Genomic DNA, 55603 nt, shown 5'->3' with positions numbered 1-55603 from the left:
TGCCAAAGTAGGGTGAGATATTAATTCCATACCCAAAAGATAAAAAAAATTAAGATATTAGAAAAACCCTTGCAACGGTCTTAAAACCAGTAACAAATATCTAATAACTGAACATTTTTATCTGTCTTTAGAATGGGTTTTAATTAAAGAATGCATTAGTTTTCCAATATCTTTTATTTCTATTTTTATAACTATCTTTGCCGACTATGAAAAATGAATCTTTAATTTTTGGTATCAGGGCTATTATAGAAGCTATTTTGGCAGGAAAAACTATTGACAAACTTTTTATTCAAAAAGGATTACAAGGAGATCTTGCTAAAGAACTCATGCATCTTGTGAGGAAAAACAATATAACTTTTACCTATGTCCCTGTAGAAAAGTTAAACAGACTTACAACCAAGAATCATCAAGGAGCAGTTGCTAACATATCCCCTATCGATTTTTATGATTTAGAAAATCTTGTTATGAATGTAATAGAATCTGGTAAACCTCCTCTATTTTTGATACTAGATCAGCTTTCTGATGTTAGAAATTTTGGGGCAATTATCAGAACTGCTGCATGTACCGGAGTAGATGGTATTATTATACAAAAAAAAGGAGGTGCTCCGGTTAATGCAGACACGATTAAAACTTCTGCCGGTGCCGTTTTTAAAATACCAATATGTAAAGTAGATCATATAAAAGACGCCATGTTTTATCTTCAAGGGTCTGGTATACAAGTGGTAGCTGCTACCGAAAAAGCGACAACAAATATTTATGACACTGATTTAACAATTCCTACTGCAATAATTATGGGTAGTGAAGATAAAGGTATATCCACATCTGTCTTAAAATTAGTGGACCATCAGGCTAAATTACCTATGTATGGAGATATTGGTTCTTTAAACGTTTCAGTTGCCTGCGGTGTTTTTTTATATGAAGTAACCAGACAAAGGCTATAAAACCCTCTTAATCTTTTTTAGAATCCTGATCTATGTCTTTCTCCTTATATTCATAAATAATCTTAATCTCCTCTTCTACTTCCAAATTTTCTGGCTCAATATTTTCGATAAAATTACCGTGTTCATCAAAATGTTTCAAAAATTCATCCTCTTCGGGGTTATAATCTTTCGATTGCCACGGGTAGATTACAGGGGGTGCTACCCCTTTTTTTATAGTAAAGGCCAACAACGCCCCAGTTACTATACCAGACAAATGACCTTCCCATGATATTTTGGGGTCTATTGGCAAAACATACATTACCATACTTCCGTAAATAAAAACCACTATAAAAGACAGTGCTATTAATCTAAAATGTTTTGCTATGATACCTTTGAAAAACAGAAAACCAAAAAGCATATATATTACCCCACTTGCTCCTATATGATTTGCCGGCCTGCCCAAAACCCATGTTAAAACACCTGTTAAAAGTGCTCCTATAATTAATACTCTCCATGCATTTTTTTGATAAAAAAAGAATAGCGCTGCCGACAGGATTAACAATGGTAAAGTATTATGCCATAAATGATTAATATCTGCGTGGATAAAAGGGGAAAACAAAACTCCTCTAAGCCCTGTAATGGTTCTTGGGGCTACCCCAAAACGATTAAAATCAAAACCGAAACGAACTTCAAACCAAAAAACTATCCAAATAAGTAAAATAAATAGTAAAGGGTATCCCACTACTCCTGTATTGAACTTAAAATATGTATCTCTTTCTTGCATAACATTAAAAACATAGCAAAATAAATTCCAAAATATAAAATCGGCTAAAATGGCAGATTGCTATAAATTACGTCTTACTTTTATAGATTTGGAATACAACTTAATTTATCCATATTACTTAACTTAATTTCTTACTAATTTATTTTCTCTATAAGATCCAAACAAGGTTTGTAACTTTGCTTATATAGAAAGTACTATTGTAGATTATTAATACCACATCCGTCTAAATCTTAAATTAAAACTTACAAACAGATGAATATAAATAAACCTCTGGCAGAGAGAATACGCCCAAAATCGCTTGAAGAATATTTGAGCCAAGAACATCTTATTGGTGATGATGGTTCTTTAACCCAACAAATTAAAAAAGGGATTATTCCATCTTTAATACTTTGGGGGCCTCCCGGGGTAGGAAAAACAACTTTAGCAAACATTATTGCTAATGAATCCAGAAGACCTTTTTATACTCTTAGCGCAATAAACAGTGGTGTAAAAGATGTAAGAGAGGTTATTGACAAAGCTAAACAAAGCGGGGGACTATTTACTGCAAAAAACCCTATTCTTTTTATTGATGAAATTCACCGTTTTAGTAAATCTCAACAAGATTCTTTACTGGGCGCCGTAGAAAAAGGCTGGATCACACTTATTGGGGCTACAACTGAAAACCCCAGCTTTGAAGTCATACCTGCGCTTTTATCGCGTTGCCAGGTATATACCCTTAATCCTTTTGGAAAAAAAGAATTAGAAGCTTTATTAAACAGGGCAATGCAAGAAGATGAATATTTAAAAAGCAAGGAAATACAGCTAAAGGAAACAGAATCTTTGCTAAAACTTAGTGGTGGAGATGCCCGTAAGCTGCTAAACATCTTTGAGTTAATCATTTCTGGTCAGGATCAGAGCCCAATTGTAATTACTAATGATCTGGTATTAAAATTAGTACAACAAAACACAGTTCGTTATGATAAAACGGGAGAGCAACATTATGATATAGTTTCGGCATTTATTAAATCTATTAGAGGAAGTGATCCCAATGCTTCTGTATATTGGCTTGCTCGTATGATTGAAGGAGGCGAGGATCTTAAATTTATTGCCAGAAGATTAATTATATCTGCATCTGAGGATATTGGAAATGCCAACCCTACTGCTTTGATTTTAGCTAACAACGCTTTTCAGGCGGTTACTACTATTGGTTATCCCGAAGCAAGAATAATCCTAAGCCAATGTGCTATTTATCTAGCTTCTTCTCCTAAAAGCAATGCTTCATACATGGCTATTAATAAAGCTCAGCAACTAGTAAAACAAACCGGAGATTTATCTGTACCATTACATATAAGAAACGCCCCTACAAAGCTAATGAAAGAGCTGGGATATGGTGAGGATTACAAATATGCACACGATCATAAAGATAATTTTGTGGAACAAGAATTTCTTCCTGATGAAATTGCAGAAACTAAATTATACAACCCTGGAGATAACCAACGAGAACAATCGATTAGAGCATTTCTAAAATCCAGATGGGGTGATAAATACAGATATTAAAACTTCTAGAAGTTTTATTGTCTGGCAAATGTATCTGTAATTATTTTATTGGTTACCGGGTTAATTCGTTCCAGTATAAAATTACCGTACCCATCAAAATAACCATTACCACTTAAATCTCCTGCCTGTACTATATAACTTTTTCCATTAGTCGATTTAAATAGTTTACCTGTTGAGACTTCATTTTTAAATATCTCAAATCCATACTCTTGTTTTTTGAACACAAAGTTTGTTTCGTTAAAAAGATAAGAAATAGAATTTTCTGCAGGAGAAGATAAAACTACTTCCTCTTTTACTTCTTCAGAATTAGTATTCTTTTGCTTGCCCGCTACTTTATCCAATTTTTCTGCTGTACTTTTTTCTTTACCTCCACTGTATTTATAATGAAGCTCTTCTATATCTTTAAACGCACCTCTAAGTGCTTCATGGTATGCAGGTTTAAATTCTTTTTCTCTACTTCTACCTTCAGATGAAGTGAACACTACCCTACCGTTACAATCTTTTAATTCTACCGTAAGTTTGGTTACAAAAACTCCCGATGTACGTTTTACGTCTGCTTGTAATGCCTTGCAACCATTTGTTTTAAGATCTTCCGGGTAATCGTCTCCATTCATATATGCCTCAAAACCATATTTATTAAACAAAAATTTGGTTAGTGAATTTATTTGGTAGACATCTCTTCCTTTAAAAAAACTATAATTATCCGGAACTACCACATACTTAAAATCATTAATCTCACTTTGGGCATTTACATGTAATGCTGAGATCATTATCATTCCTATAAAAAATATACGTACCATATCTATTACATTATAACATTAAAACCTAATTGTACAGAAATACCTCTTGCTTTTGCAAGATTAGCATATTCTAACAAATTATTGGCCGAAATATAAAAATTAATTTTGTTAACATGTATAGATGTAAGAAATCCTATATTATAATATGAATAATCATCAATGGTGTAGGTAAGTTTTGTTCTTAAAAAATTAAAAAAACGCTTGTAATAAAACAATGACACTGCATATTGAGGTCTTTTTGGTCTGAATTGGGTAAACAACTGTAAACCAAACGCATCCATATATGGAGGTTTCTCCTCTTTAAGATAACAAGCACAGGCATCTTTTTTATATTGGTTAAAAGAGTATTTGACTGAACCATTTAGTTTTAAGGGGCGCATGGTCACATAAGCTTTGCTTAATGTATCCAGCGGGACAGCTTCTTTTAGTTTATCTAAAAAATTTTGAGAACCCTGACCAGACAACTGAACCGGTGTTTCGAACCCTTCAAAAACATAATTACCACGCGCCTGATAGGTTTCTACATCTTTAACATACCATATTACTCCCAAATCATTTACGCTTCCTGTAACAGCCAGCTGTTTATTTATTTTATGGGTGAATCCTATATCCACACCAAGTCCTAAATTACCTCCTAAAAGTGCTCTTGCTATTAGCTTATTAACTACTTCATCTCCTTTTGCATCTTTAAGAGATGCGTAACCAGATGTTCTAATAGCTGCATCTACATCACTAATCACATGCTTATACACATTATTCCCTTCTGGTGTTTGTAATGTAGTAAAAGTCCCTTTGTTTTTAACCCCGCGAACATGAAACATACTCGAATATAATTTGACCCGGGCTCCAAAAGTTAATTTTTTATTTACCTTTTTTGTATATCCAAAATGATATGCCGTTAGTAACTCTGCAGACCCGTTTATAGTCGAAAACCGAAACGGCCGATTAAGAAAATCCTGATTTCCCTGATGTGCTAAAACCACAAAATCTTTTGGAAAATATCCTATAACATCTAATTCCTGATAGATTCCGCCAGAGAAATATATATTCTTGTTTTTTTTGCTTTTCCACCCAAAACTAATAAGTTCTAACTGCTGGGTTAAGGTTAAATAGTCATTACTGGTTAGTTTATTAAATGTCTTTTCTATTTTATCATTAATACTTCTCCCATCATCTCCAAAAATATCATTAACAGACACTCCTCTCAATCCTGCATTGATATGAAACTGAGATAAAAAAGGCACTCCTATATGGTATTTAAAATCAATATCTGCTCCCGGGTTAAGCATTAAAGACTGAGGAATATCTGTAAAATCATATAAGGTTTCCTTATTTTGAGAATATCCCGCACATCCCAAAAAACTTATAAGCAAAAATATAATAACCCTCATAATTTGTACTTAAAAAAATAGGCTCCTTTGGATCGCAACTCAAGAACCCCTTGCAAATCACTATTTACATTTTGTACCTTTATTGAAGAAAATAGTTTTGTAGCATCTCTCAAAGTATTAATTGTGGTTTTATCCAGAACAATTACTTTTGTTGTAACAACGGGATCAATACCTGCTCCTTTTCCAGAATTAGCAATCATACTGTATAAAGGTCCTATACGCTGACCACTATTATTTAAAAATCCAAAATCAAAACCCAAATCCCGTACAATTGTATTTGTAAATTCAAAAGTTAATTCTAAACGTTCTAAATCATTTACCGGAAAGTTTTCTCCTAAAAAATTAAAGTCTGAAATATCATCTTTTATTACCTCTGGAACTACAAAAGCCGGGTCTATGCCAGAATCTATAAATTGACTTGTTGCTAATCGGGAATATATAAAGTCTACCTCATAGACTGGAGTAAAAACAATATCTTCTCTTTGATCAAAATCTACATCTTTTACGCATGAAATTACTGTCATGCATATACTACACAACAACACATAAACTTTTTTTATCTTCATTTTTTCGGGAGATTTTTTTTTGAACAGAACTCCTCTTAACTTTTCATATTCTCAATATCAAAAAGTATTTGATCTTTGATTATAACAACAGTATAGGTTACAAACACCCTATTTTTAAATTGTTAATTTATTTTATATTTTAAAATATTTAATTGCGAACACGAAATAATCAATGTTTATACTATAGCTAAATCAACATAAAACAGCATTAATCTTTCTAGTAAAAAATCGAATTTCTACGTTAAAAACATAACCGTAACTACAGCTATGCTTGATACCAGATCAAGTCTGGCACAAGTTTTTCACCTTGAATATTTAAAAAATAAATTCAATTTCTATACGCACTATTTCAAATTTAAAATGGTATAAGATAACCGGTATCGTATTATAAAATGGTTTTGGGTATTATCCAACAGGTTTAACATTGCACTAACTAGGGCTTGCTGATAAACATGTTATCACCTGATTTTATTGATGTTTTGAGTCGTACTCAATCTATAAGGTGCAAGGTTTTTCAGTACAATGTCTTAATTTTACTTGCATCTTTATTTTTAACAAAAAAGAAAATGACTAAAAAAGTGTAATAAATGGCTCTAAATATCATCTTTAGGAATAAAAAACACTAAAACTAGATGCTTTTGAGTAAAAACTATAGATACATTTTACATCTTAGTTTTTCAGCAGACCCTAACTAATGGGCAAGAAATTAATTTTTAGCTATTGTGTAATGGAACTCAAACCAGTTAAGGTTATTTTTTTTAATCAATAACCTCGGAGAATTAAACTCCACAATGTGGATTAAAATATAACTATTTATTCTTAAAGATACTGTTTAATCTGTTTTAATTCTGAAACTTGAATAGTATTAGAAGGCAGTACTTCTTTATGATAATTAAAACAAATAGTTTTTAGCCCCGCTGCCTCTGCCCCGACTATATCGGCTTCATAATTGTCCCCTATCATTAAACTACGACTTAGTTGTGCTCCCGATTTTTGTATTGCTTTATCAAAAATACCAGGATTTGGTTTTTTTACTCCGGCTTCCTCGCTATCGGTTACTGTATCAAAATAATGTTGTATTCCAGAATTAAACAGTTTTTTGTGTTGCACTTCGTTAAAACCATTTGTAATAATATGCAAATTATACTTAGGGTTAAGATACTCTAACAAATCTTTAGTTCCTTCTATGAGATGGTTGTTAAGAGGCAAAAAATCAATATAATCCTTGGATATTGTATCTATGGTTTCTACAGATATTTTTTTATTCAAATTAAAAAAAGTTTCTATAAGACGTCCCCTTCTAAGTTCTAATTTACTTACTTTTTCTTCCCTGTACAACTTCCAATAATGCATATTGATGGGTTGGTAAATTTTTAAAAAATCATTAATATCAATATTAATATCAAATTTCTTAAAAATCATCTGAAATGCTAATGAGGAGTTTTTATCAAAATCCCAAAGAGTATGATCCAGATCAAAAAAAATATGTTTTATTGTATTATTCATTTTCGACAGTCCAAATAAATTCTAAAATTGATTTCCAAAAGTGCTGATTATGCAAATCACTAAGCACTATATTACTAAAAACAGGAATAAACATTCCGTTTACATTTTTTACTTTATTGATATAAGAAACAATTTCTTCTCTTGTCAAATGTTCGTTAACATCTTCGTTATAACCTTGATTACAAATACAAAATGAATTAACGATCAAGGGAGTCTGTACTTCATAATCTAAATCATAAAACATAAAAGGAGAACAAGTCCCTGCACGAAAACCTGAATGACCAGAGTATCCCATAGAGTAGTCTTCTTGGATTTCTAATTCTATAAAATTGCGATATGCTTCTGGTAGTTTTATCTTAAAAAAAGTGCACATTACATATTGAAGTTTTCTATTAAGGATATTTTCTATTCTTAATTTTTCTTTTTTTAATATTGAAATATCAGATATTGCATCATAGGATACTTTTAAGCCTGCTTCTATATAATCAGCAATATGCTTAATAATAGTATGGTGTTTAGGATGGTTATACCCAATATTTTTTTCATAAGTTGAATAATCTCCAAGCCCAAACAGGACATGGGATTTTCTTTTTCTTTTTTTTTGCAGTTCAATTATAAAATCAAATACATTATAAGGATCTTTTTTAACTCCAATAACTACCTTGATCCTATCTGCAAGTTTGTCTAATTGCAATTTCCATAGATCTCTGAGCCCTCCTCCTATAGATCTTAAAACCCCTTTATTTTTATAAGCAAATGTTTGCCCTACAGAGATAACAGGTATTATATCAAATTCTTTTTTTTGAAACTGTAAATTCGGATATTTAATTAAAAGGACTTTTTTTAATTTATACGCCCATATATCCACTACCGGATCTTTCAAAAAGTTATGTATGAAAGCAATACTCTCTGTAGCAGGAAAGCGACCCAAAGTATCTTTTACATGGGGCAGGTACTCTTCGTATCTTGTTAACAAATAAAAAGTAGCAGCAAAAATATCGAAAGGTAATGCAGAGTGATTGTTTTTTACTTCAAAAAAACATTTTGTATCCTCCCAGTTACTTACTTGAACATCTACATCATTTAATCCATAATCAAAAAGCAATTCTGCACTTTGAAAATAAAGTTCTTTTCCTAAAGGATGCTTTCCATAAGAAAATTTTGGCCCGTCATGTGCAATAAAAGCTTCTATTTTGGAAGTTAAATTAATATCCAATCCTAAAATACGTTTACATACTTGTTTAAATGTGTACGATACTCTGGGAGTAATTTTTTGTACATGAATCAATAGCATAATTTAATTCTGGTTATAATCCTTATAATTATAATAAAGATTCGTCTGCAAAGCTAAAATAGTTTTTTTCTGTAATAACCAAATGATCCAACAGATGTATATCCAAGGTTTGACCTGCTTCTTTTAATTTATTTGTTAGTTTTATATCTGATTGGCTTGGGTGCAATACTCCACTAGGATGGTTATGTCCTATTATTATACCGGTAGCACCATATTCTAAAGCTGATCTAAAAACAATTCTGGCATCTACCAGTGTACTTGTTTTTCCTCCTATACTTATTTGTTTTTTTTGAACCACTTTGTTTGCATTATTCAAAAACAACACCCAAAATTCTTCATGTTCAAGATCCCCTATAATAGGTCGTAAAATATTAAATACATCTTTACTACATGCTATTTTGGGATCTACAGGCACCTCTTCATCCAGTCTTCTGCGACCTAGCTCTAAACCTGCTACAATAGTTATAGCCTTGGCCTGGCCAATACCTTTAAAGCTTGTTAGCTGTTTTACAGATAGTTTACCAAGAGAATTGATTTTATGATCTACACTTGCCAAAATTCGTTTGCTTAGCGCCACAGCACTTTCTTGTCTATTACCAGATCCTATTAGTATTGCTATTAGCTCTGCATCGGTTAATGTATTCTTCCCTTTAGCGATTAATTTCTCTCTTGGACGATCATTTTCATTCCATTTCTTGATAGAAAATAATGGGTTTAATTCACTCATTTAATCAATTTACAAATAAATTTTATATTAATATTTCTGCCCTCAAGTATAAACTATTTATCTCAATTACAACATCTTATTATACTATTATTGCACAAATAACTTTGCTGTTTCAGTATTAAAATTACATTATTTTATTCGATATATTTGTTTGAAAATGAAAGTTTTACTATATTTGGACACCCTTAATTGAAAAATGAACATTTTAACAACTTCAAATTAACCTATTTATGAAGAATATTTTTACTTTCGTTTTACTTCTTGCGACACTGAGTTTTTATGGGCAGGATAATAAGATTTCGTTTCTTAATTTAGTAGGAAATAACATACAAGTCCCTAGCGGATGCCAGGCTCAGTCTGAATATGAATTGCAAGCTTGTAACGGAACATCCATAAAATGGGATTATTATACCAATGATATGCTTACTGCTGTTTTTGATGCAACTATAACTGCATTTGCAGAAAGCAATACTACTAAAAAAGAAGTCACTTTTACCTCTTTTGGCGCACAACTAAAAGGGTATAAATTTAAAATGGGAACTACATTTCAATATTTTTTAAAAGGAACTATTAAAGACCAACCATTAATGATCAATTTAGGTACCCCAAAGGATATCGCAACCAACGATGATTTAGATGGGTTTTTAAGTCTTTTCTTTGATGAAGTAAGTTAAAAAAAATACACATATATATTATTAAAGGCTAATCGGGTTTCGATTAGCCTTTAATTTTTTAATACAAAATGCTATTTTCACCTAATAATAAATTAAAACTATACATTATTATGAAATCCCTGTTTGATAAAATTGTACACGATGAAATAGAAAGCAGAATCCACAAATTGTCAGACACCAGCATACCTGTGTGGGGAAAAATGGAGGTATCACAAATGTTTCATCATTGTCAATTTCCGTTAAAAATTGTTTTAAAAAAGGAAGACCCTGAACTTAAGCCTAATTTTTTTGCTAAATTATTCTTCAAGAAGGCAATGTATAACGATAAACCCTGGAGAAAAAATTTGCCTACGCATCCAAAATTAAAAGTTGAAAACCCCAAGGATTTTAATACCGAAAAAGAATCTCTTTTAGAGCTTATAACTGAGTTTTCTAATCAAAGAGACCAAAAAGAATGGGATCCCCATCCTGTATTTGGCAAATTTACTTACGAACAATGGGGCAAAATGCAATACAAACACCTTGACCATCATTTACAACAGTTTAACGTATAACCCAGATACAACAACCTTGTGGCAAATTTTGGAAAATCAAACCCTCAATGAGGGATTGATCATAGATTTTACCTCGTCAAAATCCAAACCTCCATAATTACCACTACTCATAAGCAACAATACAGAGTTAGAAAAATCTTTTTTCTTTAAATATTCTTTAAAATTTTCAGGATTGGTGTAAATAATAAGATCTTCCCTGTCAAAAGCTTTGGCTATTTGATCTGCCGAAACTTCTTTAAGTTGTTTAATTTTTACTGCATGGGGCGAATAAAACACCACAGCTTGATCTGCTGCATCCAATGCGCCTTTGTACTCTTTTAAAAACTCGGCATTTAAACTACTATAGGTATGTAACTCTAAACAGGCTATAACGGTTCTGTTTGGATACTGTTCTTTGACTGCTTTTGTAGTCGCACTTACTTTGGAAGGGCTGTGAGCAAAATCTTTGTATACTACAGCACTATTATTTTCTGCTATTTTTTCCAGTCGTTTGGATGCTCCTTTAAAAGAAGCAATTGCTTCATAAAAATCATCTTCATCAACACCTATGTTCTGGCAAATCCACTTGGCACCGGCAAGATTGTTCAAATTATGAGCCCCAAATACTTCTATTGGCATTTCCCCTTCGGGAGTATCCAATAAAGTTTCTCCATTTTCTACTCTATATTGCGGGGTACTGTATGGAAATTTTCGCATAGGATTTTCTGCCAGATCTGCCAGTTTTTTAACCTCAGCATCCTCTTCATTATACACCAATGCTCCTCCATTAACTATAGAATCGATAAAAACCCTGAATTGGTCTATATAGTTATCGAATGTAGTGAAAACATTGATATGATCCCAAGCAATACCGCTAATCAAGGCTATATTAGGTCGGTACAAGTGAAATTTTGGTCTTCGATCTATTGGTGACGACAAATATTCATCCCCTTCTAAAACTATAAAATCATTCTCCTCTGTTAGATGTACCATCGTATCAAACCCTTCTAATTGGGCTCCTACCATATAGTCTACTTTTTTATCATGATAATGTAAAACATGCAAAACCATAGAGGTTATTGTAGTTTTACCATGTGATCCTCCTATAACTACACGAGTTTTATTTTTAGATTGCTCATATAAAAATTCTGGGTACGAATAGATTTTCAACCCTAACTTTTGGGCTTCCACAAGCTCTGTATTATCTTCTTTGGCATGCATTCCTAAAATAATAGCATCAAGATTGGATGTGATTTTTTCAGGAAACCAGCCATATTGCTCTGGCAACAAACCATATCGTTCTAATCTTGATTTTGAAGGTTCAAAAATAGTATCGTCACTTCCTGTAATTTGATATCCTTTTTGGTGTAATGCTATTGCAAGGTTATGCATTGCACTACCTCCTATTGCTATAAAATGTACTCGCATAATTAATTCTTAAATCCAAAAGTAAAGATACAATTAACAATGAGCTAATAAAACAAAAAAAGCTTTAAGAACAGTCCATACACTCAAAACACTCTGTCCCTGTTTCTTCAAAAACCTTATAAACCATCTTTTTTACTAAACAGAAAAGGCATTTCCCTCATTTAACCTTTTTCCCTACTTCATTTAATTATTTCTTTGTTCTTTAATATAATAAAATTTACAGCAATGAAATTAGCTTAGCTTGTTTCAAAATACGTAGTTTTATAATGTCGTATACAAATTAATAAGGTATTACCCAATAAAATGGTACAACCCTTGTTTATATTTATGTAACAACTTAATATACATTATGATGAAAAAGCATTTCCTTCTTATTATAATCTGCATATCAAACTTATATGTTATGAATGGCCAAAATGATTACCAAAGTGATTGGAAAAAAGCAGAAGCTTTTGACCAGCAAGGATTACCAAAATCTGCTTTAGAAGTAGTAGAGTCCATATACAGCAAAGCTCAAAAAGACACCAATAATAACCAAATAATCAAATCTTTGATTTATAGATCAAAATATTTGCTTACCCTGGAGGAAAATGCGCAACTTTTAATCATAAAAGACCTAAAAAATGAGGTAAAATCCAGTACGTTTCCAAAAAGAAACATCCTGGAAAGTATCCTTGCTAATCTTTATTGGCAGTATTTTCAACAAAACCGATGGAAATTTTATGACAGAACCCAGACTTCTGAAAAAGTAGATCAAGAAGATTTTAGAACCTGGGATTTGGAAACCTTGTTTAATGAAGTACATATATATTACCAAAAATCGCTTCAAAACGGGGTTTTAGCACAGCAAACCGATCTCAAACAATTTGATGAAATTTTAAACATTGCTTCAGGTTCTAAAAAATACAGACCAACATTATATGATTTTTTAACCCATAATGCTTTAGAATTTTATAAAACCTCTGAAACAGGTATAACTAAACCATCGTATGCTTTTACTATTGATGACAGTAAATTTTTACAAGATCACCATGTTTTTTCTTCCTTAAAAATCATCTCTAAAGATTCACTGTCTTTACAGTTTAATGCATTAAAGCTATTTCAAAACCTAACAAAATTTCATGCCAGAAGCAAGACTCCTGATGCGTTAATTGAAGTAAATATAGAGCGTATAAATTTTGTGTATGCTAATGCTGTGTTTGCAGATAAAGAGGCTATTTTACTTACTTCTTTGCAATCTGAAAAGAAGAATTATACAGATCAAAGTGCTTCTGCATTGTATGATTATGAAATTGCTAACTTGTATCAACAACAAGGCTCTACCTATACTCCCGAAGACAACAAAACTCATCGTTGGAAATTAAAAGAAGCTATGGAAATCTGTGACGCTACAATAAAGAAATTTCCAGATTCGAGAGGTGTAAATAAGTGCAAAGCCTTAAAAAGCCAGATACTTCACTCCACACTAGATATTAAAATCGAAAAATATATCCCCGTGCAAACGGCAGGAAGATTATTGATTACCTATAAAAACCTTAACAAACTATACTTTAAAGCTTTAAAAATAAATGATAAACAATTAAAAAGTTTAAACCAACTTTATAAAACCGAAGATCAGGTCAGGTTTTTAAACTCCTTGCAAACAATCAAAAACTGGGAGGCAGAAATCCGTGACGAAAAGGATTACCAAAGCCATGCCACAGAAGTATTATTACCTGAATTAGAGCAAGGTACATATCTTATTTTGGCAACTACAACCAATGATATTTCCACAAAAAATATGTTCTCGTATGGGATCACACAGATTACCAATCTGGCACTAATCGAAAATAAAACACCAGATAAGTTATTTTTTCAGGTCTTGGATCGAAATAATGGAGCGCCTGTTGCAAATGCCAAAATACATCTGAAAACAGATAATGACAGAGGGTATGGCAACAAATTAGACAAAACCATAATCACAGACCAAAAAGGAGAAGCCTATTTAATGGTAAACACCTACTATTATGATGTAACCATTACCGTTTTTCATGAAAAAGATACTGCTGTTTTTAATGGATATTACCTTAACCAATCGTATAAACCAAACAACAATACTACCACCCGGCATAATACTTTTATATTTACAGATCGTGGTATTTACAGGCCAGGACAGACTGTTTATTTTAAAGGTATTATGATGTCGTCTACCAATAATGAAGACCATAAGGTACTACCCAATCATTCTGCTTCTGCTACCTTAAGGGATGTAAATGGCCAAGAAGTAAAAACATTGAATTTAAAAACTAACGATTATGGATCTTTTCATGGTGAATTTATACTTCCTGCTTCTGGATTAACAGGGATGTATACCATAGAAACAAGTGACTACTATAATACTGTCACCTCTTTTTCTGTTGAAGAATATAAACGCCCAAAATTTGAGACCACATTTAATCCTGTAACAGAAACTTATAAATTAAAAGATAATATAAAACTTACGGGAGTTGCAACTGCCTATGCCGGTAGTGCTATTACAGATGCCAAAGTAGTGTACAGAGTACATCGCAAGGTGCAATACCCTCGTTGGTGTTATTGGTATCCGCAATATACCGTAGAACCTCAGGAAATAACACATGGCGAAACCAAAACTAATGAAAAAGGAGAATACTCTATAAGCTTTGTAGCAATACCTGATCTAAGCGTATCCAAAGAAAATCTGCCAGTATTTAATTATGAAGTTACCGCAGATGTAATTGATATCAATGGCGAAACACGAAGTACTACCACTATTGTAAATGTAGGATATCATGCTTTGACCGCTGGCATTACTATTAAAAATAATATAGACAAAACAAGTAAAGACAATACTTTTTCTGTAAATACTATAAACCTTAACAATGAGCCGGTTGCAACTACAGGAACCATTAAAATTTTTAAACTAAAAGCTCCTGAAAAACCCATGCGTATACGCCCATGGAAATCACCTGACTATGAAGGCTTTAAAGAAGAAGAGTTTAAAAAATTGTTCCCCCATGATGCTTTTAAAAACGAACATGATTATAGAACCTGGGACAAAGATGAAATGGTTTTTGACAAACCTTTTAATACTTCTGCAACCAAAGAAAATGGAAAAGGGGTGCAAAAACTATCTCTGGAGAATACCAAAAAGTGGAAATCTGGTAAATATGTCATAGAATTAAATACCAAAGACAAATTTGGGCAAGAAGTAAAAGACATACAGTATTTTACCTTATATAATCAGGAAGATAAAACAATAAGTGACCAACAATTATTTGAAATCACTACCGATAAAATATCATACACCATAGGAGATGAAGCAATCATAAAATTTAGTTCTGCATCAAAAGATATTACAATTACGGTAGATATCGAGAAAAACCATAATATTATCGAGTCGAAGCTTATACATCTTTCTAATGATAATAAAACAATTAAAATCCCTGTTACAAAAGAAGATTTAGGAGGTTTTTCTATCAATTACAGCTATCTGAATTATAATGGTTATCAAAGCGGAGTATCCATAATTTCTGTACCTTATGAGCCTACAGAACTTAGTATAGAAACCAAAACATTTAGAGATAAGTTACTACCAGGACAACAAGAAACCTGGAGTTTTACCATCAAAGGCCCAAAAGGAGATAAAGTTAGTGCAGAGCTGCTAGCCAGTATGTACGATGCTTCTTTAGACCAGTTTAGGCCTCACCAATGGTATTTTACTCCTATCACCCAACCTTCTTATTATTCACAAAACCAAAGAAGGGGATCACAAAGTTTTGGCATACAAGAGTTTAGACTACAAAACCCTGACAGCTTTAAATACTATTATGCTACGCAAGGATATGACGAATTAAATTGGTTTGGGCTGTACTTTGGTCAACAATATTATGGTAGTCGAACCAAAAGGCTTAGCCTTAGCGGAGTTGCTGCTCCAATGATGGAAAAATCTGCTGCAATGGAGTCTGTTTCTGACGAAGCTGAATTAGAAGAGACCGTTGTTGAAAGTGATTCTTTAGAAAAGAAAGAGTCAAGTACAGGAAATGCTACAGGAAATAAGGATACGCCCGAGGATAAAAAACCATCTCTGGAAGGGATTAAAATTAGAAAAAACCTACAAGAAACCGCATTTTTCTTTCCACAGCTAGCTACTGATGCCGAGGGCAATATAAGTTTTAATTTTACTGCTCCAGAAGCATTAACCAAATGGAAACTGCAATTACTGGCACATACCAAAAACTTAAATGCTGCAACTACAACTCTGGAAACGGTTACTCAAAAAGAATTAATGATATTACCTAATCCACCAAGGTTTTTAAGAGAAGGAGATAAGATTGTATTAAGTTCTAAAATATCTAATTTATCGACCGAAAACCTTAACGGTATTATAGAGTTACAATTATTGGATGCCTTAACCAACAAAGCAATAGATGGTGAGCTTAAAAATAATACTGCCCGTTTGGATTTTAGTGTTAAAGCCAAAGGAAATACAAATGTGTCCTGGGAATTAGAAATCCCGGATAATGTACAAACAGTTCAATATAAAATCATTGCCAAAGCAGGTAACTTTTCTGATGGAGAACAAAATGTACTACCTGTTTTAAGTAACAGAATGCTGGTTACCGAAACCTTACCAATGTGGATTCGTTCTGACCAAACAAAAACATTTACATTAGATAAATTAAAAGATAATAAATCCACTACCCTAAAACATCACAAGCTTACCTTGGAGATGACCTCTAATCCTGCCTGGTATGCGGTACAAGCATTACCGTACCTTATGGAGTACCCTTATGAGTGTGCAGAGCAAACCTTCTCCAGATATTACGCCAATACATTAGCCAGCTACATTGCTAACTCTAACCCAAGAATACAAGAAGTTTTTAATCAATGGAAATCTAGTGACGCATTATTAAGCAATCTTGAAAAAAACCAGGAACTAAAATCCCTTCTAATTCAGGAAACACCTTGGCTAAGAGATGCGCAAAGCGAAACAGAACAAAAGAAAAGAATTGCCCTGCTGTTTGATTTGAATAAAATGAATAGTGAGCAACAATCTGCTTTGCGCAAATTAGAGCAAATGCAATATGGATCCGGAGGGTTTTCTTGGTTTCAAGGTGGTCGTGAAAATAGATTTATAACCCAACATATTGCTACTGGATTTGGGCATTTAAAAAAATTAGGGGTTACTCAATTTGATCCGGGAACTACCAATATGCTGCAAAATGCTATTCGCTTTTTGGATGGTGAATTTGTAAAAGAATATGATGAATTAAAAAAGTACTGTGCAAAAAACAAGATAGATATTAATAAAAATCATCTAAGCCATACACAAATTCATTACTTATATATGCGTAGTTTTTTTAGCAATATCAACAGACCTAAAAACACAAACGAAGCCTGGAACTATTATTTGGGGCAATCTAAAAAATATTGGTTAAGTCAGAGCTTATATTCTCAAGGTCTTCTTGCATTAATTATGAATAGAAATGAAGATCGAACTACTGCAACAAAAATAATCAGATCCTTAGATGAGAAGAGTATTTCTAGTGAAGAGTTGGGTATGTATTGGAAATCAAATACCGCAAGTTGGTTTTGGTATCAGGCACCTATAGAAACTCAATCACTTATGATCGAAGTTTTTTCTGAAATAGAAGCAGAACCTAAACGAACAACAATTGTAGATAACCTGAAAGTATGGCTGCTTAAAAACAAGCAAACTAATCGTTGGCAGACTACCAAAGCTACTTCTGATGCAGTATATGCACTATTATTACAAGGTAGTGACTGGTTATCGGTAACCGACATGGTAGATATTGTGTTAGGAGATCAAAAAATCGATCCTAGTACAATGAAAGATATAAAAACAGAAGCAGGAACGGGGTACTTTAAAACCTCATGGAACGGCAATGAAATACAACCCAATATGGCAATTGCCAAAATATCTAAAAAAGGAAAAGGCATTGCCTGGGGAGCATTATACTGGCAATATTTTGAGAATCTGGATAAAATTACATCCGCAGAAACTCCTTTATCTTTAAAGAAAAAGTTATTTCTGAAAAAGAACACCGACACCGGGGAAGAAATTACAGAAATCACTAAAGACACTAAATTAGAATTAGGGGATTTGGTTAGAGTACGTATAGAGCTTAGATCTGACCGCGCAATGGAGTTTGTGCACATGAAAGATATGCGAGCATCTGGTTTAGAACCTGTTAATGTTATCTCTCAATACAAGTGGCAAGACGACCTAGGGTATTATGAGAGCACTAAAGATGCATCTACTAATTTTTTCTTTGATTACTTACCAAAAGGAGTATTTGTTTTTGAATATGACTTAAGAGTAAATAACAAAGGGGATTTCTCTAATGGCATCACTACTATACAAAGCATGTATGCCCCCGAGTTCTCCAGCCATTCTGAAGGAACCAGAGTACGTATTGAATAAAAAGGTATTTTACTTTTTGCTATTTTAGCCCCCACAGATATGTTGTGAATTCATTTTTCAGATATATCTTTGGGGGCTAATTAATTATATAGCAAAGTTATGCGATTAACCAAAAAGATATTAAAATATATCAAAGCCATCCTGCTAATCCCATTTATCTATATAATCATATCCCTGATTTTTACCTGCGTACCTGTAAATAACAAAACAGATATTACCCCAAAAAACCATACTATTTATCTAAGTTCTAATGGTGTACATCTGGAAATAATTATCCGCAAAGATGACTTGAACGCATCAATTCTGGAAGATCAAAAATATACACCAAAAGATCAATTTTTTTCTTTTGGATGGGGAGACAAAAATTTTTATGTAGAAACCCCGGCATGGGCAGACCTCACTTTTGTAAATGGATTTCAAGCTTTGTTTCTTAAAACCCCAACACTATTACACGTCTCCAGATACCCATCAATACACAAAGACTGGGTTGCTTTAACAATAGATCAGGAACAGCTAAAAAAAATCAATCTTTATATTGCAAATACATTCCGATTAGATTCTGAAAACAAAAAAATAATACTTCCCGGCTTAGGATATTATAAAAATGATGATTTTTATGAATCAACAGGGTACTACACCTGTTTTAATACTTGTAATACCTGGGTAAATACCGGATTAAAAAAAAGCGGTATAAAAGCATGTTTATGGACTCCTTATGACTTTGGTTTGCTTTATATACACAAAAAAACAAGCAAAATAATGGGTAATAATTCGGGTATTTAAGAACTAGGATAAGTAAACATTAAACGATTAATATCGTTTTAACTTTGAAATAGTATAACAACATCCTTAAATAACCATACTTTTTTCTGCCCCAACCTTAAAGCAAAAAATACATGAAACAAAAAAAACACTAAATCAAAGAGTAAAAAGAAAATTATAACTATTCTACTCATCGCAGTATCTGTTTTAGGGGTTATTGCCTTTTATTTTTATAACAAAAAGCATCTGTTTTTCCCAGTAGAGATTGAACCAAAAATAGCAGAATGTGTGGTTAGGAGCAATATTCAATTATATGTGATTAATCCAAAAACATTAGAGTTTGAAAAATATAAAATTCTCCCTTTGGGGTCTAAGGTCGATGTAATGCTCAATAACTGGGTGTTGGCAGATGGATATGGATATTACTACCGGTTGAGTAATTATGAAGGTCGGGACGATATTTTTGCTGAAGAGATGATCCATAAATATATTTCGAATGACGTATTAGAATATTTTTCTTTTAATAATCTTAATTATTACGAAGTATTTCCTACAGATGACTATAATGATATACCATATAAGTTTCAAAGTTGTATTGTAGATTTTTTTTATCAAGAACAGTTGCACAAAAATAAAAGATGGCGTTTTAGTTCTATTTCTGACAGAGCCAAAAGTACTTTTGCTATAGATAATTTTACTAGCAAAAAAGAAAAAGGCATTGCTATTATATTAGAAGGTGAAGACACACGAAGCCACGCCTTATACTTTTTTCACAGAGACAACAACCAAAGATGTAATACCGTATATACTGCCACATACGGAGGTGGCTCTCCTATTATAAAAGTTTTTAAGAAAAATGATTTAATATATCAAAATGGTAATACCTTAAAACCAGCTCCAAACAATGGAATTATTTTAGAGTTTTATGGGGGCAGCTATAAGAGTGCAATTTTATACGATCCTAACCTAAAAAGTTTTATGGATTATACCCAATATATTACACCAATAGATAAAAATGAAGATTTTGAAGAGCCCGATGTAGAAAAAAACACTAACAATATACCTGAAACTCAGGAGCTGGAAACAGATAGTATTTATTTAGAACAAGGGGAACAAGATTATACGCCATAAAAATCCCACAAAAATGATGATATCAGAAAAAATAACATCCAAAAATATCGGAAACCCTGTTTTTCTTATAAGTTTGGGCGTGCTTATCCTAAACGATTGGTTTTTAAAAGCCTTCTTTTACAATAGTATTACTGGAAAATTATCTGATTTTGCCGGGCTTATTGCTTTACCCTTTTTTCTGAGCTTATTTTTTATTAAACAAAAAAAACTATTCATATCCTTATTGGAGTTCTCTTTATTTTCTGGAAAAGCACTTGGTCACAACCTTTAATTAATATATGCAACCAAATAGGTTTACCTATTTACAGAACCGCTGATTATACAGATCTCATTGCATTGCCCTGCATTTTTATCTCCTATCTACTATTAAAAAACAAAAAAGATATAAGACTACGTCCATTTCTATCAAAAATAATCATTATATGTTCTCCTATTGCATTTATCGCTACTTCTATGCCGCCTCGTGAAAACAGAAAATATATAGATATAAATAAAGAATATGTTTTTAATTTTTCAAAAGGAGAACTGGTTTCAAGATTAAATATGGTACAATTATATGAAATTCAAAAACTAAATAAACAACATAGTGAAATTGATTTCAATAGCGAATTAAATATTTTTCACTATCAAAATAGTAAAGACACTTTGGCTTTAATTTTAGATAATAAAATGGTGAGCAATCAAGACACAATCAAGTTTAAAACCTCATTTGTAGATATTGAAATAGTAGGTAATAAAGATACCTCTGCATTAAAATTATTAAACTTATATCACATAGTCACCTTACGCTCTAAAAAAAATTATCGCAAAATAGCTATCAAACAATTTGAGAAACGAATAATAAATGGAATAAGAAAATATCGCTAAACACATTTGTTTTTCTTTAATTCACATCCATATTGTTAAACTAATTCTGCAAACGTATTATTTTTCTGGTATCATTACTGCATCAATGGCATGAATAATCCCATTAGATGCCTCTACATCTGTAGTGACCAATGTACCGCCATTACCCATTTTGTCAATAACAAAAACCTTCCCTTTTTTCATGGACACAGTTAGCTTAGATCCTCCCAACGTTTTTAATTGTGCACTGCCCCTGCCTTCTTTTATAGTTGCAACAATATCCTTTTCTGTAATTTTACCTTCTATTATATGATAATTTAATATAGATTGTAGTTTTTCTTTATTTTCAGGTTCCAGTAATTTTTCTACTTTACCTTCAGGTAATTTATCAAAAGCTATATTTACCGGAGCAAAAATAGTGTAAGAATTATCGTTGTTTAAAATCTTGAAAAACTCTGCTGCATCGATAACTGAAGCGAGTGTAGAAAAACCTTTGTCCATGGCAGTAAACTCTACTATAGTGGGTGTCTTTTTTACTATTTTTTGTGGTTGTATAATATTTTCTGCAATTAATTTTTCATTTCCCTTTATTTCTATCCCTTCTTTTTTAGCTTCGCTACAAGCAGTTATAACTAATAGCCCCGATAAAAAAAGAACTGGTATATTATTTTTTATTTTCATCATAAAGATTTTTCAATGTTATGTATGTCCAAAAACGGTTTATAGATGTTTTGCTATGGTAATATTTAGTTAAATAATAATTAACGAAATACTAAACCTTATAATTTATTACGCAAAATCAAACTACTCCTTCCTGTTTTTTTATAAAAATAGTATAGTACCTGTTTTTTTTATCTGTCAACTTAGTATTTGTAATGTTTCTTCTAGTATTCGTTATTTTAGTTTTATTTCTTAATCAAGATTAATTTTTAAATAATTTCTTTTTTCGAGGTTTGTTATAAATCTTAAAAAAATAAAAAATAAAACATGAAAACATGAAAACAGAAAGAATAAAGATTAATGAAATTAATCCAAATGCTTACAAACCGTTGCTATCTTTATACAATGATGTCAAAAAAAGCTCTTTATCTGATTCAGAATTTTTATTAATTGAAATAAGAGCTTCTCAAATCAACGGTTGCGCCTATTGTGTACAAATGCATATTAAGGATGCTATCCAACAGGGTGAAAAACAATATCGTATTCATGCTTTACCATTTTGGAAGGAATCCCCTTTTTTTACTGAAGAAGAACAGATAATCCTTGAGGTAACCGAGGCTGTTACCAATATTTCTTTAGAAGGGTTGAATGATATACTTTATGAAAGAGCTATTCATTTTTTTGGAGAAAAAAAAGTAGCTGATATTATTATGGCTGTTTGTTGTATTAATTCATGGAACAGAATAGGAAGAGCAACTCTAATGACCCCAATACCGTCACAAGATTAACCAAATTTAATATAAACAATGATTATCTATATCAAACTTTTTTTAAGGTTGAGTCTTGCTTTTGGTTTTTTATCGGCTGTTGCAGATAGGCTTGGCTGGTGGCCAACAGAAAAATCTACCTGGGGTAACTGGGGTAATTTTATCGCATACACCAAAACACTAAATCCCTGGTTCCCTGATAATTTCACAAATTTTATTGGTATTATAGTTACTTGTGCAGAAGTAATTCTTGCTGTACTTTTAATTATTGGTTTTAAAACCTCATTATCTGCCAAAATTAGTGGCACATTACTTCTTATATTTGGAGTAGCAATGTCTATTACGGTTGGTATTAAAGCACCTTTGGATTATTCGGTATTTTCTGCCGCTGCAGCTGCTTTTGGGCTTGGTTTAATTAAAGAGAAGTATCTGGAAGTTGACATATTACTACGTACAAAATAAACTTTAAAAACATACTATTTTATGATTTCAATTATTGGAGCTGGTATAGGAGGGTTATCATTAGCCTTAGCTTTAGAAAAGCTTAATATTGAGTATCGGATATTCGAAAAAACAAATTCTATCAATGCAGTTGGGGCAGGAATATGGCTTGCCCCAAATGCTTTGCAAGTATTAGAGTGGTTGGGCATTCTGGAATCTATACAAAACGAAGGCAATTCTATAAATAGGATTACTATAACTACACATGACCTAAAACCATTATCTGATTCTTGCCAGCAATTTATAAAGGATACATTTGGGTACAGTACTATTGCTATACACCGGGCAAAGTTTCAGGAAATTCTTTTACAAAATATACCTGAAGAAAAAGTTATATTAGGAAAATCATTTGACAAGTTTGAGTATTTAAGTGATAACAGAATCCAAATCATATTTGAGGATACTACTCAAATCAAAACCGACTACGTTATTGGCGCAGATGGTATACACTCTAAAGTAAGAAAGCAACTATTTCCAACAAGTGCAATTAGATACTCCGGACAAACATGCTGGAGAGGTGTTGCGAATATAGAAATTGAGGATCGTTTTAAACACCAGGGTATCGAAATGTGGGGAAATCAAATACGTTTCGGAATCTCTAGAATTGCAAACAAAAAGGTGTATTGGTTTGCTGTAGTTACCAGTAAACCCAATAGTAAAAGCGCTTTTTCAGATGTAAAAAAACATCTTACAGATATGTTTTCATCTTTTGATCCAATAGTAGGGAAACTAATTTTAAACACAGATCCGTGTACTATAATAAAAGGGGATATAAATGATATTCAACCATTAAAGTATTGGTATAAAGACACCGTATGCCTTATTGGTGATGCTGCCCATTGTGCTACTCCTGATCTAGGACAAGGAGGTGCACAAGCTATTGAAGATGCTTATTATTTATCTAATTTTATTGCTCAAGAAAATGATATTCCGAATGCATTCTCAAAATTTCATGCAAAAAGACGCAAAAAAGTTGATTTTATAGTTGCACAATCCAGAAATACAGAAAAGATTGCACACTTAAAATATGGAAAAAGAATGCGTAATTTTATCCTGAAAAGTATTCCAAAAAGTATACTAGATAAAAAAATGTTAGAACTATATCAAATGGAGAAAATCAATTAATTTATTGTTTATATTAATTTTAATCCACATTGTAGAGTAATTTTATAGGGCTTCTTTGAAATAAAAGAAAAAGTTTTTGCTGAATGTCCCGAGGCAATTGACTCTTTATAAATTTTATCTTGCCCTGTAAATTTATTTTTTGAGTTTACCCAGGTAATACCATTTTAACTTTGAAAAAGCACTAATAAATTATTTCTTTTTCATCTATTCTTCGTTAAAAAATATAACTGTAACTACCGCTATGCTTGATATCAGATCAATTCTGGCACAAGCTTTTTGCCTTGAATACTTAAAAAATAAATTCAATTTCTATACGCACTATTTCAAAGTTAAAATGGTATAATCTCTTAATAAGAGAGTGACAAATAAGAATTAAAGTGATTTAAACTTTTTTCAATTCTCTATAAAAATTCTTTTTAACCAAGATCAAAAAAGTTTAAACCACTTCATTTCTTAAATCCTAATGATATCCTTTTTAGTGCCCCCTGTAACAAACACACCTATTCGTTTTTGGTTGCGTTATCCACAGCTTCTAATTTATAGATCAATTCTCCATATTTAATTTGATTGGGCATATCTTCATATACATCTACAAATGTGCGGTTGGTATAACTCTCTGGAATTAAAAAAGGCATATTTCCTTTGTAGGTTTCTAGCACCAAGACATTGTCTTGATGTGTTCCCACTGCTTTAGACATGGTATTTGCCAATGAGTTTCCGCTATAAGCTGCTGCCATATCCAAAATCCTAAAATCCTTATCCATAGCCAGATCAAATCTATAATAATTATAGTTTGATTCTTCTGGGTTAGGCAGGCTAAATGAAAAATTGAATTTGCCTTCAAGCACATCTTCATGGTTCCATATTTTCACCAAATAAGTTCCCGGAAGAAGTGTTTTATTTACTGTATTTCCAGGGTTGATTATTTCATTTATTGCCCAAACATTACTTGGTGTCCCGTTTTCATATATCATCTCAAAAGTGACCGATTTTTGGTCTTTGCTGGTATTGAACAATCTGAAATGCTGTCTTGCCCCATCCTGTTCGTTTGCTATAGCTCCAAGAATAATACCTCCTAGTATCAAAAAAACGATAAATCCTATACCAATTTTAATAATTGTTTTCATATTAAACTTTCTGAAATATGTTATCTGTTATACTTAACACTCTTTTTTGAAGGTTTTCATTTTCTTCTTTATATTTTTTTAGTATAACTGTTTTAAGGAAAGAGGTCAAAATCATTCCTAAGATACCTGTTATAAGACCGCCCAAACCTCCTGCCAATTTATAACCTGGCAAAAAGTCTAATGGCGCTATATGATTAGCCCCCATGTAAGCCCCTACAAACATAAAAGGAAAGACTATCCCATATATTAAAAAAACACCAATCTTTGTAGATTCTGAAACCTCAATCTTTAGATTACTAAAACTTTTCTTTTCCCAATTTAAAGAAACTGAGGTTCCTATTTTATTACCTTTTCTTATTTTAATCTCATAAGTCCACTCGTCCTCTATTTTGGTATCTTTTCCTAAAGAAATTATGTATTCATTACCAAAACCATTATTTAACTTAGTCGTTAAACCAAAAACAAACTCTTTGATTTCTTCTTTTGCTGTATTTACGTCTTTTGCTTTTAATTCGTATACCATCTGTTAATTTTTATGTGATAAAAATTGCTTGTCCCTGTTTCCTTATTCTTTTTATTTTTTTTCAAACCGCAACCATTTTGGTAATAATATGAAGATTGGAAGAATCCTATAAACCAACATTTTTGCTATTGTTGATGACAAAAACCGAACTGATAATCAAATAGTTTTAATTTGGTTTGGTTTTCCATTCCATTTAATACTTCTACCTATCCTGTTACTTTTCTTAATAACCATGTCTGCACTCCTGTCAAAGAGCTTGAACGCACTTCATCCCAAAAGAAGAAAACATAGTATCCAGATCGTTTTTTGATATTTTTTTGGCAAGGTTTTTCTATTGTTATTTCAATTTTTCTTACCGTTTTCAGTTTACTATGATCTTCTATTAAGAGAGCCTGATCATTTATTTAAATGTAATGTTGGTAACTTCTTGTTTTAAGCTAAAAATCTTTGAGTGTAAATCCTCGCTTGGTCCTAAAATAGGCATTCTTTTTGATGTTCCCTTATATAACGCAGGAAAATTATCGTCTTTCATGGCAGGTTTAAAATTATAATTCCCTATAGCATCACCGTCATCTGTATATAATATATCCCCATTTTTATCATAATAAATGGTAGTCATCGTAATCATATTAAAAACCTCATCACTATTGTTTTCTATCGTATAATCGACAAATTTTTCACCATTGCTGTTAGGATTATTAATAGATGATTTAAGAACTAAATGATCTATCACATTTATTTTTCTTTTTAAGATTTGCATTTCTGATTTTGTCCTTTCTATTTGTTCCAAATACAGTTTTGCCATAGAATCATCCATTTCGGATGCTTTTTTGATAACACTTTCTAAAGGCTTTAATAACTGAAAAATAGAATCATTAAAGGTTACAACCTCTTTAAATGTGTTTTCAGACGAATTATGGACTTTAAATTCATTGACTAATGCTTCAGCTTTATCAAATTCTTTTTTAAATTCACAATCTACTTGTTTAGCTCCCATATAACAGCCTTCTGTTTCATTGTCTGTACCTTCAGCCTCTGCCTCCTTTTTTTGTTTACATGCCCCAAGGGTAATTAATGTTACTATTGCTACTATTGTGTATTTTTTCATCATGGTTATTATTGTTTTATTGATTTTTACTTTATCTGTTCTGATATTTATACTAGTTATCTCATTCAAAATTATTTTGAAAAAGATTTCTTAGCTATCTCAGACAATTACTATCTTTTTAATTGTAGTTTATTAATAATGTGTAAGGAACATAGTATTGATATCTTTGATTTTTTGTCTTTCAAATTTTGAACACTACATTTTTTGGTTCAATTCGTTTTCCCATTCCTGATAATTTTTGACAATGATCCTATATGTTTCATTATGCTTATCTGTTATTTCTAAGACATTTTTTGTTGCACCGTGTTTTCCTTGCGTTACTTTTTTTATGTCTTTAATCTCAAGATTGAATCCAAAACTTTTCTTTTCAACTTTTTGTTTGAGTAAAGCACCTAAAATCCCCAATCCACCAACACCTTTTTTATGTGCATCCAGAACAAGTCTGCCGGATGTAAGATAAAGTGTTCCATTCATTAAGTTTACTTTTGATTTAAGATATCCTACTTTTTCTTCTTTTTGAATCCCTTCTTTTACTAGTTCTTCTTTCATAAATAGTTTTTTCTTTTATAAATATTTTTCATTAACCCAATACAGTCTCTACGGCTTCAACCCATGTTGTTTTCTTTGCACATATAGCCCGGTATTATTATTTATTTCACTTTATCACAACTTAATTCACCTCTAAAACCAATAGTATATTGCCTGATATTTTCGCTATATTCTCCATTTCCCAAATAGTTTTTTAAAAACCCAAAATTTCTATATCCGCAACCTTCATTATCAGAATACAAAACATCACCTTCTACATAGTTTCCTTTAATATTTCCATAATCATCTTTTAAGATTTGCCAATCTAATGTGATTATAACTTTATGAAATTTTACTCCCGGCCAGTCTTTATTATTTGCCCATAGCTTAATTTGTTGCATCATTTCTGCTTCCAAATTTGCATTACGCATTACAGGAGTAGGTATTCTTTTTGATTTTAAAGCTCCTTCTTCTATTTCTTTAGCCATATTTATTAAATCTTCTGTTCCCTCTGTTGTATCATAGGTTATAACACCAAAATAAAGCTCGTCTTCTTGGTCCATTTTTCCATCGGTAAGCGATATTCTTAAATTGTGTTTATAAGGATCCAAACGTTCTCCCATTCTGCCCAATAAAAAGGAAGCTCCATCTTTATCTATCTTCATACTACCCAAAGACGAAGGAACTACTTGAAATACTACATAGTTTTTTTCTAAATCTGTTTTCTTTAATGTTTTTACAGTACATTGATTTACTATTTCATTTTCTTTTGGCAACAGGTCTTTCTCCATCTTATCCATCCCGATAGTTACCCAATAGTGACTTCGTCCAAAATTGTCCTGAAAATAATTACTTAGCCGCTCCAAATAATCACTTTCTTTTATTGCTGTTGGAAAGTATGCTACGCCCCAGATTTCATCTCCCACTTTAAAGTCGGTTTTAATTGTTGAAATATCTTCTTTACCAACAATTGGTTCCTGAGAGAAAAAGATAATTTTTCCTATATTTTTTTTGTGAAAATCTGAAATTGCATCTTTCACAAAATATTCAAGGGGTTCTTTTTTTTCTTCTTCCTTATCTTTTTTCTTTCCCCAAACACTCCCTAATTCTTTGGACAGCTCAGACATAAGGCTTGGTTGTTTTCTTAGTGCTTTTAGTTCTTTTTTGTTGTTTACCAAAATATCTTCTTTCACAATTAAATTCATATCACCTAATTGCAAAAGTGTTAGAAAACTATTCCTTTTTGTCAAAACATAATTTTCTTTACCATTAACACTTTCATAGCTATCCTGCAAATTTTTCAGGGATGAAAAGATTATCTCCGAAACTCCATTATATGTCTCGAATGTTGCTTTTATACTACCATCTCTTCTATTAAGAATAGTAATTTGTTTTATTTCATTTCCACTTACAAAATAAAGTCCATCAGGAATTTTTTGAGCACTTATCTTTATAAAAAACAGCATCAAACCAATAACGAGAACATTCTTAAACTTATTCATACTTGCTTATTAAAATCTTTAACATGCTCAAAGCTAAGTATTCATCAAAACAAAAAATGATCTACCTTATATTCGTATTCTTTTTAAGGATATTTGACACTCTTTATTTGATATTTGAAATTTAACAGAGGTCCTTTTTTAGTTTTTGGGGCATATTTTTTTTCCTGAATGGCATTGATCCGGATACGTTTATGAGAAACGAATGAAGATTTTTATAAATTAAAAAAACAACTGACCGGATATGACAGAATAAGGTTGTTTTTGAAAACTCAATGTATGATCTTATATCAGGCATACTTTGAGTTTGCTATAAAAGAGTGTTAGTTGTTTTTTGCCCGGATAAAAAAAAGGTTTTGCTTGGCTTTATACCATTTTAACTTTGAAACAGCATTAATAAATTATTTCTTTTTCCTCTATTCTTCGTTAAAAAATATAACCGTAACTACAGCTGTGCTTGATACCAGATCAAGTCTGACACAAGCTTTTTGCCTTGAATACTTAAAAAGTAAATTCAATTTCTATACGCACTATTTCAAAGTTAAAATGGTATTACTTATTGTCAGGCATAACCATAACTACAGTATAGACCTGTAACAAAACTACTTCTGCACAAAAAAAGGGAGAGCTTTTTAAAGCCCTCCCTGTATTTTTAAATTACACATTTCGTGTCTTGGCACCAAATATATTTTGTTTTTGAGATAAGCCCCAAGAAATTATGCTTTCAATGAGGGATTCAAAGAGTCTCTCAAACATTTAACATTTGCCAAAGCTTATCTTTTAGCTCTTGCAATCCTTGTTGCGCTACTGAAGAAATAAATATATAAGGAACATTTAATTTTTGATTCAACTCTATCTTTAGCTCTTCTTTCAATTCATCATCCAGCATATCACATTTAGAGATAGCTACCAGTCTTTCTTTATCCAATAAATCCGGATTATACCTACGTAATTCGTCCAAAAGGATTTCATACTGTTTATTGATATCGGGAGCATCTGCCGGAATTAAAAACAACAAGGTAGAATTACGCTCAATATGTCTTAAAAAACGATGTCCTATTCCTTTTCCTTCTGCCGCTCCTTCAATAATACCTGGTATATCAGCCATTACGAAGGTTTGAAAATCCCTGTACTCTACAATACCCAAATTTGGTTTAAGGGTTGTAAACTCATAATCTGCAATCTTTGGCTTTGCAGAAGTAATTACAGATAGTAGTGTAGATTTTCCTGCATTAGGAAAGCCTACTAATCCAACATCTGCCAATATTTTTAACTCTAAAGTAATATCATACTCTTGCCCTTCGGTTCCTGGTTGGGCATATCGAGGTGTTTGGTTGGTCGGGCTTTTAAAGTGCCAATTTCCTCTGCCCCCCATACCTCCTTCGGCAATTATAAATTCTTGCCCTTCCTCGGTAATTTCTTTTATGATATTTTGGGTTTCGGTATCTCTGATAACTGTACCCAAAGGTACATCTACATAAATATCTTCTCCATCTGCTCCTGTGCTTCTACTCTTACTACCGTGTCCCCCATGTTCTGCTCTAAAGTGACGTTTAAATTTTAAGTGGTACAAAGTCCACATATTAGAGTTTGCCTTAATGATAATATGACCTCCTCGTCCTCCATCACCTCCATCAGGGCCTCCTTTGGAAATATACTTTTCGCGATGCAGGTGCGCAGATCCTTTACCCCCGTTACCCGAAACAACATGCAACTTTACATAATCTACAAAATTTCCTTCTGTCATAATTCTATTCTATTAAATCCTTTATTTGTATTTTATATTTTGGCGTTCTTATATACTATTAAATGTTACCAGACAAACTAAAGTTTATCTATTACATTACTTAATCTGTCTGTAATCTCACTTACAGCACCTACTCCATCAATTCCAAAATATTTATCTTGTTTTTGGTAGTAATTCTTTAATATTGCGGTTTCTGTATAATATACTTTAATACGATTACGGATTATACTCTCATCTGCATCATCTGGTCTACCCGATGTTTTTCCTCTTTCTAATAATCGTTGTACCAAAACCTCATCTTCAACTTCTAAAGCTACCATTGCGCTAACCTCTGTCCCTTTTGTTTTTAATAATTGGGCTAAAGAATCTGCCTGAGCTTCGGTTCTGGGAAATCCATCAAAAATAAAACCTTTTGCTTTTGGGTTTTTATCTACTTCTGCATTAAGCATATTAATAGTAACCTCATCTGGCACCAATTGTCCTTTATCAATATATGATTTTGCAAGAGTTCCTAGCTCGGTTGCATTTTTTATATTATATCGAAACACATCTCCTGTAGAAATATGCACCAGATCATATTGTTGTTTTAAAACTTCTGCTTGTGTTCCTTTTCCTGCTCCCGGTGGTCCAAATAGCACCAAATTTGTCATGTTGTTTGATTTTAATTGATAAACTTCTGTAAGGTTACGACCCAGTCCATTATAATCCAGTCCGTATCCAACAATAAATCGATTTGGGATCTTGATCCCTATATAATCTATATTATGTTTTTTTGTATATGCTTCGGGTTTATAAAACAATGTAGCTATTTTAAGTTCTGCACACCCCTTTTCTGCAAGCATTTCTACTAATGCTTCTATAGTATTACCTGTATCTACAATATCTTCAACAATAACCACAGATCTTCCTGATACTTCTTCTTTTAACCCAACTAATTCCTTAACTGTATTAGTAGTTTCTGTTCCCTGATAGGAAGCTAGTTTTACAAAGCTAATTTCACAATCATGGTTAAATCGCTTCAATATTTCTGATGCAAACATAAACGCACCATTTAATACTACAATAAACAAAGGTTTTTTATCTGCCAAATCTTTATTCAATTTATCAGACACTTTGTCTATTGCAGCAACTATTTCATCTTCTACAATAAAAGGAACAAATTGTAAATCATGTAGTTTCACCATTCTACCTGCCACCTTTTTAATTTTAAAGCGGCAAAGATAGTGATTAGAAATGAGCATAACTAAGATTTACCATATCAACCTGCATTTACACAAAACAAACCATACAAGCTTTTTATCCTATATAATAAATACAACGAGTAGTACTATTACAACAAACAGAAAAACAGAATTATTTTAAAATAAAAATCGTATCGAATCTATTTAATTTTGTGTAGTAATATTAATCGTAGGTATAAAAATGGAGTTTGTTTTTTAAGTATTCAAGACAAAAAGCTTGTGCCAGACTTGATCCTGCATCGGGCATAGCATTTGCACATAACCAAACCGAAGTATGGTTATGTTTTTTTACCAAGAGGAAATAGATGAAAAAGAAATAATTTATTGATGCTGTTTTAAAGTTAAAATGATACAACATGACAAGAGACCAAACTCATGGGTATACTTCTATTTATTTTTTGAGGTAAGTTTAGATAATTTAATCCTTAATAGTATACCATATAGAAATCAAATCTTTATATAAAATAGATTGCAAATCATAAATTATGAATTACATATTTTTTTATTTTATATCCTTATAAATATAATAATGGTTTTTACCTTGCAATAGTATGGATATTGTTGCCGAAAAAATTATTTTTGCTGCTTAAAGCATAAATAAAACCCCAGAAATGACAAACTTTTTCTCGTCAAACTTTAAGTTAGGAATATTAGGAGGAGGGCAACTAGGTAAAATGATGTTGTATGAAACCCGAAAATACGATATAAAAACCCATGTTCTTGATCCTAGCCAGGATGCCCCTTCCAAAATAGCTTGCGACCATTTTCAACAGGGCAATCTAATGGATTATGACACGGTATACAATTTTGGAAAAAAAGTAGATGTACTTACTTTTGAAATTGAGTCGGTAAATATAGATGCTTTAATTCAACTGGAAAAAGAAGGAAAAAAAGTATATCCAAGTTCAAAAACTTTAGAAAAAATACAAAATAAAGGGCGCCAAAAATTATTTTATAAGGAGAAAAAAATTCCTACCGCAGAGTTCGTTAGATTTTCTAACAAAACTCATCTTACAGAAGGGATTACAAGTAATAAAGTAAAACTACCTTTTGTATGGAAAAGCACGCAAGGGGGATATGATGGCAAAGGTGTTTGTATAATTAAATCAGGGGCAGACCTGGCAAAATTACCAGATACAGAGTGCATTGCAGAAAGCTTGATTGATTTTAAAAACGAGCTGGCGGTTATTGTAGCCCGAAGCCCTGGTGGGGAAATCAAAACATACCCTGTTGTAGAAATGGAGTTTCATCCGGAAGCCAATCAGGTAGAATATGTTATATGTCCAGCCAGAATAGAGGAAGAAATTGCAAAAAAAGCAATGAAAATTGCAGAAAAAGTATCTCAGGCATTTGAGCATGTTGGGATATTAGCGGTAGAAATGTTTCAAACGCAGGATGATGACATCCTTGTCAACGAAGTTGCTCCCAGACCCCATAACAGTGGTCATTATAGTATTGAAGCCAGTTATACCAATCAATTTGAGCAGCATATAAGAGCTATTCTGGATTTACCTCTTGGAGCTACAGAAAGTAAAGTAGGCGGTATTATGGTAAACTTGGTGGGTGCTGAAGGATATACCGGAGATGTAGTCTATAAAGATATAGAGTCCATCCTTAAAATGAAAGGTGTTACCCCCCATATTTACGGAAAAAAACAAACAAGGCCTTTTAGAAAAATGGGACATGTTACTATAATTCATGAAAACATTGATGAAGCCAGAAAGATAGCAGAGCAAGTAAAAAGTACAATAAAAGTAATTAGTACATAGAGGTTTGAGATGAAAAAATCTATTAACAGAAACATCTTTTCTAATTTTTTATTAAACAATTAATTATAAAACATACAATAAATAATGAGCAAGGTAGGAATTATAATGGGCAGTATAAGTGATATGCCTGTAATGGAAAAAGCTATTGAGGTTCTACAGGGCTTTGATATCGAAGTTGAAGTGGATATCGTTTCTGCACACCGTACCCCGGAAAAATTGTTTGATTATTCAAAAAATGCGCATACCAAAGGAATACAGGTAATTATTGCGGGTGCCGGAGGAGCTGCTCATTTGCCAGGCATGGTAGCTTCCCTGTCTCCTTTGCCTGTTATTGGTGTACCTGTAAAATCACGCAACTCTATAGATGGTTGGGACTCTGTATTATCTATTTTACAAATGCCAGGAGGAGTTCCTGTAGCAACTGTTGCTTTGGATGGGGCATTGAATGCCGGTATTTTGGCTGCTCAAATCCTGGGAGCCAGTGACAAATGTATATTAGATAAAATTATTATGTACAAAGAAGGATTGAAGCAAAAAGTTATTGAAGGAGCTAAACAAATAAAAAAGCAATAAAAAAAAAGAGCTACTTTTCAGTAGCTCTCTTGAATATCAGGTCTTACAAAAGAATATAACAATATTTATTAACCAACTTAAATATATTACACAAAAAATTCAACGTAAGACCATTACTCTTAAAACCTGAAACAAAGGTAAAACCTTACTTTGATTACACAATAAAAGTAATGTTAAATTTTACATACTTTTCGATAAAATACCTATATATTCGTTAAAAAGCATATTTTTGACATTTCCAAATGACTTTTGATTGAAAAAGCAGACATTAAAAACAAGTTATTAACCCAAAAAAACGTTTTTTTTAAAAATAAAAAGCAAAAGAGCCGCAAAAATTGCAGCTCTTTCATCAAATTTGGTCCTTAATATTAGAAACAATTATTAATATTCATACCCCAAATAAAAATAACCACCTGTTCTAATAACAGACCATACTAATAAACCTTGTCAAATCTATCTGTATATAGTTTAGTTTTGATAAAAACACAGATAACCATTGAGTGTTTTTCGACAAAAGGTTATTTTTTTCGACATAAGTAATAAAAACAAGAAATTATCACTATAAAATGAAAAACCCATTATTACAATTATTCGATACTGCTCCTTTTTCAGAAATAAAGCCCGAGCATTTTTTACCCGCAATCAAAAATGGTATCTCTATTGCTAAAAAAGAAGTAGATGCTATAGTTACTAATCCTGAACCAGCTTCTTTTTTGAATACTATAGAGGTTTTGGATTATTGCGGAGAACTTCTGGACAGAGTCACCAGTGTGTTTTTTAATTTGAATAGCGCCGAAACTAATGATGAAATTCAAAAAATAGCACAAGAAGCTTCTCCTTTACTTTCTGAATATAGTAATGATATAGCTCTTAATCTTGATTTGTTTAATCGAATTGAATCTGTCTATAAACAAAAAGATGTATTAAACCTTAATGCAGAACAGTCCAGACTGCTTGAAAAAAGATATAAATCATTTTCAAGAAATGGAGCTAATCTACCTGATGATAAAAAGGAAATACTTAGAGCAATAGACAAAGAACTTTCTACTTTAAGCTTAAAATTTGGAGAAAACATTTTGGCAGAGACCAATAAATTTGAAATGTTACTCACCGAAGAATCGGATTTATCTGGTTTACCAGAAGGGGCTAAAGAAGCTGCCAAAGCTATGGCTGAAGCCAAGGACAAAAAAGGTTGGTTAATTACTTTGGACTATCCCAGCTACATACCTTTTATTACGTATGCGGATAACAGGGAGCTACGAAAAAAACTTGCGCTTGCTTTTGGATCCAAAGGATTTAACAAAGACTCTTTGGATAATCAAGACATTGTTTTAAAAATAGCAACCCTTAGACACCAACGTGCTCTTTTATTAGGATATGCCTCACATGCAGATTATGTTCTTGAAGAGCGTATGGCAGAAGCACCAGACAGGGTATTTTCTTTTTTGAATGAAATTCTGGAAAAAGCAAAACCTGCTGCAGAAAATGAGTTTAAACAATTAGAAAATTTTGCCAAAGAATTAGATGGTATTGATGTGCTTCAAAAATGGGATGGTGCTTATTATTCTGAAAAATTAAAACAAAAACTTTTTGATCTGGATGACGAAAAGCTTAAGCCATATTTTAAACTGGAAAATGTAATTGATGGGGTATTTACGGTTGCCAATAAATTATTCGGGCTTCAGTTTGAAGAAACTAAAGATATAGACACTTACCATGAAGAGGTAAAAACATACAATGTTACAAATTGGGAAGGAAATTTTGTTGCTCTATTTTATGCAGATTTTCATCCAAGACCAGGAAAACGTAATGGGGCATGGATGACTTCATATAAATCACAAATGAGAAAAAATGGGGACAATATACGCCCGCACGTCTCTATCGTTTGTAATTTCACTAAACCTACTCCCAGCAAACCTTCTTTATTAACATTTAATGAAGTTACTACTTTATTTCATGAATTTGGTCATGCATTGCATGGTATGCTTGCAGATACAACTTATCCCGGTTTATCGGGAACTAGTGTATATTGGGATTTTGTAGAGTTGCCTAGCCAAATACTAGAAAATTGGTGTTATGAACAAGAAGCTCTTGAGCTTTTTGCTAAACATTATGAAACCGGCGAAGTAATTCCAATAGAATTAATTGAAAAAATCAAAGAATCTGCAACGTTTATGGAAGGGATGGCCACTCTTCGTCAATTAAGTTTTGGATTATTGGATATGTCATGGCATGCAAAAGATCCATCTGTGGTAAAAAACGTAAAAGAACATGAAAAAGAAACTTTTGCGGCTACTTCTTTATACCCCGATGTAGAAGAAAATTGTATGAGTACTGCTTTTTCACATATCTTTCAGGGAGGATACTCTGCCGGATATTACTCTTATAAATGGGCAGAGGTATTAGATGCTGATGCTTTTGAATATTTTAAAGAAAATGGAATTTTTAACAAAGAGATTGCCACCAAATTTAAAGATCATGTATTATCTAAAGGCGGAACTGAAAACCCAATGGTACTCTATAAGCGTTTTAGAGGTCAGGAACCCAAACCCGAAGCTTTATTAAAACGAGCAGGGTTATTAAAATAAATATCTCGATAAATGTCAAAAAGGGCTTGCCGGATTTTTAATCATAACAAACAACTTTTGGCAAGCCCAGAACTGACATCTTGATATTATATTTTATTTATGCAATACAAACACAATCATAACCTGTATTACTTTATAATCATCTGTTTTGTATAGCTTTTTGATCCATTAAAAAGTGTCAAGAAATATACTCCGGCAGAAAACTTTGAGGTGTTGACCTGCGTAGCTTTGTTTTTAAGCTTAATTTCTTGTACTATATTTCCTTTTACATCTACTACTAACACACTTCCTGATTTCCATAATCCATTATTAACCGTAATTTCTATATGATCTTCTGTTACAGGGTTAGGATAAAAATCAAAAGCCAAACTGTCATCTGCTAATAAATCAGCTACAGAATTTCTTGCAAAAAGACCTCCACAAGGTCCAATATGAGTCCAGCCAGTACTAGTTTTTTCATAAAGATTACCTTGATAGGTTACCCGATTACCTGGTTGATATGTTTCAGAAGAGCTATATGGCGGAACTCCTGCACAAGGATCACTACTTCCTCCTTGGGTAGTTACGTTTATTACATTACTTGCAACAGATACATTGCCCGCAGCATCTTTTGCTTTTATACTAAATGTGTATGCAGTACCAGCTGTTAACCCTGTTATATTAGCAGTAGTTCCTGAAACGGAAGTTTCAACCGCAGTTCCTTTATACACATCATATCCGGTCACACCAACATTATCTGAAGAAGATGTCCATGATAGTGTTAAAGTAGTCTGTGCCACATTTGATGAAGCTAAACCTGTAGGAGCAGAAGGTGCTTGGGTATCTCCCCCACCGGATCCTCCAATTACAACTGTATAATCTTCTACTTCTCCATATTCAAAAGATTCGCAAGATGTAGGCACTGCATTATATTTCATAGATACCCGCATTCTTGTACTTCCATCTTTTGCTCCAGAAGGTACTGTAAAACTACCACTTACCGGAGTTGTTTTGGATGCTGCCTTGCTCCATACTAATTCTCCTGCATCTTCAAAATCTTTATCTTGATTATAATCTATCCAAACTGCATATCCTTCATTATAAGAAGACCCGCTCCATGTTGGTGTAATAGTAATAGTATTTGATGATCCTTTAGACAAGTTAGCAGACTCGGCAGTAAAGTCACTATACCCACCATTTCCAGCAGTAGAAGTTTTATTAATAGTTCCCAAAGTTACTTTACCTATATACTCATCTGATGTTTTTTGCCCATTAGAAGCACAGTAACTTGTTGGGTTTGGATCACCACCAGAACCTGCATTAGATATCTCTATAAGATATTCTAAGGCCAATTTTGCAAACTTGGCTGCATGTGTTGCATTTGCAGTAGGAAATTTGGACGATGTGTCTCCAGATGTATGTATATTAGGGTTGCTTTCGCTAAATTTTGCTTCAATAGGAAATGCTGTTTCGTATCCTTGTTGCGCAAAACTATGATGATCAGAACAACCATAGTTACAAGCAGAATTATTATAAGTGATCTTATGTGTTCCCGAAGCATTATAATGATCCATTAATTTCTTTAAAAAATTATTTAAAGAAGTGCTATTATAAGAATCTGTAGTTATAAAAACATCTTGTGCAGATCCTTTATAATTAGTCATATCTAATTGCATATAGCTAACTATATTTACATTACGGTTTTTATAATCCCTCGCAATCTCTTTAGATCCTACCAAACCAACTTCTTCGGCAGCAAATGCCATAAATTCTACAGTTCTTTTTGGTTTGTAATTCATGCTAAATAAAACTCTGGCAACTTCTGTAATAGTAGCAATACCAGATGCATTATCATCTGCTCCCGGGGCATTACTTTGATCCCGTGGTGATGTCGAATCCAAATGCCCCCCAAGTACCACATACTCATCTGGCTTTTCTGTTCCTTTTATAGTCATTATAACAGATGGCATTGAAGTATTAGAATGGTTTACCAATCTAACAGATACATCACTACGATTTCCTGCCAAACCTTCCCACTTTACTTTTAAATCTGTAGAAGCTTTTTTTGCACTAGCTGTAGTATGATAACGAGTACCATAATTCTCTAATTCTTTTATTTGTCTATCGATATTGGTATTATTAACCAATCCTAAACTTTGATTTACCAATTGATCCTGAGTAATTTCAAAAGCTACAGCTCTTTTTGCAAAAGAAGTTTTTTGCTTATCGATAGAAATAATCTGTTGAATAGCTTGTAGAGCTTCTTCTTTTGAAGATTCATAAAAATAGCCTGGCCCGTGTTTCAATCCAGTATGATGTAGTTCTTCTGCCGAATGGTTATTGAGCATTACTGCACTATATTCGTTTACCGACTTAATAATTTTTACATCATCAGGGTGGTCTTTTTTTAATTGTAATGCACTCTGAGTGTCCATAGTGGCGTAAAACATACCTTTACGCTCTTGGGCGTACAAAGATGCACATATACTTAATGACATCGTTAAGATAAATAGATTAATTTTTTTCATTTTTAATTTTGATTTGTTGAGTTATACAATTTGTGTTTAAATAGTTTAAAAGAGATAACACCAAATACTAAAAGACATTCTATTTCAAAAAAGTAGAAATCAATAACCTCGGAGCAAACTCACGAGATATACTTCTGAAAAAATATATTTTATTTTCGAGGCAAATTTTGGGAAATTAAAAACCTGCTATAAGGAATAAAAAACATGATAATCGTTTGATTGTAAAAAAAACAGAGTTCTACCTTAAAAACTAACATAGTTTATATATGCGTTTCATCTTATTCTTTTTAATAAAAACAGCATCCCTGCACCTCTTAAAAAATAAGTATAAATAAAATATATGCTCTTTTTTTAAATACTAAATTTTTCAGAAATAAATGAATTATAGGCTACAAAAAAGTATAGTGGATTATTTCTATATTTTGTCTGTAATTAAATAAATAGCATTAATTCATCATGGCATATTGATAATATGATGAGGAATAAATATCCTTATTACAGAGATGGAGTAAGTTTTGAGATTTCATGAAGTTAATTTTTTGAGTTTGTGTTTGTGTAAAGTTATTAGTAAACGAATTTATTAAAAATACCATCATGAAAGCAATATGTTTATGTCCTATATCCTATATAAGATGTCCTAAAACATAATTTAGTACACTTTTAATTATAAATAATGCTTTACAAGCATTATTCTTATAGAAATATTACAACTATATTTTTAGCACTTAAATTAATTTTATTTTCAATATTTTTTGAAAGTTTAATATTTTTTATATATTTGAAACATGAATTATGATGAAGCTAAAAATAAGTTTATATCTACTTGGGGATCCCTCGGCACTTTATGGGGAATAAATAAAGCTATGGCACAAATACATGCCTTATTATTAATCTCTCCAGAACCTCTCTCTATGGAAGACATTATGGAACAATTACAAATATCGAGAGGTAATACCAGTATGAATCTTCGCCAATTAATGGACTGGGGTATTGTTTTTAAAGAAAATAAAATGGGGGAACGAAAAGAATACTTCACTTCAGAAAAAAATGTACAGGAACTAGCAAGACAAATAGCTAAAGAAAGAAGCAGAAGAGAGCTACAACCAACAATTAAAATATTAAATGATGTTTCTAATATTGAAGAAGACGGAACCTCTAAAACAAAAGAATTGATAAAACAAACCAAAGCATTGCACGAAATGGCAAATAATCTGGATATCATGATGAATAAAGTGGTTGGACAAGATCAAAACTGGGTCACAAAAGCTTTGATAAAACTTATTAAATAACAATGCAAAAATACGAAGGAGTTTTTCTCCTTTTTATTTAAAATTTATGTTTCAATATTTTCTGAAAATTTAAAACAATAAAAACTATGACCTTGACTATACCAAATTGGTTACTAATTACAGGAGGAATTGGTCAAATATTTACAGCATTAATATATCCTTATATACGACATAAAGTATTTGATTGGTATACCGATGTAAAAAAGTTAAAACCTCTTAACCAGGAAATTGCAAAAACTTATGGAAGATACATTCAAGGTCTTAATTTTTCTTTTGGATGTATCGCAATCCTAATCCCGGAAAGCCTGAAAAATCAAACAGAACTAGCAATTGCCATAACTGGTCTTATCGCTGCTTATTGGGTAGGAAAAGTAATAACTCAAATTGCCTATTACCCTATGTATGATATTCCTAAAAAAAGAATATTCAAACTCGGCAGTTATTTCATGAATTGTTTATTTGTTCTTTTTGCTACAATCTACACTCTATTAGCAATATACAACTGTACAGGATTTTTTTAACCTTTAACAAAACCACTACGTATGAGCACCTTAACCCTTTTAGATAAATTAAGATTTAAAAAATCTGCTTCAAAAGAAAAAATAATACGTTTTTATGATGAAGCAACCGAAGATTATAAATTCTGGAGTACAGATTTTAATATGCACTTTGGATACTACATCCCTTTTAAAACCAATGTATTTAAACGAGATTCTATGCTTAATCAAATGAACCAACAGGTTTTTGATCGTTTACATGTTCCTAAACAAAACTCGTTGGTGGCAGATCTTGGTTGTGGTATTGGTGGCACCATACAATATGGGTTAAAAAAATATCCATTACTTTATATCATAGGTGTAACACTATCTCCTTTTCAAGCTAAAGAAGGAAACAAAAGGCTACAGCACAAAAACGGATTAATCCTAGAAGAAAATTATTGTAACACCTCTTTCAAAACCAATAGTGTAAATGGTGCTTATGCTATCGAGAGTTTTTGTCATTGTGGACACAATAAACAGGCTTTACAAGAAGCGTACAGAATATTAAAACCAAATTCTAAATTAGTTATAGCAGATGCCTTTTTAAAACAAGAAGAAGAACATCTATGTATTGGCAGTAATTATTGCTATGAACAATTATGCAAAGGCTGGAGTTTGGAAGGTTTAGGTAATATTGACAAAGTGAAGGATACACTGTATCAAATCGGATTTAAAAATATAAATATTGAAGATGTATCCTTTAAAGTAGCCCCATCTGTGCTACATGTACCCTTTGCTATTACTGGTTTTATAATTAAAACCCTGATAAAGAAAAAACCATTAAAACCTCAAAGTTTAAAAAATTTAAAAGGATCCCTATTTGCCCTATTATCGGGATTACATATAAAAAACTTTGGATACTATATAATAACCGCAGAAAAATAGATCGATAATGAAAAAAATGGTAATCGCAGCCGGAACAGGCTTTTTAGGAAAAATAGTAACCGAGTATTTCAAAACAAAAGTAAAAACTATTATTATACTAACTCGTGGAAAAAACAAGGAAATAAACAATATTAAATATGTGAATTGGGATGCCAAAACCATCGGGAATTGGGCAAACGAAATCAACAATGCAGATGTATTGATAAATCTAACTGGAAAATCAGTGGACTGCAGGTATAATAAAAAGAATAAAAATCTTATTTTATCGTCCAGGACAGACTCTACCATCGTATTAGCTGAAGCAATCCAAAAATGTACAAACCCGCCCAAAATTTGGTTAAATTCCTCTACAGCTACCATTTATCGTCATTCATTAGAAAAAGAAATGGATGAAATTAATGGAGAGACAGGCACAGGGTTCTCTGTAAATGTTGCTAAATCCTGGGAAAAAGCATTGTTTAAACAACAAACTTTGAATACAAGAAAAGTAGCTTTAAGAACCGCTATTGTTTTAGGTAAAAACGGCGGAGCTTTACATCCTATTTTAAATTTAACGAGAATTGGTTTTGGTGGAAAACAAGGTTTGGGAAATCAAAAAATAAGTTGGATACACGAATTGGATTTTGCCAGAAGTATAGAATTTATAATCCATACCAAAAAAATTGAAGGGGTAATTAACATTGTTTCCCAAAAACCTTGTACAAATTCAATTTTTATGAAAACCCTTAGAAAAATTATACGTGTTCCTTTCGGAATACCAATACCAAAACCTCTGCTAGAGTTTGGAGCCAGATTAATAAAGACAGAAACAGAGCTCATCCTAAAAAGCAGAAATGTAATCCCTGAAAAACTTGAAAATCACGGATTCAAATTTAGATACCCCGAGCTTAAAACAGCAATAAACCATCTAGTTCATTAGCACATGACAACCATATATTTAGAAACCGAAATAAAAGCACCATTACACCAAGTATTTGACCTGTCAAGAAGTATTGATTTTCATATAATATCTGCTAAAAAAACAAAGGAAAAAGCAATCGCAGGACGAACATCTGGGCTAATAGGACTATCAGAAACCGTTACCTGGAAAGGAAAACATTTTGGCATATATCTTACTCACAAAAGTGAAATTACCACTTTTGAATATCCAAATAATTTTACAGACGAAATGGTAAAAGGGCATTTTACATACTTTAAACATCAGCATTATTTTTACACAATCAAATCCAGCACCAAAATGGTAGATATACTTGAATATGAAACACCTCTGGTTTTTTTAGGAAAACTACTGGATACCCTATTTCTAAAAAAGTATCTTACCAGGTTTCTTATATCCCGTAATCAATCTATAAAATCATACTTAGAAAACAATACAACAGAAAAAATAAGTTAATAATATAGTTAAATTTATGGCAGGAAGAAAAAAAAAACAGACTTAGCTCTTTGATTTGCTAAGGGCAAACAGCCACGGTACTTTTTTATTCTGAAACAGGTGCTTTATTACCGTAAATTCCAAAGTATAAATGGTATAAAATAAAGTTTAAAAAACAGGGAACCAAAAAATTAAGAAAAGCCATCAATTTTATTTTAATCGATGGCTTATCAAATTCACTTTATAATATCAAAAATACCATAAGATCAAGGATGTATTTACCAAGACCAGACTTTATATGATGATGTTTTATCATTCCATGATTTTCTCCAGAACCACCATCCCGAAAGTGTGTAATTTCTTAAATCTTTTGCTCCAGCAACAGTTTGATTATATGGAGAATAAAAATTTAAGGTCCTGCCATTATAACAATTATGTTGATACAGTCTTATATATGCTCTGCGTCCCCATGGTTTTGTAACTCTTAGAGAAGACATGTGATCGTTATAACTTCCTAAATCCCAATCTTTATAGAAATATTTATTAGTTCTTCTTATACCTGTCATTTCAGTAACATAGTTAATATGATAGTAAAAATAGAAGGTTCCGCTTCCATTAACAGATCCATCAACACAAGCTTCTTTTACGACTTGTTGTTCTGATGTTTCTTTAGGAAAATCCCCTGCTATTTTTTCTACATAACGATCTACTTCTTCATTGGTTTTAAAAACTTTTACATTGATAGCGGTTTCTCCTTCTTTGTGATCTTCAAAAAACAATCCTTGAGGAGCATCTTCTTTCCCAAAAATTCTTTCTGCCATTTGTACATCTCCATCTACTTTTACTATTTGAGATTCTTTTGTATCCAATACATACAAGATTTTAAATTTTTCTCCATAGTAGTCATAGTTATGTACGATTTCTACAATTCCTGTTTCTGCAACTTTGTTTTGAAGTTTTTTTGTGTTTTCAATATTTGATTCTTCAATATTTAATTCTTCTTTATCACAACTTGTGACCATAAAAAAAAGAATAAAAAATGGTAAATAAAGTTTAAAAAATGTTTTCATTTTGTGTGGGTTTTAAGATTCCTACTCTTTTAGAGGCTTTTCGGATTTCGCCCTATACTATTACTTATTTCAATGCCTTTTAATAATATAATAGTACATATTAAATATATCTCTTATTAACCAAACACAAAAGGGAATTATTTCTTTTTAATGAATATAAAAACTCAAAAAAACTACTCATATCCATCACATAGTGAAACAGTTACACCCGTAAAAAAACCAAGGGAAACCAACGTTTAAGCAAAAAAAACATAGCTAATCCGCCACTAAGAATTATCACTAATCAAGGTGTACTACTGGATACTTCAAGCACTTTGCCGTTATAGAATTTATTTCCTGTCAAAGAAAATTCTTTTATATAATCTGCCATTTCAACAGCGGTTAAGGGTGCCTTATAACCGGGGAATGCTTCTTCTAGCATTTCGGTTTGTACTGCCCCTAATGCCAGAACATTAAAAGCAATACCACTTTCTTTATATTCTTCTGCCAATAACTCGCTTAATGTAATAACTGCTCCTTTACTTGAGCTATATGCTGCTAACCCCGGGAATTTCATACTACCTTGTATTCCTCCCATACTACTTATAGTAACTACATGACTACCAGGTTTCATATAAGGCAAAATTAATCGTATAATTTCGGCTACACCAAAAACGTTTACTTTATACACTTCTTCAAAATCTTGAGTAGAAATTTCATCAAAAGGTTTGTTTACTAATTTACCAGCATTATTAATCAAAATATCTACTTCTTTCCAAACAGAGGCAATATAATCTGTCATTTTTTTAAGATCTTTTGATTTACTAATATCAAAAGAAAATGTATGTATGTTTTTATGTTGCAATGCCGCAACAGGAAGCTCATTTCTAGAAAGTGCCAAGACTTGATGTCCCGCATCTGCACATTGTTTTGCTAATTCGTACCCTATACCTCTGCTAGCTCCGGTAATGATGATTTTTTTCATTTTTTTTATAGAACATACTCGCCGCAACACGGGAGATCTTTTAATTTTTATTTATTTAACGTAATCTCTTTATTGGTTGTGTTTGCCATTTTTACTATTGCCGGAACACAATCATTGATAAACTCTGCTATAAATTCATAGTTCATTTCGGAAGCCTCATCATCTACATGGTGGTAATAGTTATAATTAGTAAAATCAAAGGTCGAAATTGTTTGGCAAGGCACTTTAAATTGCATGTAGAATGGATAATTATCACTTCTCATAAACAATTGAAACTCCTTTGCTTTTGGCAAGTAACCGATAAATTCTGAGCCCACATAATCATTTATCTTTTCTGCCATATTAGATTTGTCATACCCTGTTATATATGCTTTATAGGGTTTATCTTTTAATGGTACTCCTATCATTTCAAAATTGACCATAGTATATACCTCTGTATTTTTATTTTTTAGTAGGTTTGCCAAATGTTCAGAACCTAACAAACCTTTTTCTTCTGCCCCAAACAGTACAAAAAGAATACTACGTTTGTTATTTTTTAATTGTGCAAACTGTTTTGCCATAGACAGTACAGCGCTGCTTCCTGCTGCATTATCATTGGCCCCATTAGCAATAGTATCCCCGTTTACCTCGTTTCCTGTACCTATATGATCAAAATGTGCTCCCAGTATAATAAACTCATTTGCCAGTACAGGATCTGTTCCTTTAATAAACCCTACAATGTTATATGTTTCTATACCTGTTGCTCTAAAGGTATCTCTATAGGTTTCAAAATAAGGAGCTACACCATATTTTTTAAATTCTTCTTCAATAAACTTCGCTGCTTTTTCAAGACCTTCACTGCCGGTATCGCGTCCCCCCAATTCGTCACTCGCCAAAAAACCAATAATATCTTTAATTTCTGAGGATTTGATTTTTTCCAGGATTTGATTTTCAGTTGTGTTGGCTTGTGGTTGCGCTATAGTTGTTTGCTTACAATTAATAAACAAAACTGAGATCAAAATAATAAAAATGTTTTTATGCATAATACTGTTTTTATGTAAAAAGCTAGTTAGTACTAATTTATCTGTTAAACCCGGATTATCAATGTTATTAAGTTAAGCTGTATCTTTTTGAGGATTAAATATCTGTAAAAGCAAAATACCTCTTTACTTCCATCATGGATTCCTGCCTACGCTGGACAAGCAGAAAGCATTGTGTTTTGGTTATTTTGTTATCCCGGCAATTTGTCATCCCGTTGAAGAACGAGACTGGAATCCATCATTAACAAATTTTAAATCCATAGTTTAAATTCTTAACTTAACGACATTGCCCGGATTATGTAACAGAAAATCTATTATACTTTTAATCTACTGTAAATACAACTGTTACCCTTAATTTTTTAATTAACCATAGCCCTTCGATAAACTCAGGATAAACTGCTATGCAAAAACTAAGAAACTCATTGTATTTATGGTAGTTCAAAGTCTCATCCCGAAGTTCTGTTACATAATCCGGATTTAAGTTATTTTCAAAGATAAAAAATCCTGCTTCTAATGAAGCAGGATTTTACCATCAATGTTTTGTATTGATTATATAATTATGCCAGCATTGTTACCGGGTTTTCAATATACTGCTTTAAGGTTTGCAAAAATTGCGCTCCTGTTGCTCCATCAACTGTTCTGTGGTCGCATGCCAAAGTCACTTTCATTGTGTTACCAACCACAATTTGCCCATTTTTTACTATTGGTTTTTCTACAATTGCTCCTACTGATAAAATAGAAGAATTGGGCTGGTTAATAATAGATGTAAACTCCTGAATACCAAACATTCCTAAATTAGAAACGGTAAATGTACTACCGCTCATTTCCTGAGGGGTTAGTTTTTTATTACGAGCTCTTCCTGCCAAATCTTTAACTTTGGCTCCTATTTGAGTAAGAGACATTTGATCTGTAAAAGGCAATACAGGTACCACTAAACCATCTGGCACTGCTACTGCCACACCTACACTAATATGCTTGGCATATTTTGTTGCAACATCTGTCCATTGTGTATTGACTTGCGGATGTTTACGAAGTGCCATAGCGCATGCCTTAACTACTATATCATTAAAAGACACTTTGGTATCCGGTAATTCATTTATGTTTTTACGAGAAGCAATTGCGTTCTCCATATTTATCTCGATAGTAAGATAATAATGCGGGGCATTAAATTTGGAGGCCGAAAGAGATTTGGCTATTGCTTTGCGCATTTGTGAATTTTTCACTTCTTCAAAGCTTTCTTCTCCTGCCGGCGTATATACTTGTACCGCTGGTTTAGAAACAGTCTCTGCTTCGGATAAAGAAATGTTTTCTTTTGCTATTGGTGCATAAGATTCTACATCTTTTTTTACGATACGTCCATTCTCTCCGGATCCTTTTACTTTACTAAGGTCAATCCCTTTGTCTGCCGCTATTTTTTTTGCTAAAGGAGATACAAAAACCCTACCTCCAGAAACGTTTGATCCTCCAGAAGCTATTGTTTCTGGCTCTGCTTTTTTTTCTTCTGTTTTAGCAGTTTCTTTTGGCTTAACCGTTTTTGATTTTGAAACACCTCCTTTAAGGTTTGTTATATCTGTTCCTGCTGGTCCAATAATTGCCAGTAAAGCATCTACAGGAGCTGTTTGCCCTTCTTCAATACCAACATGCAAAAGAGTTCCGTTATAAAAAGATTCGAACTCCATTGTAGCTTTATCTGTTTCTATTTCTGCAAGAATATCCCCTTCTTCAACAGTATCTCCTACTTTTTTCAACCAAGTGGCAACAGTTCCTTCTTCCATAGTATCACTAAGTCTAGGCATGGTGATAACTTCTACTCCTTCAGGTATTTCTGTGTTTTTTTGAGAGGGATCGGGTTCGTTTTTTTCTTCTGCTTTTGGTTTTTCTGTGCTAACAGATGTATTACCATTTAACAGATCCGAAATATCTTCGTTTTCGTCTCCTATAATTGCCAACAATTGATCTACAGGGGCTGTCTGACCTTCTTCAATACCAATATGAAGCAGTGTTCCTTCATAAAAAGACTCAAACTCCATCGTAGCTTTATCCGTTTCTATTTCAGCAAGAATATCTCCTTCGCTAATCTTATCTCCTTTTTTAACAAGCCACTTCGCAACAACTCCTTCTTCCATGGTGTCGCTCAATCGCGGCATATTAATTACTGTAGCCATAATCTATTGTGGTTTGTGTGGTAAAAATGGGTAATTTTTCTGGTCGTATACAACATCATACATTACGTTCTTATCCGGGAACGGGGATTCTTCTGCAAATTTTTGACATTCTGCCACCCTGTCTTTTACTCTTTGATCTATTTCTTCAATTTCCTGACTGGTAGCATAATTTTCTGCTTTAATAATATCCAAAACCTGGGTTATAGGATCTATTTTTTGATATTCTGCTACTTCCTCTTTGGTACGATATTTTTGGGCATCACTCATAGAGTGTCCTCTATATCTATATGTTTTCAACTCTAAGAAAGATGGTCCTCCTCCTGTTCTTGCTCTGGTGATCGCCTCATCCATGGCTTCTGCTACTTTTACAGGGTTCATTGCATCTACTGGCCCGCAAGGCATTTTATAACCCAGTCCTAGTTTCCATATATCTGTATGATTAGCGGTTCTTTCAACAGATGTCCCCATGGCATACCCGTTGTTTTCTACACAAAACACTACAGGCAGATTCCAAAGCATTGCCAGGTTAAAGGTCTCGTGCAAGGATCCTTGTCTGGTAGCTCCATCCCCCATAAAAGTTAAGGTTACAGCATCTCTTTTATTATACTTATCTGCAAATGCCAAACCGGCACCCAGAGGTATCTGCCCTCCTACGATGCCATGTCCTCCATAAAATCGATGCTCTTTTGAAAAAATATGCATAGACCCTCCCAGACCTTGGGATGTACCAGTTGCTTTACCATATAACTCTGCCATTACTCGTTTTGGATCTACCCCCATACCAATTGGCTGCACATGGTTACGATATGCAGTAATCATCTTATCTTTGGTAAGATCCATAGCATGTAAGGCTCCTGCCAAAATCGCTTCCTGACCATTATATAAGTGTAAAAAACCTCTTACTTTTTGTTGAATATAAACCTGAGCCAGCTTATCTTCGAATTTTCTCCAGAAAAGCATTTCTTCGTACCAATTTAGGTAAACATCTTTGGTTATCTTTTTCATTTATAATTGTGCTGATGTATATGTATAAAAAACTAGTTTCAAAACTAGCAATTATTTAATTTTCTCCTTATTTTTTATAGAGAACAAAAAAACAAAAATAACATATTCGAAATTAAGGAAAAAGGAGTTTGCCCATAAAATCAACGAAAACGTTATAAATATGAATTATCAAAGACTAATGGCAAAATATTTGATAATGAAAATGACTTTACAACTTTGCCTGTTTCTCCCATAAAATATATAGTTATAGGCAAATTTTGCTTGACCTCGTATTCTGCTATTGCCTGCCTGCAAGCTCCACACGGAGGTGTTGGAGTAAGTAGTTTATGTTTTAATGATTTGGCGGTTAATGCCATTGTAGTAATAGAAACGTTAGGAAAATTAGCTCCGGCATAATAAATTGCGGTTCGCTCTGCACATAACCCGGATGGATAACAAGCATTTTCCTGATTATTTCCCAGAATAATTTCTCCGTTTTCTAACAAAAGTGCTGCTCCGACTAAAAATTCTGAATAAGGAGCATACGCCTTATCTCTAATCATCATAGATTGCTTCATTAATTTTTGAATATCTTCTGGTAATTCATCATAAGAATCATAGACTTGTAAAACAGATTTTATTTCAATTTCTTTCATATAGTATTATTTCTTTTAACACTTTAAACACTTAAACAAACGTTTTCTATAATTATTAACCAGAATACATTTATTTTAAAAAGTCACTATATTATTATGTTTACAATGTACTACAAACAAAAAAAGTATCAAACCTAATAAAGTCTGATACTTTTTCTATATTTCTATTATTTTTTTAGTCGTAATATTCGTCTCCAAAATTAAACGAAAGACCAAAACGTAATGTTCCTTCTAATGGGCTCTTAACTGCCGAAGTAGAGAATAAATAAGATATATCCAGATTTATAATATTATACTTAAATCCTGCCCCTAATGATAAAAATTTACGAGCTCCTTTTTCTTCGCTTTCATTAAAATATCCGGCTCTAAAAGCAAATACATCCTGATACATATATTCTGCACCCAGTGCCCATGTCATTTCCTTTAGTTCTTCGCTAAATCCATCTGGCGCATCCCCCCATGAAGAAAAAATAGATCCAAATGCACTTTTATTATTGTACTCGGTATTAGCTGCCTTTTGTTCTTCTGGAGTTACTATTCCATTTCCATCCGCATCCGGATCTAAAGGAGTAGGAACTAATAATTTACTAATTTCTATAGATGGTGTAATTCGATTCTCTTCGTTAAATATAAAATCAAAAGAGCCTCCCAGTCTAAAATTAGTAGGTATAAAATTTTCTTGTCCGGCATCATCATATTTTATTTTTGGCCCTATATTAGATATGGTAGCACCTGCTCTCCATCTACCATTAAAAGAGTCAAAAGCTATCTCATCACTTCTGTAAAAACCTGCAATATCTACTCCAAAGCTTCCTGCAGCACTTGCGTCATTTTCTGGTCCTTGCAACCTAAGGTCAGAACGTAAATAACGTCCTGCTACTGCCATAGAAAATCTTTCATCCAATTTTAAAGCATAAGAGATATCCAATGTTAACTCATTAGGTTTTTGAACATTGGGCTCATCGTTAGGCCCTTGTCTAAACTCTATATCCCCCAGACTAAAATATCTAAAACTTGCGGCTACAGCGCTTCGTTCATTAAGGCGGTTATAATAGTTAACATTTCCCAAAAATATATCATTAACAAGACTACTTAAATAAGGAGTATAATTAACCCCAACTCCTTGTTTGTTTTTTATAAATGCGTATTTAGCCGGATTCCATTGTTGTGAAAATGCGTCTGCAGAAGTAGCAACCCCTTGGTCTGCAAGACCTGCCGCTCGTGCGTCTGCCGCAATTAATAAAAATGGCGTTGCAGTCGTTATCGCCCTGTTTTTTTCCTGAGCCTGCGTTTTAAGAGTTAAAAATGTAACACACGCTAAGCTAAGGGTTAATATTCTTTTCATATCCTTTAAAAATTGAGTTTGACAAATATATAGTTATTTAGTTACTAAGAATAGTGAGTTCTTATTTTTTTTAGTTGATTGCTTATAAACGTCAATTTTATAGATATCTTATATTTTATCCTGTTTTATATAAATAAAGTTTAATAATTGTTTCTGTTTTCTACAAAATTTCAGAGAAAATAAATTGTAATTTGCGCTCATATATTTAGTGATTATTGAGTAAGACTTAAGTCCTCGATAGCTAAATAATTTTACAAGGTAGTTTTACAATTATTATGTCTCAAACACCTTATACAAGATCATAAACAGATTTTTAACAATTTATATTTTTAGTTTTTACTAGGGGATAAATAATAAACTTATTAATATTGCGTTAAACCAAAAGTCGTTATAAATTCATAAAAAAATGTGAATTGATAATATTTTGAAAAAATTAGGGGAATTTTAACGTTTATTAATTATATTGCGAGCCCTAATTTCTACTTTAACGAACTTAAGATTATGAAAAACGCGTTTATTTTTAAGTCGCTAATGGTACTCTCCATTAGTGTATTATTTTTTAGTTGTTCTAAGAACAATTACGGGAGTAATTCTAGAGCTACGGGTTGGGAATACAACTCTAAGGATGGTGGCTTTCAAGTAGCTACAAATTACAAAGAACAAGAAACCGGACCAGGGTTGGTATTCATTGAAGGTGGTACTTTTACTATGGGACGTGTACAAGATGATGTAATGCACGACTGGAACAATACTCCTAGCCAGCAGCACGTTCAATCTTTTTATATGGATGAAACAGAGGTTACCAATGTGATGTATCTGGAATATTTGGATTGGCTAAAAGGAGTTTACCCCCCTACTGAACCAAAATACAGAAATATTTATTACGGGGCACTTCCTGATACTTTAGTTTGGAGAAACAGACTTGGTTTTAATGAAATGATGATAAATAACTATTTGCGTCATCCCGCTTATGCAAATTATCCTGTTGTAGGTGTAAATTGGATTCAGGCAATAGAATTCAGTAACTGGAGAACCAATCGTGTTAATGAAAGAATTCTTGAAGAAGAAGATGTAATCAAGAAAAATGCTCCTTTTGAAGATGTATCAGCAGAAAGTACTTTTGACACAGAAACTTATTTAAACGCTCCTTCACAAACTTATGGTGGTAACGATGAAGCTACCAGAGGAGGCAGAGCTTCTGAAAGATATGAAAAAAGAAATGACTCTACCGGTTTATATATACAACGAAAAGACGGGTTACTTTTGCCTAAATACAGACTCCCTACTGAAGCGGAATGGGAGTATGCAGCTTTAGCACTAGTAGAGCTTAGAAGCTACAATATATATCGTGGTAAGAAAAAATATCCATGGAGTGGTAAATATACTCGATCCGGAGCAAGAAGAACAAGAGGTGACCAATTGGCAAACTTTAAGCAAGGAGATGGTGATTATGGTGGAATAGCAGGATGGAGTGATGATGGAGCAGATATTACCGCACCAGTAAAATCTTATGAGCCTAATGATTATGGTTTATACGATATGGCAGGAAACGTTGCTGAGTGGGTAGCAGATGTGTACCGACCAATTGTAGATGATGAATACAATGATTTTAATTACTACAGAGGTAATGTGTATACCAAAAATGCTATCAATCCTGATGGAACTGTAAAAATAGTTATGACAGACTCTATTGTTTATGATACGCTTAGTAATGGTAAAATCATAGCAAGAGTATTGCCTGGTGGAATTTTACAAGTTCCTATCGATGAAAACGAAACCTACATGAGAACTAATTTCACCGATAGTGACAATAGAAACTACAGAGATGGGGATAAGAGTTCTTCCAGATATTATGAGGGTTATCAAGACCAAAATACCCCAAACAGAAGAATGTACAATGCTCCTATTCATTATGTAGGACCTGATGCTGAAGATAGTACAAAAATGGACAGACGATATGATGAGTCTACAAAAAGAACTACTATCGTTGATAATAAAGTACGTGTATATAAAGGAGGATCATGGAAAGACAGAGCATACTGGTTAGATCCTGCGCAAAGAAGATTTATGCCTCAAGATATGGCTACAGACTATATTGGTTTTAGAAACGCAATGTCCCGTGTTGGTACCAAAGCTAAAAAGCAAAAAACACCAAGACATCAAAAACCTAAAAAATAATAAATTATATTTATTATAAAGTTCGTTATAAATTACTTAAAGCCCTGACAAAATTTGTGCAGGGCTTTTTAATACCAAATAATTAATGACCATTTCTCAACTACACCAATTGTTTTTAGTAAGTAACGGTGTGTGTACCGATACTAGAAAAATTAACCAAAACTCGATTTTTTTTGCTTTAAAAGGGGATAATTTTAACGGAAATACATACGCAAAAAAAGCATTAGAGCTTGGTGCAAACTATGCTATAGTAGATGAAGTAAAATATAACATTTCAGAAAAATGTATTCTTGTAAATGATGTTTTAAAAACAATGCAAGACCTGGCTTCTTATCATCGGCAATATCTTGATATCCCTGTCATTGCTTTAACAGGAAGTAATGGAAAAACCACTACCAAAGAATTGATTAACTCTGTGCTTTCTTCTCGGTTTAAAACAACGGCTACTTTGGGGAACCTAAATAACCATATAGGTGTCCCACTTACTCTTTTGTCCATGACAAAAGATACCGAAATAGGAATTATAGAAATGGGAGCCAATCATATTGGAGAGATAGCTTTTTTATGTACCATTGCCAAACCTGATTATGGTTATATTACTAATATTGGCAAAGCCCATCTGGAGGGCTTTGGATCTATTGAAGGAGTCTTGAAAGGTAAAACAGAGCTTTATGACTATTTAAAAAAGCAAAATAAATTGGTTTTTCTAAATGTTGAAGACGAAAAGCTTTTTTATGCATCACAAGGAATAAAAACATATACTTTTTCTAAATCCACTAGTAGTAATGTTACTATAGAATTAGCGGATGTTAATCCTAATGTAACTGTTTTTTACCAAGATATTATAATCGAAACCAATCTGATTGGTGAATACAACTTTACCAATATAGCTGCTGCAATTGCAATAGGAAATTATTTTAATATTACTGCCGGTGAAATTAAAACAGCCATTGAGTCCTACATCCCTACAAATAATCGTTCCCAAATAATTAAAAAACAAAAGCACACTATTATTCTGGATGCATATAATGCAAATCCTACCAGTATGACCGCAGCAATAAATAATTTTGCACAACTAAAATATAGTTCCAAAATTGTTTTTTTAGGAGATATGTTCGAACTGGGAAAGGAGGCAACAATAGAGCATCAAAAAATAGCAGACCAGATTAGCGAAACAAAAGTTAATGAGATTTATCTTATAGGAAATATTTTTTTTGATACCAAATGTAACGATCCGCGTATTAAAAAATTCAGATCTTATGAAGATCTAGAAATTAACTGGCATCTAAAAAATAGTGAAGATGCTATTCTTATTAAGGGGTCCCGGGGAATGAAACTGGAAAGAATTTTAGATCTGTTTTAACCATTATCATCACTCATAAACAAATCTACCAATGTCGTTAAGTTACCCTGTATCTTTTGAGTATTAAATATCTGTAAAAGCAAAATAGCCCTTTACTTCCATCATGGATTCTGGCCTGCGCCGGATGAACTGTGCTTAAAAACAAATATTTGGTTGATAATTTTCTAT

General features: G+C 32.5%; 46 protein-coding genes. 22 read left to right on the top strand and 24 right to left on the bottom strand.

The genetic code is table 11. The annotated features are described in order from the left end of the window. Nucleotides 1-206 precede the first annotated feature (206 nt). A complete protein-coding gene (gene rlmB, locus ACZIYX_RS16100) occupies nucleotides 207-941 on the top strand; it encodes a 23S rRNA (guanosine(2251)-2'-O)-methyltransferase RlmB (RefSeq protein ID WP_462683277.1) in 735 nt (244 codons plus the stop codon). A 7-nt stretch (nucleotides 942-948) separates the two neighbouring features. On the opposite strand, the gene ACZIYX_RS16095 is transcribed toward rlmB, so the two are convergent. Next, nucleotides 949-1704: a rhomboid family intramembrane serine protease gene (locus ACZIYX_RS16095; protein ID WP_462683276.1), complete on the bottom strand. Its 756-nt coding sequence runs from the start codon at nucleotides 1702-1704 to the stop codon at nucleotides 949-951. Between the two features lie 258 nt (nucleotides 1705-1962). Between ACZIYX_RS16095 and ACZIYX_RS16090 the strand changes: the two genes are divergently transcribed. Beyond that, entirely contained in the window at nucleotides 1963-3240 is a 1278-nt protein-coding gene (locus ACZIYX_RS16090) for a replication-associated recombination protein A (RefSeq protein WP_462683278.1), read from the top strand. Between the two features lie 14 nt (nucleotides 3241-3254). Here the strand turns inward: ACZIYX_RS16090 and ACZIYX_RS16085 are convergent, their stop codons facing one another. The 6 genes from ACZIYX_RS16085 to radC all read right to left on the bottom strand — a co-directional run bounded on the left by ACZIYX_RS16085 (nucleotide 3255) and on the right by radC (nucleotide 9524). After that, the gene (locus ACZIYX_RS16085; RefSeq protein ID WP_462683275.1) at nucleotides 3255-4040 is read right to left on the bottom strand and encodes a hypothetical protein; all 786 of its coding nucleotides are present in this window, start codon (nucleotides 4038-4040) and stop codon (nucleotides 3255-3257) included. Nucleotides 4041-4045: 5 nt separating this feature from the next. Further along, nucleotides 4046-5431 carry a DUF5723 family protein gene (locus ACZIYX_RS16080; protein WP_462683274.1) on the bottom strand — a complete coding sequence of 462 codons (1386 nt, stop codon included), beginning with the start codon at nucleotides 5429-5431 and terminating at the stop codon, nucleotides 4046-4048. Beyond that, the gene (locus ACZIYX_RS16075) at nucleotides 5428-5997 is read right to left on the bottom strand and encodes a hypothetical protein (RefSeq protein WP_462683273.1); all 570 of its coding nucleotides are present in this window, start codon (nucleotides 5995-5997) and stop codon (nucleotides 5428-5430) included. The genes ACZIYX_RS16080 and ACZIYX_RS16075 overlap by 4 nt, the downstream gene beginning before the upstream one ends. An 819-nt stretch (nucleotides 5998-6816) precedes the next feature. Beyond that, a complete protein-coding gene (locus ACZIYX_RS16070) occupies nucleotides 6817-7503 on the bottom strand; it encodes a YjjG family noncanonical pyrimidine nucleotidase (protein ID WP_462683272.1) in 687 nt (228 codons plus the stop codon). Further along, nucleotides 7496-8797, bottom strand: coding sequence for a polysaccharide deacetylase family protein (locus ACZIYX_RS16065; RefSeq protein ID WP_462683271.1), 1302 nt, complete (start codon nucleotides 8795-8797; stop codon nucleotides 7496-7498). The genes ACZIYX_RS16070 and ACZIYX_RS16065 overlap by 8 nt, the downstream gene beginning before the upstream one ends. Before the next feature lie 28 nt (nucleotides 8798-8825). Beyond that, entirely contained in the window at nucleotides 8826-9524 is a 699-nt protein-coding gene (gene radC / locus ACZIYX_RS16060) for a RadC family protein (RefSeq protein WP_462683270.1), read from the bottom strand. Nucleotides 9525-9754: 230 nt separating this feature from the next. Here radC and ACZIYX_RS16055 point away from each other — a divergent pair, with 230 nt between their 5' ends. Then, entirely contained in the window at nucleotides 9755-10198 is a 444-nt protein-coding gene (locus tag ACZIYX_RS16055; protein WP_462683269.1) for a hypothetical protein, read from the top strand. Between the two features lie 110 nt (nucleotides 10199-10308). Next, nucleotides 10309-10752, top strand: coding sequence for a DUF1569 domain-containing protein (locus tag ACZIYX_RS16050; protein ID WP_462683268.1), 444 nt, complete (start codon nucleotides 10309-10311; stop codon nucleotides 10750-10752). A gap of 36 nt (nucleotides 10753-10788) precedes the next feature. Here the strand turns inward: ACZIYX_RS16050 and ACZIYX_RS16045 are convergent, their stop codons facing one another. Next, nucleotides 10789-12159, bottom strand: coding sequence for a UDP-N-acetylmuramate--L-alanine ligase (locus ACZIYX_RS16045; protein ID WP_462683267.1), 1371 nt, complete (start codon nucleotides 12157-12159; stop codon nucleotides 10789-10791). Nucleotides 12160-12508: 349 nt separating this feature from the next. Here ACZIYX_RS16045 and ACZIYX_RS16040 point away from each other — a divergent pair, with 349 nt between their 5' ends. The 5 genes from ACZIYX_RS16040 to ACZIYX_RS16020 all read left to right on the top strand — a co-directional run bounded on the left by ACZIYX_RS16040 (nucleotide 12509) and on the right by ACZIYX_RS16020 (nucleotide 21364). Then, nucleotides 12509-18604, top strand: coding sequence for an alpha-2-macroglobulin family protein (locus ACZIYX_RS16040; RefSeq protein ID WP_462683266.1), 6096 nt, complete (start codon nucleotides 12509-12511; stop codon nucleotides 18602-18604). Between the two features lie 99 nt (nucleotides 18605-18703). After that, a complete protein-coding gene (locus ACZIYX_RS16035; protein WP_462683265.1) occupies nucleotides 18704-19387 on the top strand; it encodes a TIGR02117 family protein in 684 nt (227 codons plus the stop codon). 267 nt (nucleotides 19388-19654) lie between these two features. Then, nucleotides 19655-20497 carry a hypothetical protein gene (locus tag ACZIYX_RS16030; protein ID WP_462683264.1) on the top strand — a complete coding sequence of 281 codons (843 nt, stop codon included), beginning with the start codon at nucleotides 19655-19657 and terminating at the stop codon, nucleotides 20495-20497. 13 nt (nucleotides 20498-20510) lie between these two features. Next, nucleotides 20511-20768 carry a hypothetical protein gene (locus tag ACZIYX_RS16025; RefSeq protein WP_462683263.1) on the top strand — a complete coding sequence of 86 codons (258 nt, stop codon included), beginning with the start codon at nucleotides 20511-20513 and terminating at the stop codon, nucleotides 20766-20768. 182 nt (nucleotides 20769-20950) lie between these two features. Further along, nucleotides 20951-21364 (top strand): hypothetical protein, encoded by a 414-nt coding sequence (locus ACZIYX_RS16020; protein WP_462683262.1) that lies wholly within the window; start codon nucleotides 20951-20953, stop codon nucleotides 21362-21364. A 57-nt stretch (nucleotides 21365-21421) separates the two neighbouring features. On the opposite strand, the gene ACZIYX_RS16015 is transcribed toward ACZIYX_RS16020, so the two are convergent. After that, a complete protein-coding gene (locus ACZIYX_RS16015) occupies nucleotides 21422-22027 on the bottom strand; it encodes a fasciclin domain-containing protein (protein WP_462683261.1) in 606 nt (201 codons plus the stop codon). A 311-nt stretch (nucleotides 22028-22338) separates the two neighbouring features. Here ACZIYX_RS16015 and ACZIYX_RS16010 point away from each other — a divergent pair, with 311 nt between their 5' ends. Genes ACZIYX_RS16010 through ACZIYX_RS16000 form a run of 3 tightly spaced genes read left to right on the top strand, consistent with a single transcriptional unit; the run spans nucleotide 22339 to nucleotide 24396 of the window. Then, entirely contained in the window at nucleotides 22339-22791 is a 453-nt protein-coding gene (locus ACZIYX_RS16010) for a carboxymuconolactone decarboxylase family protein (protein WP_462683260.1), read from the top strand. Nucleotides 22792-22809: 18 nt separating this feature from the next. Then, nucleotides 22810-23232, top strand: coding sequence for a DoxX family protein (locus ACZIYX_RS16005; RefSeq protein WP_462683259.1), 423 nt, complete (start codon nucleotides 22810-22812; stop codon nucleotides 23230-23232). Between the two features lie 21 nt (nucleotides 23233-23253). Next, the gene (locus ACZIYX_RS16000; protein ID WP_462683258.1) at nucleotides 23254-24396 is read left to right on the top strand and encodes an FAD-dependent monooxygenase; all 1143 of its coding nucleotides are present in this window, start codon (nucleotides 23254-23256) and stop codon (nucleotides 24394-24396) included. A gap of 500 nt (nucleotides 24397-24896) precedes the next feature. Here the strand turns inward: ACZIYX_RS16000 and ACZIYX_RS15995 are convergent, their stop codons facing one another. The 7 genes from ACZIYX_RS15995 to ACZIYX_RS15965 all read right to left on the bottom strand — a co-directional run bounded on the left by ACZIYX_RS15995 (nucleotide 24897) and on the right by ACZIYX_RS15965 (nucleotide 32112). Next, nucleotides 24897-25523 (bottom strand): hypothetical protein, encoded by a 627-nt coding sequence (locus ACZIYX_RS15995; protein WP_462683257.1) that lies wholly within the window; start codon nucleotides 25521-25523, stop codon nucleotides 24897-24899. A 1-nt stretch (nucleotide 25524) separates the two neighbouring features. Further along, nucleotides 25525-26046: a hypothetical protein gene (locus ACZIYX_RS15990; protein ID WP_462683256.1), complete on the bottom strand. Its 522-nt coding sequence runs from the start codon at nucleotides 26044-26046 to the stop codon at nucleotides 25525-25527. 400 nt (nucleotides 26047-26446) lie between these two features. After that, nucleotides 26447-27157: a hypothetical protein gene (locus tag ACZIYX_RS15985; RefSeq protein WP_462683255.1), complete on the bottom strand. Its 711-nt coding sequence runs from the start codon at nucleotides 27155-27157 to the stop codon at nucleotides 26447-26449. A gap of 192 nt (nucleotides 27158-27349) precedes the next feature. After that, nucleotides 27350-27703, bottom strand: a complete 354-nt coding sequence (locus tag ACZIYX_RS15980; RefSeq protein ID WP_462683254.1) for a hypothetical protein — start codon at nucleotides 27701-27703, stop codon at nucleotides 27350-27352. 101 nt (nucleotides 27704-27804) lie between these two features. Next, complete coding sequence (locus ACZIYX_RS15975) at nucleotides 27805-29184, bottom strand: hypothetical protein (protein ID WP_462683253.1); 1380 nt, start codon at nucleotides 29182-29184, stop codon at nucleotides 27805-27807. A 745-nt stretch (nucleotides 29185-29929) separates the two neighbouring features. Further along, the gene (obgE, locus tag ACZIYX_RS15970; RefSeq protein ID WP_462683252.1) at nucleotides 29930-30928 is read right to left on the bottom strand and encodes a GTPase ObgE; all 999 of its coding nucleotides are present in this window, start codon (nucleotides 30926-30928) and stop codon (nucleotides 29930-29932) included. A gap of 77 nt (nucleotides 30929-31005) precedes the next feature. Next, nucleotides 31006-32112, bottom strand: coding sequence for an adenylate kinase (locus tag ACZIYX_RS15965; RefSeq protein WP_462683251.1), 1107 nt, complete (start codon nucleotides 32110-32112; stop codon nucleotides 31006-31008). Nucleotides 32113-32780: 668 nt separating this feature from the next. Here ACZIYX_RS15965 and ACZIYX_RS15960 point away from each other — a divergent pair. The 3 genes from ACZIYX_RS15960 to ACZIYX_RS15950 all read left to right on the top strand — a co-directional run bounded on the left by ACZIYX_RS15960 (nucleotide 32781) and on the right by ACZIYX_RS15950 (nucleotide 37099). Further along, a complete protein-coding gene (locus ACZIYX_RS15960; RefSeq protein WP_462683250.1) occupies nucleotides 32781-33938 on the top strand; it encodes a 5-(carboxyamino)imidazole ribonucleotide synthase in 1158 nt (385 codons plus the stop codon). 84 nt (nucleotides 33939-34022) lie between these two features. After that, a complete protein-coding gene (purE, locus tag ACZIYX_RS15955) occupies nucleotides 34023-34511 on the top strand; it encodes a 5-(carboxyamino)imidazole ribonucleotide mutase (protein WP_462683249.1) in 489 nt (162 codons plus the stop codon). A gap of 566 nt (nucleotides 34512-35077) precedes the next feature. Further along, entirely contained in the window at nucleotides 35078-37099 is a 2022-nt protein-coding gene (locus ACZIYX_RS15950) for a M3 family metallopeptidase (RefSeq protein WP_462683248.1), read from the top strand. Nucleotides 37100-37227: 128 nt separating this feature from the next. Here ACZIYX_RS15950 and ACZIYX_RS15945 read toward each other — a convergent pair whose 3' ends face one another. Further along, on the bottom strand, nucleotides 37228-39606 hold the full coding sequence (locus ACZIYX_RS15945; protein ID WP_462683247.1) for a M20/M25/M40 family metallo-hydrolase: 2379 nt from the start codon (nucleotides 39604-39606) through the stop codon (nucleotides 37228-37230). 785 nt (nucleotides 39607-40391) lie between these two features. Here ACZIYX_RS15945 and ACZIYX_RS15940 point away from each other — a divergent pair. From ACZIYX_RS15940 to ACZIYX_RS15920, 5 genes are all read left to right on the top strand, one after another. Then, nucleotides 40392-40895: a GbsR/MarR family transcriptional regulator gene (locus ACZIYX_RS15940; RefSeq protein ID WP_462683246.1), complete on the top strand. Its 504-nt coding sequence runs from the start codon at nucleotides 40392-40394 to the stop codon at nucleotides 40893-40895. 86 nt (nucleotides 40896-40981) lie between these two features. Then, a complete protein-coding gene (locus ACZIYX_RS15935) occupies nucleotides 40982-41416 on the top strand; it encodes a hypothetical protein (RefSeq protein ID WP_462683245.1) in 435 nt (144 codons plus the stop codon). A 21-nt stretch (nucleotides 41417-41437) separates the two neighbouring features. Further along, nucleotides 41438-42319 carry a methyltransferase domain-containing protein gene (locus ACZIYX_RS15930; RefSeq protein ID WP_462683244.1) on the top strand — a complete coding sequence of 294 codons (882 nt, stop codon included), beginning with the start codon at nucleotides 41438-41440 and terminating at the stop codon, nucleotides 42317-42319. 7 nt (nucleotides 42320-42326) lie between these two features. Next, nucleotides 42327-43238, top strand: a complete 912-nt coding sequence (locus ACZIYX_RS15925; RefSeq protein WP_462683243.1) for a TIGR01777 family oxidoreductase — start codon at nucleotides 42327-42329, stop codon at nucleotides 43236-43238. 3 nt (nucleotides 43239-43241) lie between these two features. Continuing rightward, nucleotides 43242-43712 carry an SRPBCC family protein gene (locus ACZIYX_RS15920; RefSeq protein ID WP_462683242.1) on the top strand — a complete coding sequence of 157 codons (471 nt, stop codon included), beginning with the start codon at nucleotides 43242-43244 and terminating at the stop codon, nucleotides 43710-43712. A gap of 257 nt (nucleotides 43713-43969) precedes the next feature. Here the strand turns inward: ACZIYX_RS15920 and ACZIYX_RS15915 are convergent, their stop codons facing one another. The 7 genes from ACZIYX_RS15915 to porV form a co-directional block, all read right to left on the bottom strand. Further along, nucleotides 43970-44761 (bottom strand): hypothetical protein, encoded by a 792-nt coding sequence (locus tag ACZIYX_RS15915; RefSeq protein WP_462683241.1) that lies wholly within the window; start codon nucleotides 44759-44761, stop codon nucleotides 43970-43972. A 283-nt stretch (nucleotides 44762-45044) separates the two neighbouring features. Then, the gene (locus tag ACZIYX_RS15910; protein WP_462683240.1) at nucleotides 45045-45725 is read right to left on the bottom strand and encodes an SDR family NAD(P)-dependent oxidoreductase; all 681 of its coding nucleotides are present in this window, start codon (nucleotides 45723-45725) and stop codon (nucleotides 45045-45047) included. A 47-nt stretch (nucleotides 45726-45772) separates the two neighbouring features. Beyond that, nucleotides 45773-46747 carry a M20/M25/M40 family metallo-hydrolase gene (locus ACZIYX_RS15905; protein ID WP_462683239.1) on the bottom strand — a complete coding sequence of 325 codons (975 nt, stop codon included), beginning with the start codon at nucleotides 46745-46747 and terminating at the stop codon, nucleotides 45773-45775. Nucleotides 46748-47301: 554 nt separating this feature from the next. Next, nucleotides 47302-48909 (bottom strand): 2-oxo acid dehydrogenase subunit E2, encoded by a 1608-nt coding sequence (locus tag ACZIYX_RS15900; protein ID WP_462683238.1) that lies wholly within the window; start codon nucleotides 48907-48909, stop codon nucleotides 47302-47304. Nucleotides 48910-48912: 3 nt separating this feature from the next. After that, complete coding sequence (gene pdhA / locus ACZIYX_RS15895; RefSeq protein ID WP_462683237.1) at nucleotides 48913-49914, bottom strand: pyruvate dehydrogenase (acetyl-transferring) E1 component subunit alpha; 1002 nt, start codon at nucleotides 49912-49914, stop codon at nucleotides 48913-48915. A 152-nt stretch (nucleotides 49915-50066) separates the two neighbouring features. After that, nucleotides 50067-50549: a cytidine deaminase gene (locus ACZIYX_RS15890; RefSeq protein ID WP_462683236.1), complete on the bottom strand. Its 483-nt coding sequence runs from the start codon at nucleotides 50547-50549 to the stop codon at nucleotides 50067-50069. Between the two features lie 175 nt (nucleotides 50550-50724). Next, nucleotides 50725-51894: a type IX secretion system outer membrane channel protein PorV gene (gene porV / locus ACZIYX_RS15885; RefSeq protein ID WP_462683235.1), complete on the bottom strand. Its 1170-nt coding sequence runs from the start codon at nucleotides 51892-51894 to the stop codon at nucleotides 50725-50727. A 501-nt stretch (nucleotides 51895-52395) separates the two neighbouring features. Here porV and gldJ point away from each other — a divergent pair. Together gldJ and ACZIYX_RS15875 are read left to right on the top strand one after the other, a co-directional pair. Continuing rightward, nucleotides 52396-54072, top strand: a complete 1677-nt coding sequence (gene gldJ / locus ACZIYX_RS15880) for a gliding motility lipoprotein GldJ (protein WP_462683234.1) — start codon at nucleotides 52396-52398, stop codon at nucleotides 54070-54072. 85 nt (nucleotides 54073-54157) lie between these two features. Beyond that, entirely contained in the window at nucleotides 54158-55435 is a 1278-nt protein-coding gene (locus tag ACZIYX_RS15875; protein ID WP_462683233.1) for a UDP-N-acetylmuramoyl-tripeptide--D-alanyl-D-alanine ligase, read from the top strand. The last annotated feature ends 168 nt before the right edge of the window (nucleotides 55436-55603 follow it).

It is taken from the genome of Aquimarina sp. (assembly GCF_977115655.1).
The sequence above is the reverse complement of the archived record's forward strand: the minus strand, read 5'-3'. Positions and strand labels throughout refer to the sequence as shown.

Coding starts and splice junctions, on each gene's coding strand:
- ACZIYX_RS16035 (WP_462683265.1), top strand. CDS start 18,704: ATGCGATTAACCAAAAAGATATTAAAATATATCAAAGCCATCCTGCTA.
- ACZIYX_RS15875 (WP_462683233.1), top strand. CDS start 54,158: ATGACCATTTCTCAACTACACCAATTGTTTTTAGTAAGTAACGGTGTG.
- ACZIYX_RS15995 (WP_462683257.1), bottom strand. CDS start 25,523: ATGAAAACAATTATTAAAATTGGTATAGGATTTATCGTTTTTTTGATA.
- ACZIYX_RS16080 (WP_462683274.1), bottom strand. CDS start 5,431: ATGAGGGTTATTATATTTTTGCTTATAAGTTTTTTGGGATGTGCGGGA.
- ACZIYX_RS15930 (WP_462683244.1), top strand. CDS start 41,438: ATGAGCACCTTAACCCTTTTAGATAAATTAAGATTTAAAAAATCTGCT.
- ACZIYX_RS16050 (WP_462683268.1), top strand. CDS start 10,309: ATGAAATCCCTGTTTGATAAAATTGTACACGATGAAATAGAAAGCAGA.
- radC (WP_462683270.1), bottom strand. CDS start 9,524: ATGAGTGAATTAAACCCATTATTTTCTATCAAGAAATGGAATGAAAAT.
- ACZIYX_RS15945 (WP_462683247.1), bottom strand. CDS start 39,606: ATGAAAAAAATTAATCTATTTATCTTAACGATGTCATTAAGTATATGT.
- porV (WP_462683235.1), bottom strand. CDS start 51,894: ATGAAAAGAATATTAACCCTTAGCTTAGCGTGTGTTACATTTTTAACT.
- ACZIYX_RS16065 (WP_462683271.1), bottom strand. CDS start 8,797: ATGCTATTGATTCATGTACAAAAAATTACTCCCAGAGTATCGTACACA.
- ACZIYX_RS16000 (WP_462683258.1), top strand. CDS start 23,254: ATGATTTCAATTATTGGAGCTGGTATAGGAGGGTTATCATTAGCCTTA.
- ACZIYX_RS15920 (WP_462683242.1), top strand. CDS start 43,242: ATGACAACCATATATTTAGAAACCGAAATAAAAGCACCATTACACCAA.
- ACZIYX_RS15910 (WP_462683240.1), bottom strand. CDS start 45,725: ATGAAAAAAATCATCATTACCGGAGCTAGCAGAGGTATAGGGTACGAA.
- ACZIYX_RS15950 (WP_462683248.1), top strand. CDS start 35,078: ATGAAAAACCCATTATTACAATTATTCGATACTGCTCCTTTTTCAGAA.
- ACZIYX_RS15915 (WP_462683241.1), bottom strand. CDS start 44,761: ATGAAAACATTTTTTAAACTTTATTTACCATTTTTTATTCTTTTTTTT.
- ACZIYX_RS16045 (WP_462683267.1), bottom strand. CDS start 12,159: ATGCGAGTACATTTTATAGCAATAGGAGGTAGTGCAATGCATAACCTT.
- ACZIYX_RS15985 (WP_462683255.1), bottom strand. CDS start 27,157: ATGATGAAAAAATACACAATAGTAGCAATAGTAACATTAATTACCCTT.
- ACZIYX_RS15925 (WP_462683243.1), top strand. CDS start 42,327: ATGAAAAAAATGGTAATCGCAGCCGGAACAGGCTTTTTAGGAAAAATA.
- purE (WP_462683249.1), top strand. CDS start 34,023: ATGAGCAAGGTAGGAATTATAATGGGCAGTATAAGTGATATGCCTGTA.
- ACZIYX_RS16020 (WP_462683262.1), top strand. CDS start 20,951: ATGCCGCCTCGTGAAAACAGAAAATATATAGATATAAATAAAGAATAT.
- ACZIYX_RS16010 (WP_462683260.1), top strand. CDS start 22,339: ATGAAAACAGAAAGAATAAAGATTAATGAAATTAATCCAAATGCTTAC.
- obgE (WP_462683252.1), bottom strand. CDS start 30,928: ATGACAGAAGGAAATTTTGTAGATTATGTAAAGTTGCATGTTGTTTCG.
- ACZIYX_RS15975 (WP_462683253.1), bottom strand. CDS start 29,184: ATGAATAAGTTTAAGAATGTTCTCGTTATTGGTTTGATGCTGTTTTTT.
- ACZIYX_RS15990 (WP_462683256.1), bottom strand. CDS start 26,046: ATGGTATACGAATTAAAAGCAAAAGACGTAAATACAGCAAAAGAAGAA.
- pdhA (WP_462683237.1), bottom strand. CDS start 49,914: ATGAAAAAGATAACCAAAGATGTTTACCTAAATTGGTACGAAGAAATG.
- ACZIYX_RS15900 (WP_462683238.1), bottom strand. CDS start 48,909: ATGGCTACAGTAATTAATATGCCGCGATTGAGCGACACCATGGAAGAA.
- ACZIYX_RS16055 (WP_462683269.1), top strand. CDS start 9,755: ATGAAGAATATTTTTACTTTCGTTTTACTTCTTGCGACACTGAGTTTT.
- ACZIYX_RS16095 (WP_462683276.1), bottom strand. CDS start 1,704: ATGCAAGAAAGAGATACATATTTTAAGTTCAATACAGGAGTAGTGGGA.
- ACZIYX_RS16015 (WP_462683261.1), bottom strand. CDS start 22,027: ATGATGAAAATAAAAAATAATATACCAGTTCTTTTTTTATCGGGGCTA.
- ACZIYX_RS16070 (WP_462683272.1), bottom strand. CDS start 7,503: ATGAATAATACAATAAAACATATTTTTTTTGATCTGGATCATACTCTT.
- ACZIYX_RS16085 (WP_462683275.1), bottom strand. CDS start 4,040: ATGGTACGTATATTTTTTATAGGAATGATAATGATCTCAGCATTACAT.
- gldJ (WP_462683234.1), top strand. CDS start 52,396: ATGAAAAACGCGTTTATTTTTAAGTCGCTAATGGTACTCTCCATTAGT.
- ACZIYX_RS16005 (WP_462683259.1), top strand. CDS start 22,810: ATGATTATCTATATCAAACTTTTTTTAAGGTTGAGTCTTGCTTTTGGT.
- ACZIYX_RS15960 (WP_462683250.1), top strand. CDS start 32,781: ATGACAAACTTTTTCTCGTCAAACTTTAAGTTAGGAATATTAGGAGGA.
- ACZIYX_RS15965 (WP_462683251.1), bottom strand. CDS start 32,112: ATGGTGAAACTACATGATTTACAATTTGTTCCTTTTATTGTAGAAGAT.
- ACZIYX_RS15890 (WP_462683236.1), bottom strand. CDS start 50,549: ATGAAAGAAATTGAAATAAAATCTGTTTTACAAGTCTATGATTCTTAT.
- ACZIYX_RS15905 (WP_462683239.1), bottom strand. CDS start 46,747: ATGCATAAAAACATTTTTATTATTTTGATCTCAGTTTTGTTTATTAAT.
- ACZIYX_RS15940 (WP_462683246.1), top strand. CDS start 40,392: ATGAATTATGATGAAGCTAAAAATAAGTTTATATCTACTTGGGGATCC.
- ACZIYX_RS16025 (WP_462683263.1), top strand. CDS start 20,511: ATGATGATATCAGAAAAAATAACATCCAAAAATATCGGAAACCCTGTT.
- ACZIYX_RS16075 (WP_462683273.1), bottom strand. CDS start 5,997: ATGAAGATAAAAAAAGTTTATGTGTTGTTGTGTAGTATATGCATGACA.
- ACZIYX_RS16040 (WP_462683266.1), top strand. CDS start 12,509: ATGATGAAAAAGCATTTCCTTCTTATTATAATCTGCATATCAAACTTA.
- ACZIYX_RS15980 (WP_462683254.1), bottom strand. CDS start 27,703: ATGAAAGAAGAACTAGTAAAAGAAGGGATTCAAAAAGAAGAAAAAGTA.
- rlmB (WP_462683277.1), top strand. CDS start 207: ATGAAAAATGAATCTTTAATTTTTGGTATCAGGGCTATTATAGAAGCT.
- ACZIYX_RS15935 (WP_462683245.1), top strand. CDS start 40,982: ATGACCTTGACTATACCAAATTGGTTACTAATTACAGGAGGAATTGGT.